Raw genomic sequence first — 56,680 nt, forward strand, 5'->3', positions numbered from 1 at the left:
CCCGCTCCTCCGGCAGGCTGACTGCCGGCTTCGTGGCGTCGATCAGCCACTTCGTGCCGACGCGCTGGAACGTGTTCAGGCCGGGGATCATCGGCGAGATGTTGTCGAGGGCGAAGACACGGGTGTGCGGGATCAGCACCACGTCGCGCTCGGCGTGCACCCGGGTGGTGATGGACCACAGGATCTGCCGCGGATCGCCGGCATCGATGTCGTCGTCCACCGCCACCGCGACCTTGGGGTGGAGATAGGGGCCGGACAGCGCGGCGAGCAGCGCCGTCTTCGCCTGGCCCTCGACGCGCGGCCGCATCTTCACCACCAGCATCATCAGCCCGGACACCGTCAGGCACCGCACGTCGAGCAGGTCAAGGCCGCCTTCGACGTGGCGCAGGTGCTCGGTGGTCGCCACCTCGATGCCGAGCGACGTGACGCCCTGGGTGTCGGTGACCGGGAAGCCGCAGTGGATGGCGTAGTAGATGGGGTCGGCCCGGCGGGTGATCGCCTTGACGCGGAAGACGTGAGCCATGCCGGCCTCGGCGTAGGTGCCGGGCACCTCGCCGAAGGGACCTTCCGGCTCCATGTGGTGGCCGGGCAGGACCTCGCCCTCGATCACCATTTCCGCCTCGGCCGGCACCTCGATGTCGAGGGTCTCGCAGCGCACCATGCGCACGCCCTCGCCGAGAAGCGAGCCGGCGAGCGTCAGCTCGTCGATGCCGAAGCTGGTGGTGAAGGCCGCGCCGAAGAACAGGCTGGGATGGGCCCCGAACACCATGGCCACCGGCATCGGCTCGCCGCGCTCGGAGTACAGGTCGTAGATGCGCCGCGCGTGCCGCGGGACCATGACGAATCCGGTCTTGTCGCGGCCCATGATCTGCTGGCGATGGACCGACACGTTGCGGATGCCGGTCTCCGGGTCCCTGGTGATCGCCATGCCGGAGGCGAGGAAGCGCCCGCCGTCCTTCTCGGACACCACCATGGCCGGGATCTCGCCGAGATCCACCTCGGCGCCGACCCGCACGACCTCCTTCACCGGCGCCCGCTCGCGGCCGACGCTGACGGTGGGAACGGCCTGCTTGAGGCGGCGCCCGATCTCGCCGACCAACCGGTCCTCCTCGATCCCCAGCGCGATCGCCCATTTCCGCCGGTCGGCGACGATCTGGCTGCACGCCGTCCAGCCGGGGTGCCGCTCGATGCTCGTGAAGAGGCTGGCCTTGCCGAGCTCGTCGTACGTCCTCCACTCGACGGCCGCCATGTTGCGGACCGGGTCCACCGGTTTGGTGAAGCGCACCAGCTCGCCCTTCGCCTCCATGTCCGCCAGGAAGGACCGGAGTGACTGATCCACCATCGTCTCGCGCCTCCTTGTTCGCCACGGCTCGTGCCGGCCGTGCAAGCCGAGGCGATCGTAACATACTGACTGTTCGGTATGCTACAGGATGATCGTTGTGCGAACGGACATTTTGCCGACGGACGCCGCGCCGGCCGTCGGCGCGGCGCCGACCGGCGGGGCCGGGATCAGAGGCCGACGGCTCTGCGCCAGTCGGCGGCGGCCGCGGCGTCGATGACGCGGTCGAGTTCGACCGCCTCCTCGCCGGGCACGTGGATGCGCTTGAACTTGAAGTCGCCGGCGTCGAGGGGCACGGTGGCGTCGATGCCGGTCTTGGTGCCCACCCCCTCGCGCGTCGAGGGGTCGAGCTTGGAGCCCTGGGCGTTGGCGATGACGATCAGGTCGCGGTCGGCCTGGGAGCGCGTCGCCACCGCCCACTCCACCTCGTCGGGGTCGTGGATGTCCACGTCCTCGTCGACCACCACCACGTGCTTGACGTCGTAGTGGCCGGCCAGCGCGCCAAGGATCACGTTCTTCGCCTCGCCGTCGTGGCGCTTGCGCATCTGTACGTAGAGGTGGTAGCGGCACACGCCGCCCTTCGACAGATGGACGTCGCGCACGCCGGGGAAGCCGCGCTGCAGGTGGTCGAGCAGGGTCGCCTCGCGCGGGATGCCGCCCAGCAGCAGGTGCTCCATGGCGCCGCCGAGGATGGTGTGGAAGATGGCGTCGCGGCGGTGGGTGACGGCGTCCACCGCGATGACGTGGCGGTTCGCCCGCTCGCCGTAGTACTGCGGGAACTCGCCGAACGGCCCCTCGGGCTCCCGCGCCTTGGAGAGGATGCGCCCCTCGATGACGATCTCGGCGTCCGCCGGGACGCGCAGCTCGTTGGTCACGCAGCGCGCCACCGGCAAGGGCCGGCCGTGCAGCGCGCCGGCGATCTCCAGTTCGTCGTGGTCGACGGGAACGATGGCCTGGGAGGCGAGCAGCGTCAGCGGGTCGGCGCCGATGACGATGGCGACCTCCAGCGGGTCGCCGGCCTCCTCGGCCAGGTCGTAGAAGTAATGGGTGTGGCGCGGCAGGATCAGGATTCCCAGCCGGTCGGGTCCGGACAGCTGGCAGCGGTTGATGGCGACGTTCTGCACCCCGGTCCGCGGGTTGCGGGTGATGATGAGGCCGGCGGTGATGTAGGGGCCGCTGTCCAGCTCGTTGTGCGTGGGCAGCGGCAGCAGGGAGCCCAGGTCGATGCCGTCGCGGCGGACGACCTCCTGCACCGGGGCCCTGGCCACCTCGTGCCAGGGCAGCGGGTTGCGGGCGGCGTCGCGGTAGCGGGCGAGCAGCCCGCCGCGCGGCACGCCCATGGCCTCGGCGATCCACCCGCGGTCGGCGACGATGCCCGCCACGACCGGCATGGCATGGCCGTCCGGCGACGGGAACAGCGCCGCCTTCCGGCCGTCCAGGCGCTTGGCGATCGCGGCCAGCTCGAAGCGCAGCCCCACGCCGGGCCGTGCGACCGCCAGCCGGTCGCGGGCGGCGAGATGGTCGAGCCAGTCCCGCAGCGTGGCGGCCCGTCCGGCTTGCGGTTCCTGTGCCCCTTCGACGGCGTGGGCGGATGACGGCATCGCTGGATTCCCTCCGGTTCGCAGGCGCGGCTGCATTGCTTCTTGCACGGAGTATGTGAGAGGCTGTCAATCACCACAAATAATGAATGATTATGGAGGAAATCAGATTGCCTGATGCCTCCAGACGGGATCGAGGGGGAAAGCCGAGATGTCGGTCAAGATGGACCTCAACGCCCTGGTGCTGTTCTACGAGGTGGTCAACTCCCAGAGCCTGACCCGCGCGGCGGAGAAGCTCCGCACGCCGAAGTCGACGATCAGCCGCAAGATCGCCTTGCTGGAGCACCAGCTCGGCTCGATCCTGCTGAAGCGGGGCCACCGGCAGGTGGCGCTCACCGACATCGGCCGGGTGCTGTACGATCATTGCCAGAAGATCGTCTCGGAGATCGAGGACGCCGGCTTCCAGGCCTCGGAGATGCAGTCGGAGCTGCGCGGCGTGCTGCGCGTCAGCCTGCCCGTGGATTTCGGCGTGTCGTGGCTGGGCCGGCTGATCGCCGAGTTCGCCACCGCCTATCCCGACATCCAGCTCGAGGTGGAGATCAACAACCGCTGGATCGACGTGTCGGAGGCGCCCTACGACGTGGCGATCCAGATCGGCAACGTGCGCCACACCCATCTGCCGGTGAAGGTGTTCACGTCGCTGGGGCGCGGCGTCTACGCCACGCCCGACTACCTCGCGCGCAAGGGAACGCCGAAGACGCTCGACGACCTGCGCCGCCACGACTGCGTGGTGACCGAGCACCAGCGCGAGGAGGGGGTGTGGAAGTTCCTCGGCGAGCGCGGTCACCGCGTCGTCGACATCGAGCCGCGCATCCTCGTCAACAACATCGGCATCGCCCGCGAGATCATCGCGTCCGGCATGGGCATCGGCATCATGCCCAACGTGATGTGCCGCAACGAGGTGGCGGCGCACCGGCTGGTGCGGCTGTTCCCGGAATGGCGGGCGCCGCAGCTCCAGGCCGCCGCCTTCTACGTCGGGCGGCGGCGCATGCCGCGCAAGACCAAGGCGTTCATCGACTTCCTGTCGCAGCGCCTGCTGACGGACGAGTAGGCGGCGGCGCGGGCGGTCAGAGCGCGAGAACGGCCGCGAGCTTGCCGCGGACCTCGGCCAGGACGGCGGCCGGAGACACGGCCAGTGCCGGCCGGCGCTCCTCCTGTTCGCGGCCGACGCGCGGATCGACGTCCGTCCAGGTCCGGTCCCTGGCCTCGGGCTCGTCGGTCACAGGGGAACGTCCTCGCGCCCCACCTCCGGTCCCCAGTCGAAGGCGTCATACGAATTCCGCCTGAAGGCTTCATTCGTATGCCCCTCTCCATCAATGCTATTGCATTGATCTGCCGGGTTTTACGGTTCGCGGATGATCGAACCGATCATCCGCGAACCGTATCACGCATCGCCTCGGGGGACATCCCCGCCCTAAACCGCCAGCCGCCCCATGCGGTGGTAGACGTGCTTGGCGCTGAGGAACTCGTTCAGCCCGTCGGGCCCGTGCAGGCGGCCGTAGCCGCTGTCGCGCACGCCGCCGGTCTCGACCTCGGGGAACAGCTTGTTGTGGTCGTTCAGCCAGACCGTGCCGCTGCGCAGCGCCCGCGCCACCCGGAAGCCGCGGTCGAGGTCGCGGGTCCACACGCTGGCGGCCAGGCCGTAGGAGGTCGCGTCGGCGCGCTCCACCGCCTCCTCCTCGGTCGCGAACCGCTCGATGTTCATCACCGGGCCGAAGAACTCCTCCTGCACCACCGGCGAGGCGAGGTCCTCCACCGCCAGCAGGCTCGGCTCCAGGTAGCCGCCGCGGGCGAGCGCGCCGCCGGGGATGCGGCCGTGCAGCACGGCGCGGGCGGCGTTCGCCTCCACCAGCGCCGCCACGCGGTCGCGGCTGCGCGGGTCGATCAGCGGGCCGATCGCCGTGCCCTCCTCGTCGCTGCGGCCGACCCGCAGGGCGCGCAACGCCGCGGCGAGCGCGTCCGTCAGGGCGCCGTGGATGCTCTCGTGCACCAGCACGCGGTTGGCGGCGGTGCACTGCTGGCCGGCCAGGATCATGCCCGCCGCCGCCAGGGCCGGAGCCACCGCGGCGACGTCGACGTCGGGGAAGACGATGGCCGAGGCTTTCCCACCGAGTTCCAGATTGAGGCGCTTCAGGGTGCCGGCGGCGTCGGCCATGATGCGCTTGCCGACGGCGCTGGAGCCGGTGAAGCTGACGACGTCGACGTCGGGCGAGCGCACCATGGCGGCACCGCCGGCGCTGCCCTGCTCGCAGAAGCTGTTGACCACGCCGTCCGGAAGACCCGGCGCCTCGGACAGCGCCCGGACGAAGGCGGTGTGGAACAGGCTGGACTGCGGGGCCGGCTTCAGCACCGCCGTGCAGCCGGCCGCCAGCGCCGGGGCCAGGGAACGCACCAGCAGGATCGCCGGGGCGTTCCAGGGCGTGATGACGCCGGCGACGCCGGCCGGCTCGCGCGACAGGTGGGAATGCACGCCGGGCTCCACCGCGACGAGGCGGCCGGCGATGGCGCGGGACAGGCCGGCGTAGTAACGCAGCTCCGACACCGCGGCGGCGATCTCGGCGCGCGCCACGGCGGCGAGCTTGCCCGTCTCGATGGTCAGCAGGCGGGCCAGTTCGTCGGCGGAGGCGGCGACGCGGTCCGCCATGGCGGCCAGGACCTCGGCGCGCAGCCGCGGCGCGTGCGCCCAGTCCGACCGGCGGAAGGCGGTGCGCGCCGCGGCGATGGCCGCCGCGCACTCCTCGGCGCCGCCGTCCGGGGCGGTGCCGACCACCGTCCGGTCGTGGGGGCTGAGGATCTCGAAGGAGGTCGACCGGGTGGTGGGGATCCAGGCACCGTCGATCCAGTGGGCGCCGACGATGGACATGCTCATGCCAGGCCTCTCGGAAGGGCGAAGGGGAATGGGGAAAGGCGGCCGCGCCGGTCCGCCGCCCCCCGCCGCCCGCCCCGGCGCCCGTGTTGCGGGAAAGCTCGGGAGAGGTCGGGAGGGAGGCCCGGCGCGGCCAGGGCGCGGGGGACGGCCGCGATGGGGATCAGGCCGCGGCGACCGCCCTCAGGCAGTCGTCGGCGGAGCCGGCGGCGCCGCACAGGGCCATGGCGCGCTTGAGGAAGAGGCCGATCGTGTGCTCGTCGGTGAAGCCGATGGCGCCGTGGAACTGGATGCACTCCTTGGCGACCGCGAAGGCGGTCTCGCCGGCGACCAGCTTGGCGGCGGCGCAGGCGGCCGTGCGGTCGGCCGGACGGGCCGCCTCCTGCACCAGGGCGCGGGCCGAGCGGACGGCCACCGCCAGCGACGCCGCCCGGTGCTGGAGCGCCTGGAAGGAGGCGATCGGCACGCCGAACTGGCGGCGTTCCGTCATGAAGGCGACGGTGGCGGCCAGGGCGGTGTCGGCGAGGCCGACGAGATACGCGGCGTGGGCCAGGCGAAGCATGTCGGTGGCGAGGGTCGCCGCGGCGGACGCGGCGTCGCCGACCGCCAGCTCCTCGGCGGCGGTGACGCCGTCCAGGTGCAGCCGCCCGACGGACCCGCCGTCGACGCCGGGCAGCGCCTCCACCCGCAGCCCGGCGGCGTCCGCCGGCAGCAGCAGCAGGGCGGAGTGCGCGGCGACCAGGAAGGCGTCCGCGGCGGCGAGGTCGGCGGCGTGGTCGCTGGCGCCCGTCCATGCCCCGTCCACCCGCCGCACCGCCGGGGCGGCCACGGGCACGACGACGAGCCGTCCCGCCATCGCCGCCTCCAGCGCCGCCGCCTCGGGCCGCGCCGCGGCGATGGCGGCGGCGGCGGCGAGCGCCCCGGCCACCGGCTCCACCGGGAGGTGGCGGCCCACCGCCTCCATCAGGGTCACGGCGTCCCGCGGCGTCAGGCCGAGGCCGCCGGCGTCCTCCGGCACCAGCATGGCGAACCAGCCGAGCTCGGCCATGGCGGTCCAGGTCGCGCGGTCGAGACCGCCGCCGGCGTCGCGCAGGCGCCGCACCCGGTCGAGTCCGCCGGCCCCGGCGAGGAAGGCATTGGCGCTGTCGGCGATGAGCCGGTCGTCGTCGTGGGTCATGATGGCTGCGCTCATGCCGCCTTCTCCCCTCCCCCCATGCCCAGCACGCGGGTCGCCAGGATGGAGCGCTGGATCTCGTTGCTGCCGCCGTAGATCGACAGACGGCGCGACTGCAGGAACATCTCGTTCCAGTCGACGCGGCCGACGCCGCCCGCCTCGGGCACGAGGGCGGAGCGCAGCGGCCCCGCCGCCTCCTGCGCCAGGTCGAGGATGTCCTGGGTGGTCTCGGTGGCGAGGATCTTGAGATAGGAGCTTTCGCCGGGGCCGCTGCGCCCGTCCTCGAAGCGCTCCAGGGAATCGAGGAAGGCGGCGGTCACCGTCTCCACGGCGACCCCGGCGCGGGCGAGGCGCAGCGCCCATTCCGGGCGGTCCGCCAGCCCCCGCGCCGCCAGCACCGCGCGCAGGCGGGCCAGCGCCCGCAGGGCGTGCAGCGGCGTGCCGATGCGGATGCGCTCCTCGTCCAGCAGCGCCGTGGCGACCCGCCAGCCGTCGCCGGGGGCGCCGACGATGTTGGCCCGCGGCACGCGCACGCCGTCGAGGAACACCTCGCAGAACTCGTCGTCGCCGGCGATGGTGCGGATCGGCCGCCGCTCCAGGCCCGGCGAGGCGAGGTCGATCAGCACGAAGGTGATGCCGGCCTTGCGCGACCCGCCGGTGCCGGTGCGCACCAGCGCGAACATCCAGTCGGCGTGCTGGCCCCAGGTCGTCCAGATCTTGTGGCCGGTGATCACGAGGTCGTCGCCGTCGAACACGCCGCGGGTGCGCAGCGCGGCGAGGTCGGAGCCGGCCCCCGGCTCCGAATAGCCCTGGCACCAGACGGCGTCGCCGGCGAGGATGCGCGGCAGGTGCTCGGCCTTCTGCCGCTCGCTGCCCAGGCGCATGAGCAACGGGCCGATGTGGTTCAGGCCCTGGGTCGGGATGTCGGGGGCGCCGGCGCGGGTCATCTCCTCGAACAGGATGACCTGCTCCACCCCGCTCGCCCCCATGCCGCCGAAGGCGCGCGGCCAGTGCGGCGCGATCCAGCCGCGCCGCGCCAGGAGGCGGTACCACGGCATGACGCGCTCCGGCTCCGGCCGGAAGGTGAGGTGGCGCAGGTCGTCGGGCAGGTTGGCGGCGAGCCAGCCGCGCACCTCGGCGCGGAAGGCGGAGTCGCCCGCGGCCTCGGCGCGGATCATGCCGATTCCCCGCCGGCCGGCGCCATCTCCGCCCGCGCCCGCTCGGCGAGCCGGTGCTTCAGCACCTTGCCCACGGCGTTGCGCGGCAGCGTGTCGACGTAGAAGACGTGCTTGGGCTTCTTGTAGCTGGCGATGGCGTCGCGGCAATGGGCGACGATCTCGTCGGGGGTCGGCGGGGTGGTGCCCGGCGCGGGCTCGACGAAGGCGGCGACGGCCTCGCCGAAGACCGGGTCGGGCACGCCGACCACGGCGGCGTCGGCGACGCCCGCCATCTGCAGGATGGTCAGCTCGACCTCCTTGGAATAGATGTTGAAGCCGCCGCTGAGGATCATGTCCTTCTTGCGGTCGACGATGGTGAGATAGCCGTCGGCCTCGCGGCGCGCCATGTCGCCGGTGTGGAACCAGCCGTCGCGGATGGCTTTCGCCGTGTCCTCGGGCCGGTTGAAGTAGCCCTTCATGACGGTGAAGGCGCCGGGCCGGCCGCAGCGCACCAGCAGCTCGCCCACCTCCCCGGTCGCCACCTCGCCGCCCTCGGCGTCGACGATGCGGGTCTCGACCCCGGGGATGGGCCGGCCCACCGAGCCGGGGTGCGAGAACTGCTCCGCGTGGGAGAGGTTGGTGACCGCCCCGGCCTCCGTCATGGCGAAGAAGGACACCAGCCGCACCTCGGGCAGCAGGCGGATGAGGCGCTGCTTCAGCTCCACCGGGAACGCCTCGCCGGTGACGACGATGCGGCGCAGCGAGCGGCAGCGCGCGGGATCGCGCTCCAGGCTCGGCATCAGCATGCGGCACATGGTGGGGACCATGCCGAACACGGTGACGGCCTCGCGCTCGATCGTGTCGATGATGCGGTCGGGGTCGAAGGACACCGCGACGTGGATCGTGCCGCCCAGGGTCATGGCGTTCATCACCCGCCCGAGGCCGGCGCGGTGGGCCAGCGGCGAGGCGACGAGGTAGCGGTCGCCGGCGCCGATCCCCCAGTCCACCGCGTTCATGAAACCGTGGTTGACGAGCAGGTTGGCGTGGGTCAGCACCACCCCCTTGGGCCGCCCGGTGGTGCCCGAGGTGTACATGATCAGGCACTCGTCGTGCTCGACCGGCAGGACCGGCAGCGGCTCCGGCGGCACGGCGGCGAGGGCGGCGTAGGACAGCGCCCCGGCGCACTCGCCGCCGACGGCGATGCCCTGCAGGCCGGGCCGGGCCTCCAGCACCGTGCGCACGCCCTCGCCGTTGGCGGCGGCGAAGGCCACCACGGACGCCCCGCTGTCCTCGCAGAAGTAGGCGAGCTCCTTCAGGGTGAGCCGCGTCGTCACCGGGATGGCGACGGCGCCCATGGCGATGGCGGCGTAGAGCAGCTCGACGAACTCGGTGCCGTTGGGCAGGTAGAGGACGATCCGGTCCCCGACGCCCAGGCCGGCCCGTTGCAGACCGGCGGCGGCGGCCCGCACGTTCGCCACCAGGTCCGCGTACGTCAGGCGCCGGTCGCCGCACACGATGGCCTCCTTGTCCGGCGTACGCAGCGCATGCGCGAACAGAATCGCCTCCAACCGCATCGCCTACTCCTTCACGACCTTGAACGCGGGATAGTTGAAGTCGTCGCCGATGCGGTCCCAGGCAAGCGTCACGCGGCGGCCGACGGCGATGTCGGCGGGGTCGCTGTCGACGACGTTGGCGATCATGCGCACGCCCTCGTCCAGCTCCACCGTCGCCACCGGCAGCGGCAGGCGGCCGTCCAGGCCGGGACCGGGGATGCGCACGGTGGTGGCGGCGTAGATCGTCCCCTTGCCGGAGACCTCCCGCCATTCCAGGTTCCGCGAGCCGGTGTAGAGGCTGACCGGCCGGGGGTAGTGCTGGAACCGGCCGGTGTCGCGGCAGTACTGGATGACGAGGCGCCCCTCCTGGGCCGCCGCCCAGAACGGCTCGGTGTCGACGTAGACGTTGGCGGTCGGGCGGACGCGCGGCTTGGTCTCTGACATGGTCTCAGGCCTCCAGGATCATCGCCGCGCTGGTGCCCCAGTTGCGGCCGTAGGGAATGACGCCGATGCCGGTCACCAGCGCGGTCTTGGGGTTGTCGACCTGGCGCTTGCCGCCCTCGCCGAAGAGCTGGCGCACCGCCTCGGCGAGGTTGAGCCCGCCGCTGGCGAGGCCCGGCTGGCCCGCCGAGATCTGGCCGCCGCCGGTGTTGAGCGGCAGCGTGCCGCGGAAGGACAGGTCGGTCTCCAGCACGAAGTCGCTGCCCTGCCCCACCTCGCAGAAGCCGAAGGCCTCGAACTGCATCAGCACGGCGATGGTGAAGTCGTCGTAGGGCTGGAACATGGAGATGTCGGCCGGCGTCAGTCCCGCCTTGGCGAACAGCTTCGGCGCGATGTGGGCGAAGCCGGTGTCGGTGATGTCGGGGCAGGCCTGGTTGCCGTTGACGTTGGTCATCTCGGCGTAGGCGACCGGCCGCACCATCTTCTTCAGCCCGAAGCGCTCGGCCTTCTCGCGGCTCATCACCAGGAAGGCGTTGGCGCCGTCGCAGAACATCACGGAGTCCAGCATGCGCAGCGGGTCGGCGACCACGCGCGAGGCGAGATAGTCCTCCATGGTCAGGGGCTTGCGGAACTTCGGCAGGGCGTTGTCGTTGAGCAGCGCGTGCTCGCGCTGGGTCACGGCGATCTTGCCCAGCGCCTCCTCCTTCAGCCCGTACTGGTGGGCGTAGCGGCTCATCAGCAGGCCGAAGGTGGCGGGCGGGCCCTGGACGCCGACGGGGTCCTGGAACTCGCCGCGGTAGGCGCCGTAGTTGGCCCGCCAGTTGGTGGAGGGGGCGTCGGCCGACAGCACGACCGCCACCTCGCAGTAGCCGTCGCGGATCGCCGACATGGCGCGCGCCACGCCGCCGGTGGCGGAGCAGCCGCCGATGCCGCCGTAGTTGAGCCAGGTCGGCGTCAGCCCCAGCGCCTCGGTGACGTAGACCGCGAAGAAGGGGTTGGAGGCCTCGCTGAGCGGCACGGTGACCGACAGCCCGTCGATGGCGTCCTTGTCGATGCCGGTGGAGGCGAGCAGCGAGGCGAGCGCCTCGCCGGCGAAGTCGTAGGCGCTGCGGCCCGAGCGGAAGGCGACCGGCGTTTCCGAATAGCCGGCGATGACGATGTCGGTGTTGCTCATGCCCGGCTCACTCTCCGAGGAAGTTGGGGGAGCGCTTCTCGCGGAAGGCCTTCAGGCCCTCCTCGCGGTCGCGCGAGAAGTAGAGGAGGAAGGAGACGTCGGCCTCGGCGGTCATGCCGTCGGGCAGGGCCATGTCCTCGCCGCGGTCGATGACGCCCTTGGTGAACATGACCGAGAGCGGCGCGTTGGCGGCGATCGACCCGGCGAGCTCGCGCGCCTTCTCCACCGCCCCGCCGGCCGGCGTGACGTGGTTGACGAGACGGTAGGCCAGGGCCTCGGCGGCGGAGATGCGCCGGCCGGTCCAGATCATCTCCTTGGCCAGCGCCTTGCCGATCAGGCGCGGCAGGGTCTGCGTGCCGCCGCCGCCCGGCATCAGGCCGAGCTTGCATTCCGGCAGGCCGAACTTGGCGGCCTCGCCGGCGACGATCAGGTCGCCGACCAGCGCCAGCTCCAGCCCGCCGCCGAGCGCGAAGCCCTCGACGGCGCTGATCACCGGCTTGGTGTAGTTCGGCAGCTCGCGGAAGAGCTGGTTCACCTTCCGGCTGCGCTTGCGGAAGCGGTAGAAGTCGAAATACTCGTTGTCGCCGATGTGGAACTCGCTGGTGTCGATGCCCGTGCAGAACGCCTTCTCCGTCCCCTTGAGGATGACGGCGCGGCAGCTCCGCTCGAACTCCACCGCGGCCATGGCGTCGAGGATCTCCCCGGCCGTCGTCTCGCGGATGGAATTGAGCTTCTCGGGCCGGTTGATCTGGATCTCGAGCCAGCCGTCGGCTCGCTCCACGACGATGTCGTCGTAGCTCATGATGCACTCCCAAAACGATGATGTCGGTGGGCGGCGGGGCGGGACGCCTCAGTCGTCGTCGGCGTCCTCGCCGCCCATGGCCGCCGCGATCACGGCGTGCATGCGGGCGTGCGCCTTCGGGTCGTCGCGGATCGCGTCGTCGATCCGCTCCTCCAGGCACACGCCCGCCCCCGGCCGCAGGACGAGGACGCGGTCGGCCATCTCGATGGCGTCCTCGATGCGGTGGGTGACGAACAGACAGGTCTTGCGGTACTGGCGGGCGATGCGGCTGAAGTCGGCGCGCAGCACCTGCGAGGTGACGTGGTCGAGCTGGCTGAAGGACTCGTCCAGCAGCACCAGTTCGGGGTCGACGGCGAGCGCCCGGGCCAGCGAGACGCGCTGGCGCATGCCGCCGGACAGCTCGTGCACGTAGCGGTGGTCGATGCCGTCCAGCTTGACCCGGCCCAGCCACAGGCTGGCGGTCTCGTGCGCCTTGGCCTTGGGCTGGCCGAGGATGAGGAGCCCCAGCGCCACGTTCTCCACGGCGGTGCGCCAGGGCAGCAGGCGGTCGGTCTGGAAGCTGACGGCGAGCTTGCCGCGCAGCTTGCGGAAATCGGCGTGGGGATCGAAGCCGGCGACCCGGATCTCCCCGGAATCGGCGGGGAGGTTGCCCATGATCATGTTGAGCACGGTGCTCTTGCCGGCCCCGGTGCGCCCCAGGAGCGCGACGATCTCGCCGCGGCCGACGCTGAGGTTGAGGTTGTCGGCGACGACGTGGGCGCCGAAGGCCTTGGAGACGCCGTCGAGGCGGATGACGCTGTCCTGTCCCTGGGCCTGTCCCTGGGCCTGCCCCTGGGCGTGTGCCTGTGCGGTGCTCATCGGACGGTGGCCTCCGGACGCCACTTGAGGATGATCTTCTCCAGGGCCGTCACGCCCGCCTGGAGCAGCAGGTTGAAGACGACCAGCAGCAGGGTCCAGGCGAAGATCTGGTCGATGCGGAAGGTCGACTGGGCGAAGCTCATGCGCGAGCCGATGCCGACCGCCGAGGCCACCAGCTCGGCGAAGATCGCCATGCGGACGGCGTAGCCGATCACCGACTTGGTGGTCATCAGCACGTACGGCACGATGTGCGGCAGCACGAGGTAGCGCAGCACCTGCCAGCGGTCGGGGCGGAAGCTCTCGATCATGTCGACGAGGTCCTTGGGCAGCGCCCGGATGCCGTCGTAGATGTTGAGCGCGTAGAAGGGGACGAGGATGACCGAGAGGATGAAGAAGATCCGCACCTCGGGATCGCGGAACCAGAAGATCGCCAGCAGCATCCAGGACAGCGCCGGGATGCCGGTGTCGATGATGACGAGCGCGCGCAGATAGGGGCGCACGCCCGGCCGCGTCCCCATGACGACGCCGAGGAGGACGCCGAACGCCATGGCGAAGGCGACGGCGACGGCGAGGCGCAGCGCGGTGATGGCGATGTGCGACGCCTCGCTGGTCAGGATGTCCCAGGTCGCCGCCGCGATGACCGCCGGCGACGGGACGATGAAGGGCGGAACGAACCAGCTTGCGACCTGCACGGCGGCGATGATCAGGGCCGACACCACCAGGGTCGGCAGCAGCTCGCCGCTGATCTTGAGGCCGGGACGGCATCCGTAGGACGGCGCCGACGCGTCGGCGCCGAGCGCATCCCGCCCGTCGCGGGCTGTGGTGCTTTCCAAGACGTCCTCCTGTGGGCGGGACCGCTCAGGCGTCGACGAAGAAACCGCTGTCCGGAACCTTGTCGAGGAGACCGTTGCGCGCGAAGAACTCCGCGGCGGTGGTCAGCGACTGGCGGAAGGCCGGATCCGCGGCGGAGCGGAAGCCGAAGCGCAGGCGGCCGGACTCGATGGCCTTGCTCAGCACCTCGGGCGGGAAGCCGGTGCGGTCGCCGACGATCTTCACGGCGTCGGGGACGTTGGCCATGATGCCCTCGGCGCAGTCGCGGAACATGCCGCTGAGGCGCTTGGCGGCGGCGGCATCCCGCTTCAGCAGGTCGTCGCGCACGGCGACGCCGAAATAGGGCAGCTCGGTTCCCGTCTTCTCGCGGTAGATCTCGCCCGCGTTGAAGATCATCCGCAGGTCGGGATCGTTGGCGATGCCGTTGGTGACGTTGGGCTCCCACGTCAGGGCCGCGTCGGCGCTGCGGGCGCGCAGCAGGCTGACCGAGGCGGCCGGGTTGGTGACGTTCTGCACCCGCGTCAGGGACTCGATCTCGATGCCGCGGTACTCGCGCAGCACCGCCTGGGCGATGCGGTAGGTGCCGGTGGACTGGGGGGCGGCCAGCACCTTGCCCTTCAGCTCGGCGACCGCCGTGGCCCCGTCCTTGGCGGCGAGGATGCAGATCATGTCGGCCGTGGTGAAGGTGCACAGAAGCTTGATCGGCACCTGGCCGAGGTAGCGCGTGGCGAAGCTGTCCCAACTGCCGATGCAGACGTCGTAGTTGCCGGCGACGAAGTCGCCGTAATAGGTCGGCACCGACGTGTATTCGGTCGGCGGGGCCAGCTTGAAGCCGTTCTTCTCGTCCAGTTTGTGGTAGCGGATGAACTCGGTCACCAGGACCGTGAAGCCCGGCGACAGCGACGCCCAGCGCACGCCGTCGGCGGCGGCGACGGCGGCGGACCAGGGCGGCAGCGCGGAACCGGCGGCGGCGGCCGCGCCGGCGGCGCCTGCACGCAGCAGTTGCCGCCGTGACAGGTCTCTGAACATGCCCTTCTCCTCCCCTTGCTTGCGACGGCGCGATGATTTCTGACGATGGGCGACGACGACTGTACGCGCGAAAAACAATATCAGAATGCACGTGCCGTTTTCTTGTATTGACCAGTTTATACCAACCAGCCCGCGGAACCAGAGAAGAGTTGCTAATGCTGCGTTCCAAATTCGGAACGCAAACGGTGCAGACGCCCCGGCCGGGAACGCAAAAGGCCCTCCTCCGCCGTGCGGAGAAGGGCCCCTCTTTGCTGGCGCGGGGGCGAGCCCGCGGCCGAGGCTACTTCGCGATCAGCGCCGTCGTCAGCGCGGGAAACACCGTGATCGCCAGCAGCACCGCGGCGGTGGCGACGAGGAAGGGGGTGAAGGCCTTGAAGATGGCGCCCGGCTTCTCCCCCGACACCCGCGCCGCGACGAACAGCCCGGCGCCGACCGGCGGCGTCAGCAGGCCCAGCACCAGGTTGAGGCAGATGACGACGCCGAACTGGAACGGATCGATGCCGTAGACGGTCTGGGCGATGGGCAGCAGGATGGGGACGAGGATGATCAGGGCGGCGATGCCGTCGATCACCATGCCGACGAACAGCAGCAGCGCGTTGACCAGCAGCAGGTAGGTCAAGGGATCGTCGGTCAGGCTCTGCAACCATGCGGCGACGTTCTGCGGCACCTGCTCGAAGACGATCACCCAGCCGAAGACGTTGGCGGCGGCCACCAGGAACAGGACGATGGAGGCGTTGATCGTCATGCGCACCAGCATGTCGCCGAGCCGGTCGACGCGGAACTCGCGGTAGACCAGCGCCCCCACCGCCGCGGCGGCGACGATGCCGAGCGCCGCCGCCTCGGTCGGCGTCGTCACGCCGAACAGGATGCCACCGACGATGACCGCCGGCACGATGAGGGCCGGCAGTCCCCAGAGGATGTTGTCGATCTTCTCCTCGCGGCTGAGCCGCCGGCCCGAGGGCAGGCCGCGCACGGCGCCGATGACGGCGACCACGGCGATGAAGGCGACCGCCATCATGAGGCCCGGAATGATGCCGGCGACGAAGAGGTCGCCGATGCTGATCTGCGCCAGCACGCCGAAGACGACGAACAGCATGGACGGTGGGATGATCGGCGCCATCAGGCCGCCCGCCGCCGTGGTCGCCGCGGCGAAGGCGCGGCTGTAGCCCTGGCGCTCCATCTCCGGCACCATGATCTGGCCCATCACCGCGATCTGCGCGTTGGCGGAGCCGACGATGGCGGCCAGCATCATGTTGGCGATCAGGTTGATGTAGGCGAGCCCGCCGCGCACCGAGCCGATGAAGACGGAGGCGAAGCCGATCAGCCGGCGGGTGATGCCGCCCTCGTTCATCACCTCGCCCACCAGCATGAACAGTGGGATGGCGAGCAGCCCGTACTTCTCCAGCCCGCCGAAGAGCTGTTCGGGGTAGGAGAGGAACAGCACGTCGTTGCCCGACACAAAGATGTAGGCGAGCGCCGACAGCGCCAGCACCAGGGCGACCGGCACGCCGAGGAAGAGGAGCGAGGTGAAGACCACGGCGAGCGTCATGGCGGCTACTCCAGCGAGCCGACGGCGGCGTCGGCGACGGCGGAGGGGGCGCGGGCCAGCGTCTCCGCCAGGTTGGCGACGGCGTGCAGGGTGAGCGTCGCCGCGGTCCACGGGACGACCAGCCACACCAGGAACTTCGGGATGCCGAGCGTGGTGGTCCGTGTCTGGTAGATGAAATTGAAGGTGTCGCCGGAGAAGGCCGCGAGGTCGAAGCCGGCGGCGGCGAGGCCCGGCGGGTCGAACCAGTTCCACGTCATCACCGCGAGGGCCAGCGCCATCAGCAGCACGCAGGCGTCCGCCGCCACGTGCACGGGATGGCGCAGCTCGGGCGGCAGCATGTCCCACAGCAGGGTCACCGCCACCGCGGCGCGCAGGCGCACCGTCAGCGAGGCGCCGACGAAGCCCAGCCACACCATGGCGTAGACCGCCGCCTCGTCGACCCAGTAGAGGGCCATGTCGAGGGAGCGGGTGACGACGTTGAGCAGGATCAGCAGGGCCACGGCGAGGCCGAGGGCGCCGCCGAGCACCCGTTCGACGCGGACCACGGCGTTGCTGGCGGCGCTGACGCCGCGGCAGAAAGGGTTCATGAGCGTCTCCGCTGGGGAACGGCGGCGGGGCGGCGTCCCGCCCCGCCGGGAGGCCGTCAGAGCTTCGCCGCCTCGGCGCGCAGCTCCTTCAGCACGGGCGCCTTCTTCAGCCAGATCGCCTCGTATTCCTTGAGGGTGTCGCCGAAGAACTCGGGGCCCACGGTGTGCACGGACAGGCCGCTGTCGCCGATCTTCTTCAGCATGTCGCGCTCCAGCGCGGCGTAGCTGTCGAACAGGCCGGCCAGCTCGCGGCGCATGGTGGTCTCCACCAGGGCGCGCTCCTCCTTGGACAGCGACTGCCAGACCCGGCCGGAGACGACGCCGACCATGGGGAACATCATGTGGTTGGAGTTGAGCAGCATCTTGCCGCGCTCCTGCAGCTTGAGCTTCCACACCAGCTCGACGTCGGCGTCGACGCCGTCCACCTGGCCGTTGGCCAGCGCGTCGTAGACGTCGGGCAGCGGCATCGGCGTCGGCGCCGCCTTGAGGATCGAGAAGAAGTCCTTGATCGGCTCGAACGGCGTGATGCGCAGCTTCTTGCCCTCGAGGTCCTTCACCGTGTCGGCGGGGAAGGCCGTCAGCAGCACCCGCATGGCGGCGATGCCATAGTCGATGCCGACGACGCCGGCGGCGCGGGGAAGCTGCTTCAGCATCCCCGTGGCGGTGCCGCCGTGCAGGATCCGGGCGGCGCCGTCGATGTCCTTGACGAGATAGGGCGCGTAGAGCGCGCCGAAATCGGGGGCGTGGTTGGAGATCTCGGCCACCGTCAGGAAGGCCATGTCGAGGGCGCCGGTCTGCAGCTGCTGCAGCATCTGCGCCTCGGAGCCGAGCTGGCCCGCGGGGAACACGGCGACGGTGTGCTTGCCGCCGCTCTGCGTCTTGATCGCCTCGCCCATGGCCTTGGCGGCCAGCGTCCAGGCATGGGTCGGCGGCACGATCAGCCCGACCTTGAACTCCTTGGCCACCGCCGGCGCGGCGGTGAAGGCGGCGGCCAGCGCCGCCGCGGCGCACAGCGCCCGTGCAATCCCCTTCATGATCCCTCCTTGCTTTCCCCTGGTTTCGGTCTCGTTGTCGTCCGCGTCACAGCGCGGCGAGGTCGGTGCGCCGGGCGCGCTCCACGAGGAGGCGCCGGTCGACGCCGCCGCCGGCCCGCGGCATCTCGTCGACGATCACGTACTCCGCGGGGCGCCAGTCCCGGCCGATGCCGGCCTCGGCGCACCGGCGGTCGAGGCCGGCGATGTCGATGCGGTGGCTGAGGCGCACGAAGCCGACGACGTGGCCGGCCCCGCCCGGCGCCGGCAGCACGGCGACCACCGCCTCGGCGACGCCGGGATGGCCGGCGAGCAGCGCCTCGACCACGGCCGCTGTCACGGTGGTCATCGGCCGCCCCGTCGTCAGTGGGTGACCGAGCCGCCGTCCACGCAGACCACCTGGCCCGTCATGAACGCGCAGTCGTCCGAGGCGAGGTAGAGCAGCGGCCCGACGAGGTCCTCGGGCATCTGGTCGCGCTTGATGGCGCGGCTGGCCAGCACCGGCCCGGTCAGCGTGTCGCGCAGGGACTCGTTCTGGACGACGCCCTCGCTCAGCACCAGGCCGGGGGCCAGCGTGTTGACGCAGATGCCGTCCTGGCCGACCTCGCGGGCGAGCGCCCGGGTCATCGCGACCACCGCTCCCTTGGAGGAGACGTAGTGCAGCAGGTTGGGCGTGCCCTTGAACACGGTGCCCGAGGCGATGTTGACGATGCGGCCCCACCCCTGGCGGCGCATCACCGGCACCACGGCGCGGGCGCACAGGAAGGGCCCGCGCACGTTGACGGCCATCACCTTGTCCCATTCCTTGACGTCGATCTCGGTGAAGGGGCGCATGGCCAGCGAGGCGTAGACGGCGGCGTTGTTGACCAGGACGTCGATGCGCCCGAACGCCGCCACCGCGGCGTCGGCCATGGCCTGCACCGACGCCTCGTCGCTGACGTCGGCGGACACGGCGATGGCCTCGTGGCCCGCGCGCACCAACTCCTGCGCCAAGGGCGAGGCGTCGAGCAGGTCGGCGACGACGAGCCGCGCCCCCTCGGCGGCAAGGGCCCGGGCGTAGGTGGCGCCGATGCCCTGGGCGCCGCCGGTGACCAGCGCCACCTTGCCTTCGATACGACCCATGTGACGGTCCTTTCTTCGTTCTCGTGTGCGGATGGTGGTGGGAACTCAGGCCGGCCGCCGCCGCGCCGCGTCCCCGCCTGCAGCGTCCTCGGCGCCGTAGAACTCGGCGGGCGGGGGCTCGGGGTGGAGGTCGCGGCGCACCCAGCGCTCGCCGGCGCCGCTGAACAGGGTGCCGATGACGCCGCGGTCGACGTCGCTGGTGCCGAACAGGGCGTCGCAGATCGGGAAGGTCAGGTTGAAGTTGCGCGTCTGCATGAAGCCGAGGTGGTGGTGCACCCGGTGCATGCGGCGCACCGTGTTCACCAGCGGGACGTGCCGCAGGTAGGGATGGCGCTCGTCGTCGAGGTGGGAAAGCGTGTGCAGCCCCTCGTACATGAGGTAGTAGGCGGCCATGGTGAGGACGACGATGTAGGCGGCGTTGGCGCTCCACAGCGCTCCGACCAGCAGGGCCGGCGGCACCGACGCGAGGATGAAGGCGACCGGCGCGAAGGGCGGGAACAGCAGCGCCCGCCACTCCTTGTGGCCCCTGTAGGCCAGCGTGTGGTCGGTGAAGAAGCGGTGGTGGACGCCGCAATGGCGCTTGTAGATCATCTTCAGGCCGGGAACCGGCCGGTGCAGCACGTAGCGGTGGCCGGCCCATTCCGCCCAGTTGCCGAAGAAGACGATGGGGATCACCGCCAGCCACTCCCAGGCGGTGGGCCGGTCGAGATGCGACCAGCACCAGGCGATGGTGCCCAGCGTGACCAGCAGGGTGAAGCCGAGGTGCAGCCCGCCGTGGTACCAGCCGGGCGTGCCGGCGACGAACTCGGCGCGGAACGCGTTGCTGCGCCGCACGTCGCGCTCGATGCGGCGGTTCTCGGCCGCGTCGGTCGTGCTCATGGCGTGTCCTCCTTCCACGCCCCCGTGGGGGCGTTCTTCCATGCCCCGAGGGGGCGTTGCGGGAGGAAGCCTAGCCGGCCTTGCCGCGGCGGACTTTTCGCAGGCGTTCGCCATTTATCGGAGCGTCTGATTGTTTGCGGCGGCCACGCTCGCCGCCATGCGGTAGTCGCGCGGCGAGACGCCGGTGTTCTGGCGGAAGAAGCGGCTGAAGTTGCCCTGGGCGTCGAACCCGAGATCGAGGCCGATGTCGGCGATCGGCCCGTCGCCTGAACTCAGCGCCCGCACCGCCTGCTCCACCCGCAGGTGGTTGGCGTACATGAGCGGCGTCAGCCCGGTGCAGCGCTTGAAGAGCTGGAAGAAATGGGGCCGCGACAGGCCGGCGGCGCGGGCGACGCGGCCGAGGTCGACGGCGGCGGCCGGGTCCTCGCGCATGGCGGCGACGGCGCGGCGGATGCGGAAGTCGCTGGCGCCGGTCGTCGCCGTCGCCGCGACCCGCGCGGCGCGGATGGCCCGCCATTGCGAGAAGCGGTCGATCACCGCCAGCATCAGCTCGACGATCATCGCCTCGGCCTCGTCGGGCGGCAGGTGGACGCCGAGCTGGAGCAGGGTCGACAGGCGGTCGGCGAGACCGCGGATGCGCGGGGTGATGCGCACGCACGGCCGCTCGAAGAACGCGGGGTGCATGCTCGACTGGAGGGCGGAATCGAGACGGCTCAGCCACTGCGGCTCGATGTAGAGGGCGAGCACCTGGACGTCCGGCGTCGCCGGATCGTGGGGATAGGCGTGTTCGGCCCAGGCGTTGATGAGGACGGCGGTGTCGTCCCGCATGGGGCAGCCCTCGCCGCGCACGCTGACGCGCTGGTCGCCGCCCGACGCCTTGATCAGGACGTGGCAGTGGTGGTGGGCGTGGGCGATCAGCGGCTGGTCCATGTCGAGCAGCGCCACCCGCCCGAAGGGCCCGTGGAAGATGTTGATCGCCCTGGTCACCGTCCCCTCCCCTGCGTCGTTTCGCACGCCGGCGCCGCCGGACTTGTGCGCCCGGTCGATTGTTGGAGTATGCGAAGGCTGAACGATCAGCGCCAATAGGTATTGGTAATCAGTGCAATCATTCTGAATGATAGCCCGGGACGTCGGGCGCCGCGGCATGATCAATGGCAATGATCGGCAGCATTAGAAATCATTATTTGTGATGATCGCCGAGGAGCCCGCATAGTTGCCGCCGTGCGACCCAGCGTCGCCGATCGCCGAGGAGCACCGGAATGACCGAGCCCGAGCCCAGGAGCGCGTTCGACACCCCGCCCCGCCGCGAGACGCCGCGGCGGCTGATCGTCGGCATGTCCGGCGCGTCGGGGGTGATCTACGGCATCCGCACGCTGCAGATGGTGAAGGCGCTGGGGATCGAGGCGCACCTGGTGATGTCGCGCTCGGCCGAGGTGACGGTGGCCCTGGAAACCGACTGGAAGCTGGCCGATCTGCGGGCGCTGGCGGCCGTGGTCCATCCCGTCGACGACATCGCCGCGTCCATCTCCTCGGGCTCCTTCCGCACCATGGGGATGGTGGTGGCGCCATGCTCCATGCGCAGCATGTCGGAGATCGCGTCGGGCGTCACGGCGAGCCTGCTGACCCGGGCCGCCGACGTGGTGCTGAAGGAGCGCCGGCGGCTGGTGCTGATGGTGCGCGAAACGCCGCTGCACCTGGGGCACCTGCGGACCATGACGGCGCTGGCGGAGATGGGCGCCGTCATCGCCCCGCCGGTGCCCGCCTTCTACGCCAAGCCCGCCGGGCTGGACGACATGGTGAACCATACGGTCGGCCGCGTCCTCGACCTGTTCGACCTGGACGTCGGCACCCTGCGCCGCTGGGGCGAGGAGCCGCGCCGCTCCCGCCGGCCGGTCGCCGGGCGGACAATGGAAACGGCGGTGCCCGAGGAATGACGGAACGGGCCGCCGGCGCATCGTCCCTTGCGCGCGGCAATCATCCGGTACGATGATCGCCTGGTATCGCGATCATCCCTCCTGATGCCCGGAGCCCGCCGTGGACCTGCGCCAGATCCAGTATTTCGTCTGCCTCTTCGAGGAGGGGAACGTCACCCGGGCGGCGCGGCGGCTCAACGTGGTGCAGCCGGCGCTGTCGATGCAGATCGCCAAGCTGGAGGCGGAGACCGGGGAGAAGCTGTTCGAGCGCAGCGCCCAGGGCATGATCCCGACCACCGCCGGGCGCACCATGTACCGCCTGTTCCTGCCCATTCTGCGCGACATCGCCGCCGCCAAGCAGGAAATGGCCAACCTCAGCGGCACGGTGGCCGGGCAACTCAACGTCGGGCTTCTCGCCTCGGTCACGCTCTCCGTGCTCTCCCGCGCGGTGGAGGCGTTCGTCGGCCGCTATCCCGAGGTCGAGCTCAGCGTCACCGACGGCTACACCGCCATCTTCGTCGAGCAGGTGACGTCGGGCCAGCTCGACATCGCCGTGGTCAACCGGCCACGCCGGCGCCTGGCGCTGACCGTCGAGGACATCCTCAACGAGGACATGGTGCTGGTCAGCGGCACCATGGCCGGACCCGGTATCCCCGACGCCGTGCGCCTGGCCGAGCTGTCCCGTCTCAAGCTGGTCATTCCGTCCAAACGGCACGGCCTGCGCACCGTGCTCGACCAGGCCACCGAGAGCCACGGCATCGATCTGGTGCCCGGGCTGGAGATCGACGCCCTCATCCCCATCGCCGAACTGGTGGCCCGCACCGACTGGGTCACCGTGCTGCCGAGCATCGTCGTCAACGAGGGGCTGGCCGCCGGCACCCTGCGGGCCCACGCCATCGACCCGCCGATCGTCCGCACGCTGGCCTGGATCCATCACCCCCGCCGCCCCTTGAGCCCCGCCGCGGTGCGCTTCAAGGAGACGATGAACGCCCACCTCCTGCACGCCGCGCGCAGCCTGCCGACGATCACCCCGGCGCTGCCCGCGGCGGACGGCACCTGAGCGGCCAACAGCCCGTTTTGCCCCCACCCCTTCCCTCCCCCGCTGCGCAGGGGAGGGTGCCTATTCTTGCCCTCCCCTGCGCAGCGGGGGAGGGAAGGGGGCCCGCGGCAAAGCCGCGGGAAGGGTGGGGGCAGACGCCTCCGGCCGGCCCGGCCCGGCCCGGTCCATCATCCAAACTGATTGTATCGATAAGAATAGATTATTTGCTCTGATAGCCCATCATCGCGTTCACTAACGGTGGAGGGAGCGGCGCGAACCAACGCACCGCGCCGCAAGAAAACCCCACAAGAACGCCGTGGAGGGACCACCCTTGGAGACGCGAGAGAGCCGGCACCTCATCGACGGTGTCTGGGTGCCGGGCACCGCCTGGGCCGACAGCCTGAACCCCGCCGACGGCACCCCGGTGGGGCGCTTCGCCGACGGCGGCCGCGCCGAGGCCGACGCCGCCATCGCCGCCGCCGCCGCCGCCTTCGCCGGCACCGACTGGGCGCAGAGCCCGCGCCTGCGCCAGACGGTGATGCTGGCCTGGGCCGCCAACCTCGACGGTCGCGCCGAGGCGCTGGCCCGCCTGCTCACGCTCGAGAACGGCAAGGTTCTGGCGCAGTCGCGCGGCGAGATCGCCGGCATGATCTCGGAGATCCGCTACTACGCCGGCCTCGCCCGCCACGTCCCCGGCCACGTGCTGGAGGTCGAGCCGGGCGTCTTCTCCACCATGCTGCGCGAGCCCGCCGGCGTCGCCGGCCTGATCATCCCGTGGAACGCCCCGGCCGTGCTGCTGGCCCGCGCCATCGGCCCGGCCCTGGCGTCGGGCTGCACCGTGGTGGTCAAGCCGGCGCCGCAGACGACGCTGCTCACCGCCGCCATCCTGGAGGCGCTGACCGACGTGCCGGGGTTGCCGCGGGGCGTGTGCAACATGGTGGGCGAGAGCGGCCACGCCGCCGCCGCCCGCCTCGTCGAGTCCGCCGACGTCGACGTGCTGAGCTTCACCGGCTCCACCGCCACCGGCAAGCGCATCATGGCCGCGGCGGCGGAGACCATGAAGAAGCTGTCCCTGGAGCTGGGCGGCAAGAGCTGCTGCGTCGTCTTCCCCGACGCCGACCTGCCGGCCACCGCCGCCGCCATCGCTGCCGCGGCCACCATCATCTCCGGCCAGCAGTGCACCGCCGCGCGGCGCGTGCTGGTGCACGGGTCGTGCTACGACGCGATGAAGGGCCTGCTGCGCGAGGCGCTGGCGTCCATGCCCATCGGCAACGGCCTGGATCCCGCCGTGCGCATGGGGCCGCTCATCGACACGGCCTCCCGCGACCGCGTCCAGGACACGGTGGAACGCGCCTTCGACGCGTGCGACGAGGTGGTGCTGCGCGGCGGCAAGCCCGGTGGCGACCTTGCCGCAGGGGCCTTCCTCACCTGCTCCCTGGTCGCCCATGGCGACCCCGCCGCCTTCTTCTGCCAGGAGGAGATCTTCGGCCCCTTCGTGGTGCTGGAGCGCTTCGAGGACGAGGCGGAGGCCGTCGCCAAGGCCAACCACACGGTGTTCGGCCTGTCGGCCAGCGTGTGGACCCGCGACGGCGCGCGGGCGCTGCGCATGGCGCGGGCGCTGCGCAACGGCACCGTGTGGATCAACGACCACAACCGCCTGTTCGCCGAGGCCGAGACCGGCGGCTACCGGCAGAGCGGCCTGGGGCGCCTGCACGGCTACGACGCCTTCGCCGACTTCACCGAGCTGAAGCACATCTGCCAGTCCGTCGGCACGGTGGCGGGCGGCGCCTGACGGCCCGCCACCGCCCTTCGCGTCAGACCGGACCAAGAGCCGAGGACCCCATGGCCGCGCCGACCACCCTCGACCGCGCCGCCCGCACCGCCGCCGCCGAACCGTCGCTGGTCGGCCGGCCGGTGCCGCGGGTGGAGGACGCCGCGATCCTGCGCGGCGACGCCCGCTACGGTGACGACCTGCCGGTCAAGCCCGGCACGCTGCACGCCGCCGTCCTGCGGTCGCCCCACGCGCACGCCGAGATCCGCGCCGTCGACACGGCGGCGGCCCGCGCCCTGCCGGGCGTGGCGGCGGTGATCACCGGCGCCGACATCGGCGACGTCGCCGCGCCGTTCCTGGTCGGCGTGCGGGTGCCGATGGAGCACTGGTGCCTCGCCCGCGACCGCGTGCGCCACGTCGGCGAGCCGGTGGCCGTGGTGCTGGCGGAGAGCCGCTACCTCGCCGAGGACGCGCTCGACGCGGTGCGCGTCGACTACGCGCCGCTGCCGCCGGTGATGGGCTTCGATGCGGCCCTGGCCGCGGATTCGCCGCCGCTCCATCCGGCCATCGGCAGCAACCTCGTCAACCGCCGCGACTTCGTCTACGGCGATCCCGACGCCGCCTTCGCCGCGGCCCCCCACCGCATCGCGGCGACCGTGGAGTTCCCGCGCAACGCCTGCACCCCCATGGAGTGCTTCGTCGTCGTCGCCGACTACGACGCGGCGGAGGACGCCTACCAGGTGCTCTCCAACTTCTCCGGGCCGTTCGCCGTGCACCCCGTGATGGCGCGGGCGCTGCGCGTGCCGACGGCGCGCCTGCGCCTGGTCTCGCCGCCCCATTCCGGCGGCAGCTTCGGCAACAAGCAGGCGGTCTTCCCCTACGTCGTGCTGATGGGCGTCTGCGCCCGCCTCGCCGGCCGCCCCGTCAAGTGGGTGGAGGACCGGCTGGAGCACCTGATGGCCGCGACCTCGGCGACGGCGCGGCGCACGTCCCTGGAGGCGGCGGTCGACGGCGACGGCCGGGTGCTGGCCCTGCGCATGGAGCAGACGGAAGACTGCGGCGCCTATCTGCGGGCTCCCGAGCCGGCATCGCTCTACCGCAACCACGGCAACCTCACCGGCGCCTACGACATCCGCCACCTCGCCGTCGCGAACCGCATCGTCGTCACCAACAAGACGCCGACCGGCCTCAACCGCGGCTTCGGCGGCGGCCAGCTCTACTTCGCCCTGGAGCGGCTGATGCAGCGCATCGCCGCGACCTTGCGGCTCGACCCGCTCGACGTCATCCGCCGCAACCTGGTGCCGGCCGAGGCCATGCCCTACCGCACCGCCTCGGGCGGGCTGCTGGATTCCGGCGACTTCCCGGCGACGCTGGAGGAAACGGTGGAGCGCGGCGGCCTCGCCGACCTCGTCGCGCGGCGCGATGCGGCGCGGGCCCAGGGACGCCTCTACGGCATCGGCTACGCCGCGGCGGTGGAGCCGTCGATCTCCAACATGGGCTACATCACGACCGTCCTGACGCCGGAGGAGCGGCGCAAGGCCGGGCCCAAGAACGGCGCCCAGGCCACCGCCACGGTGGCCATCGACCCCACCGGCGGCGTCACCGTCTCCGCCGCCTCGGTCCCCCAGGGGCAGGGGCACCGCACGGTGCTGGCCCAGGTGGTGGCCGACGCGCTGGGGCTGCGCCTGGAGGACGTCCGCGTCGTCACCGAGTTCGACACGGGCAAGGACGCCTGGTCGATCGCCTCGGGCAACTACTCCAGCCGCTTCGCCGGAGCGGTGGCGGGGGCGGCGCAGATCGCCGCGACCCGCCTGCGCGACCGCCTGGCCCGGCAGGCCGCCGCCCAGCTCAACGCGCGGCCCGAGGACGTCCGCTTCGGCGGCGGCACGCTCTACGCCGTCGACAACCCGGAGAACGCGCTGTCCTTCGGCCGGGTCGCCGCGGCCGGCCACTGGGCTCCCGGCACGCTGCCCGACGGCACCGAGGCGGCCCTGCGCGAGACCGCCTTCTGGACGCCGGAGCCGCTGGTGGCGCCCGACGACGCCGACCACATCAACAGCTCCGCCTGCTACGGCTTCATCCTCGACGCCTGCGGCGTCGAGGTCGACCGCGCGACCGGAGCGGTGCGCATCGACCGCTACGTCACCATGCACGACGCGGGACGCCTGCTGAACCCGCTGCTGGTCGAGGGCCAGATCCTCGGCGCCTTCGCCCACGGCGTCGGCGTGGCCCTCTACGAGGAGTACGCGTACGGCGAGGACGGCCGCTTCCTCTCCGGCACCTTCGCCGACTATCTCGTCCCCACCGCCTGTGAGGTGCCGGTGCCGGAGATCCTGCACCGGGAATCCCCCTCCCCGGTCACGCCGCTGGGCGCCAAGGGGGTGGGCGAGGGCAACTGCATGACGACGCCGGTGTGCCTCGCCAACGCCGTCGCCGACGCGCTGGGCGTCGACGACCTCGCCCTGCCGCTGACCCCGGCCAAGCTGCACCGCCTGATCCAGCCCGACGAGCCGCCGCGGCCGCCCGGCGCCGCGGCGCCTGCGCCGCCCGCGGCCGGCGAGGCGCCCGGCCTGACCGGCGAGGGCGAGCGCACGGTGCCCGCCCCGCCGGAGCGGGTGTGGGAGATCCTGCTCGACCCCGTCGAGCTGGCCGCCCTGCTGCCGGGCTGCAAGGCGCTGGACCGCGCCGGCCCCGACGCCTACCGCGCCGAGGTGGTGGTCGGCGTCGGCCCGATCCGCGCCCGCTACACCGCCGAGGTGGCGCTGTCCGACCTCGACCCGCCGCACGCCCTCACCCTGGCCGGCAGCGGGGCGAGCGCGCTCGGCACCGGCCGCGGCCGCGGCCGGGTGACCCTGGAGGCGGTGCCGGAGGGAACGCGCGTCACCTACCGCTACACGGCCGCGGTCGGCGGCAAGGTCGCCGCGGTCGGCGGGCGCATGCTGGACAGCGCGGCGCGCATGCTGATCGGCCAGTTCTTCGAGCGCCTGGTGGCCCGCGCCGGCCGGCCGGCCGGCGCGACGGCCGCCGCGGCGCCGGCACCGTCGCTGCTGACGCGCCTGCTGCGCCTGCTGGGGATCCGCCGATGAAGCCCGCACCCTTCGACTATCTCCGCCCCGGCTCGCTGGCCGAGGCGCTGGCCGCCCTGGCCGAGGACGGCGAGGACGCCCGCGTCGTCGCCGGCGGCCAGTCGCTGATGCCGATGCTCAACATGCGCCTGGTGCAACCACGCCGCCTCATCGACCTCGCCCGGCTCGAGGAGCTGCGGGTGCTGGAGGTGCGGGACGGCGCGCTCACCGTCGGCGCCGCCGTCACCCAGGCCGAGGTGCTGGCCCGGCCGACCCTGGCGCGGGAGGTGCCGCTGCTCGCCGCCGCCCTGCCCTGGGTCGGCCACTTCCAGACGCGCAACCGCGGCACGCTGTGCGGTTCCGTCGCCCACGCCGATCCCAGCGCCGAGATCCCGCTGGTGCTGGCGGCGCTGGACGGCGAGGTGGTGCTGCGCTCGGCCCGGCGGTCGCGCCGGGTGCCGGCGGCCGCCTTCGCCGTCGGTCCCTTGAGCACCGTGCGCGAGCCCGACGAGATCGTCGAGGCCGTGCGCTTCCCCCTGCTGCCGCCCGGTCGCCGCTGCGCCTTCCGCGAGGTCGCCATGCGCCATGGCGACTTCGCCATCGTCGCCTGCGCCGCGGTGGTCGGCGACGACGGCCTGCGGCTGGCGGTGGGCGGCGTCGCCGACCGCCCGACGGTGCGCGACTGGCCGCGCCTCGGCGGGACGGCCCTCGACGAGGCCCTGAACGCCTTCGCCTGGGACCTCGGCGGCGACGACGACCAGCACGCCACCGCCCACTACCGCCGCGCCCTGGTCCGCCGGATCGGGCGGGCCGTTCTCGAGGAGGCCGCGTCATGCCCGCTCTGAGCGCCGCCGCGCGCCATCCCGTCACCCTCACCCTGAACGGCGCCGCGCGCACCGGCCACGCCGACCCGCGCATGCTGCTGAGCGACTTCCTGCGCCACGAGCTGGGCGCCCACGGCACGCGCGTCGGCTGCGAGCACGGGGTGTGCGGCGCCTGCACCGTGCGCGTCGACGGCGTGGCCGTGCGCGCCTGCCTGATGCTGGCGGTGCAGGCGGACGGCCGCCGTGTCGACACGGTGGAGGGGCTGGCTCCCGCCGCCGGCCGGCTGAGCGCGCTCCAGGAGGCGTTCCGCCGCCACCACGCGCTGCAGTGCGGCTTCTGCACGTCGGGCATCCTGATGTCGCTGGCGGACTTCCTGGACCGCCGCCCCCGCCCCACCGAGGAGGAGATCCGAGACATGCTGAGCGGCCATCTCTGCCGCTGCACGGGCTATGCCGGCATCGTCCGCGCCGTGCTGGACGTGACGGGGCAGCTTCCCGCCGCGGAGGCCGCCCATGTTTGACCTCGGCCGCACCATCCTGGCGTCCGTCGAGCGCAACCCGGGCGCGCTCGCCATCGTCGACGGCGCCGTCCGCCTGAGCTACGCGGACTGGCTGGAGCGCATCCTCACGGTGGTCGGCGCGTTCGACCGCCTCGGCGTCGGCCGCGGCGACCGCATCGCCGCGGCGCTGCAGAACACCTGGGAGATGGCGACCCTGCACTGGGCCTGCCAGATCGCCGGCGTCACCATGGTGCCGCTGAACTGGCGCATCAAGGCGGACGAGCTGGACTACTGCCTGCCCGACGCCGAGGTGCGGCTGCTGGTGTTCCAGGACGTGTCGGCCGAGGCCGTGGCCGGCTCCGCCGCCGCGACCGCCCTGCCCCGCATCGTCGCCGGCGGCGCCGCGGCGGCGGGCGCCCTGCCCTTCGCGTCGCTGCTCGACGGCGCTCCGGCGGCGGCCGATCCGCGGGCGACGCCCGAGGACGTGTCGCTGTTCCTCTACACCTCGGGCACCACCGGCAAGCCCAAGGGGGTGCCGCGGCGCCACCGCGCCGAGCGCGCCGCCGCCGTCGCCCACGTCGCGCAGAACTGCTACGCCTATGGCGAGCGCACGCTGGGCGTCATGCCGCTCTACCACACCATGGGCGTGCGTTCGCTGCTCGCCATGGCCCTGGTGGACGGCTGCTTCGTCTGCCAGCCGCGCTTCGACACCGGCGGCGCGCTGGCGCTGATCCGGGCGGAGAGGCTGACCTGCCTCTATCTCGTGCCGACGCTCTACCACGACCTGCTCGCCGATCCCCGTTTCGCGGCGACCGACGTCGCGTCGGTGCGCAAGCTGGGCTTCGCCGGGGCGCCGATGACCGACGGGCTGCTGCGACGGCTCGACGCCGCCTTCCGGCCGGACCTCTTCGTCAACCACTACGGCTCGTCGGAGATCTACACCTTCACCATCAACCAGAACGCCGCGGCCAAGCCGGGATCGGCGGGACGGGCGGCGATCAACCAGCGCATCCGCGTCGTCCGCCTCGACGCCGACGACCCCGCCGCCACCTGCCCCGCCGGCGTGGAAGGGCAGATCGTCGCCGATCTCGCCGGGGACGAGGCGTTCGAGGGCTATTGGCGGCGGCCCGACGCCGACGCCAAGGCGCTGCGCCACGGCTGGTACTTCACCGGCGACACCGGCTGGTTCGACGCCGACGGCGACCTCTTCGTCACCGGCCGGGTCGACGACATGATCATCACCGGCGGCGAGAACGTCTCGCCGGTGGAGGTGGAGAGCGTGCTGTCGCTGCTGCCCGGCGTCGTCGAGGCGGCCGTCGTCGGCCTGCCCGACGAGCGCTGGGGCCAGAAGGTGGTGGCCTTCGTCAAGCGCGCGCCCGGCCTGGAGCGCGCGGCCATCGACGCCCATTGCCGCGCCTCGGGCCTCGCCAACTTCAAGCGGCCGCGCGAGGTCGTCTTCCTCGACGCCATCCCGAAGTCGCCGGTCGGCAAGATCCTGCGCCGCAAGCTGCTGGCCGGGGAGTTCGAGCCGGAATAGCCGCGCCCTCCCTGCCCCGTCATCCCGTCCCTCGCCTCCAAGGAGATGCCGCCATGGCCGATCCCCACACCCTCGCCCCCGACCTGCCCGCGGCCCCCGACGGCTTCCGCGTCGTCATCGACGCCGACCGCGAGCGCGCCGACATCGTGCTGTGCCGGCCGCCCCTCAACATCATCTCCATGCCCGAGCGCGACCAGCTCCGCGTCACCTTCGAGGCGCTGGACGCCGACCCGCGGGTGCGCGTCGTCGTGCTGCGCGCCGAGGGGGAGCACTTCTCCAGCGGCGGCGACATCAAGGGCTTCATGGAGGCCTCGCCCGAGCACGTGTCCAAGCTGGCCTGGAACATCGCGGCGCCGGCCCGCTGCAGCAAGCCGGTGATCGCCGCCAACCGCGGCTACTGCTTCGGCGTCGGCTTCGAGATCTCGCTGGCCTGCGACTTCCGCATCTGCACCGACACCACCCTCTACGCCCTGCCGGAGCAGAAGCTGGGGCAGATCCCCGGCTCGGGCGGCTCGGCGCGCCTCCAGAAGATCGTCGGCGTCACGCGCACCAAGGACATCGTCATGCGCTCCCGCCGCATCCCCGGCCGCCAGGCCCACGACTGGGGGGTCGCCACGGAATGCGTCGCCGACGCCGAGCTGGAGGCCGCCACCGACGCGCTGGTGGACGAGCTGCGCGGCTTCTCGCCGCTGGCGCAGCGGACCGCCAAGAAGCTGCTGAACGACACCGAGGACGCCACGCTGACGGTCGCCATCGAGCTGGAGGGCCACTGCTACAGCCGCCTGCGGACGTCCCACGACTTCAAGGAAGGCGTCGAGGCCTTCCACGGCAAGCGCAAGCCGGCCTTCACCGGCGCCTGAAGCGGCGGCCGACCCGCCGTGCGGCGGCGGCCTCGGCGTCGGGCTGGGCGCGCGTCACTTCGGCAGGACGTACGGCGACGCGACGAACCGAGCGTCGCCATCACCCGATGCCGCACTCCGGGCCGAGCGCTGCCATCGAACTCATGATGGAACAGTGCGGCCGGACACGCGCCGACCTGGAACCGATGATCGGCTCCAGCGGACGCATGTCGGAGGTCCTCAACCGCCGTCGCGCCTTGTCGCTGCCGGTGATCCCCTGCCGATGGTCCGGCGTCTCTCCCATGGATTGCGGATTCCCGTGGAGATCGTGGTCCGGCCCTACGACCTGCAAGGCGCCGCGCTACGACGCCAGCACGGTGATGTCGCTGTGGGTGAGGGTGCGGGTGTCCAGGGTGGCGATGACCACCGCCGCACCCGTACCGGAGCCGTCGGCATCGAACGACAGCACGCCGGTCGCCGTGTCGAACACGAACCAGTCGTCGCCGTCCACCGACGCGCCCAGCGCGAAGTGCTGCGCCGACAGCACGCCGGCCGCCAGGTTGCCGAAGTTCGGGCTCAGCACCGCGACCATGTCCTCGCCGGAGGTGAAGTCGGTGATGGTGTCGCCGCCCTCTTCGGCGCTGTCGTAGCGGAACAGATCCGCGCCGCCGCCGCCGGTAAGCGTGTCGGCGCCGAGCCCGCCCGCCAGCGTGTCGTTGCCGAGGTTGCCGTGCAGCACGTCGGCCTCGCGGTTGCCCCATACCTGGTCGTCGTCCTGGCCGCCGAACAGCGTGTCCGAGCCCTGGCCGCCGAACAGCGTGTCGGACCCGAGCTGGCCGTACGCCTCGTCCGAGCCGAGCTGGCCGTAGCCGGTGTCGCCGTCCTGGCCGCCGAACAGGGTGTCGGAATCCTGACCCCCGAACAGGGTGTCCGCGCCCCAGTTGCCGTAGAGGGCGTCGTTCTGCCGGTTGCCGAACAACAGATCGTTGCCCTCGCCGCCCGTCACCGTGTCGTTGCCGCCGTCGCCGTACAGCACGTCCGCCCCGCCCTCGGAACCGACGACGTCGTCACCGTCGCCGCCGCGCAACGTGTCGTCGTCCGCCCCCAGCACGATGTACTGGGCGCTGCCGTCCCCCACCACCGACTGCGCTCCGGCGCCGCCGGTCACCCGCACCGCCCCCACCACCGCGGCGAACGACACGTTGTCGAGCTGGATCACCGTGCCCGACGGCAGCGCCGTGGCGTCGATCACCAGCGCCTCGCGCGCCGTGGCGCCGGCCGGCGTGTTGCCGGTGATGATCAGCGGGGTCGCGGGCGCCGCGCCGGCCGCCGCCGTCGGCACGATGGTGCGCACGGTCAGCTGGGCGTCCGCCGGCAGGCCGGAGAGGAAGCTCTGGCCCACCCCGGTCATCTCCGCCTGGGAGGCGGGCTGGGAGGTGGTCCGCGCCTGGATCGCCTGGATCAGCCCGGCGGTGGCGGCCGCCGGGGTCTGCGCCGTCGTGACGCCCTCCATCCGCAGGCCGAGCCCCGTCGGCACGCTGGCCTGCAGCACCGTCTGGCCGGTGGCCGCGTCCGTCGCCAGCGGGATGTCGGCCCCCGCGGTGGTGGCGTTGGCATCGCTGCGGTCGGCCGTCACCGTCGGCACCTCGACGACCTCGATCACCGCGCCGCCGCTGGTGGTCAGGCGCTGCTGCTGCACCTGCACCCCGTCCACCGTGCTCGTCGTGTTGGAGGTCGACACCACCGTCACCTGCTCGCCCACCACCGGCGTCGTCACCGTCGTCGTCCCGCCGCCGTTGTCGGGTGGCGCCGGCGCGACGGCGGTGGTGAAGGTCAGCCCGGTGGTGGTCGAGATCCCCGCGTACGCGTTGCCCGCCCGGTCGGCCAGGGCCGTGCCCGCGACCTGGACGAAATAGCCCGTCCCATAGGCCAGGGTGCCGCCGGGGTCCAGGGTCACCACGGTGCCGCTGACCGTCGCCGTGCCGCCGGCCGAGCCGATGCCCGTCGAGAGATCGAAGGTCTCCACCGGCGTGCCCGGCGTGTCCGCCCGGTAGAGCGACGCCGTCGGCGCCGTCGTCCCGGCCACCACGGTCTCGCTGAAGGTGAGGATCACCGATTGGGTCAGGTCGACGCCCGTGGCACTGGCCGACGGTGTCGATTGGGACAGCGTCGGCGCCGCCGTGTCGATGGTCACCACCAGGTCGGACGACGCCGCCGACGTGTTCCCCGCCCCGTCCGTGGCCTGCGCCGTCAGCGTGTGCGCCCCGTCCAGCAGCGTGCCCGGCGCGATCGTCCACGCCCCCGCGCCGGCCACGGTCGCCGTGCCCACCGCCGTCCCGCCGTCGTAGAGCACCACGGTGCCCGCCTCGGCCACCGTCCCGGTGACCGTCGGGGTCGCGTCCGAGGTGATGCCGTCGCCCGTCGCGCCGGTGTCGTCGGTGAAGCCGGCCAGGGTCGGCGCCGCCGGGACGGTGGTGTCGATGGTCACCGTCAGCGCCGAACTGGCGGCCGAGCCGATCCCCGCCACCCTGGACGTCGCGGTCAGCGAATGGCCGCCCGCCCCCAGCGACGCCGACGTGATCGTCCACAGGCCGGAGCCGTCCGCCGTCGCGGTGCCCAGGGCCGCGGCGCCCTCGTACAGCACGACGGTCGCGGTCGCCGCCGCCGTGCCGGTGATCGCCGGGGCGGTGACGTTGGTCAGACTGTCGGCGGTCGATCCGCTGTTCGACGCGGCCGTCAGCGCCAACCCGGCGGGCGGCGGCGACACGCCGCGCAACAGGATCGTGTCGCCGGCGGCGTTGCCGATCAGCGCGTCGAGCGCCCCGTCGCCGTCGATGTCGACGATGCTCGGCCGGGCGTAGCCGTCGCCGCCGGAGTTGGCGAGCCCGAAGGGGTTGCTGCCCTCCAGCGTGAAGCTGGGCGCTCCCGACGCGCCGACGTTGCGGAACACGACGGTGTCCCCGTCGCCGTTGCCGACGACCATGTCGAGGTCGCCGTCGCCGTCGATGTCGACCACCGACGGCGTCGCGTAGCCCGGATTGCTGGCGCCCGTGACATTGTCGAGCCCGAAGGGATTGGTGCCGGCCAGCGTGAAGCTCGGCGACGACGACGTCCCGTCGTTCCGGTAGAACAGAAAGTCGCCGGGCTGGGTGCCGACCAGCGCGTCGAGATCGTCGTCGCCATCGACGTCCAGGAAGCTCAGGGCGGTCTGCTTCACGCTGCTGGACAGACCGAAGGGCTCGGTGCCGACCAGCGCGAAGCTGGGCGATGACGTGGTGCCGTCGTTCCGGAAGTAGACCGGGTCGCCGTCCGTTGCGCTGGTGATGAAGGCGTCGAGATCGCCGTCGCCGTCGAGGTCCTGGAAGTCCGCGGTGGCGTAGTTGCCGATGTCGGTCAGGCCGAACGGGTTCGAGCCGATGAGCGTGAAGGTGGGCGCGGTCGCCGTGCCGTCGTTGCGATAGAAATGGACCTGGCCGTCCCCGGCGCTGAACATCGCGTCGAGGTCGTTGTCGCCGTCGATGTCCACGAACGTCGGGCGGGCGAAGTTCTGTCGGGTCAGACCGAAGGGGTTGGTGCCGGCAAGCGAGAAGGACGGCGCGTTGAGGACCGCCACGGCCCGCCCGTTCAGCGCTCCGGCCGCGTTGCCCGCCGCGTCCCCCGTGACGGCGCCGGACCCCGGCGGCGTGTAGTCCACCGTGACGCCCTGATAGTCGGTCGCCCCGGAGTCCAGGGTCAGCACCACCGTCTTGCCGCTGGTCGCGACGGCGGTCACCGTGCGCGGCGCGCCGCCCGCCGTCACCGTGAAGGCGGACGTCGCCGCCGCCGCTCCGTCCAGCGCCTCCGAATAGGTCAGGGTCAGCCGGGTGCCGGTCAGAACCGCCGACTGCAGCGTCGGCGCCGACGTGTCGATGGTCACCGCCAGGGCGGAGGACGCCGCCGACGTTTCGCCCCAGGAGACGCTGGCCGCGGTCAGCGAGTGGGTGCCGCGGGACAGCGACGTCGAGGTGATGGTCCACAGCCCCGAGCCGTCCGCCGTCGCCGTGCCGCGGGCCGTCGCACCCTCGTACAGCACCACCTTCGTCCCGGCGTCCGCCGTGCCGGTGATCGCCGGCGTGGTGTCGTTGGTCAGACTGTCGGAGGTGGAACCGCTGTTCGACGCCGCCGCCAGCTCGAGTCCGGTCGGCGCCGACAGCACCGTGGTGCCGTTGCGCAGCAGGACCGTGCTGCCGCTGCTGACGCCGATCAGCGCGTCGATATCCCCATCCCCGTCAAGGTCGCCAAGCGCGAGGGTGGCATAGGTGTCGGCGGGAACCAGACCGAAGGGATTCGTGCCGGCCAGCACGAAGGTGGGTGCCGTCGACGTGCCGTCGTTGCGGTAGAACAGGATCTGCCCGGCCGCGTTGCCGACCAGCGCGTCGAGTAGGCCATCGCCGTCGACGTCCGCCAGGTTGGGCGACGCGACGCCGTCGACATTGCTGAAGCCGAACGCGTTGGTGCCCTCCAGCGTGAAGCTGGGCGCCGTCGAACTTCCCACATTCCGGAAGACCACCAGGCCGCCGTCCTGGTTCCCGACGATCGCGTCGAGAAGGTCGTCGCCGTCGATGTCCGCCAGGGTGGGCGACGCGTAACCGCCGACGTCGCTGAAGCCGAACGCGTTGGTGCCCTCCAGCGTGAAGCTGGGCGCCGTCGAACTCCCCACATTCCGGAAGACCACCAAGCCGCCGTCCTGGTTCCCGACGATCGCGTCGAGAAGGTCGTCGCCGTCGATGTCCCGGAACTCCGGACTGGCATACCCCCCGACGGATTCCAGGCCGAAGGGATTGGTGCCGATCAGGGTGACGCTGGGCGAGGTGATCGTGCCGACGTTGCGATAGACCGTGATGTTGCCGTCGGCGGACCCGATCGCCACGTCGAGGTCGTTGTCGCCGTCGATGTCGACGAAGGTCGGGCGGTTGTAGGCGTGGCCGCCGCCCAGACCGAAGGCGTTGGTGCCCGCAACGGTGAATGTCGGGTTGCTCACGTCTCAACTCTCCCCTGGGTCGGCACGTCCGGTTCGGTCTGCGTTGGCAGGACGGGGGTGCGCGCCTCGGGCCGGCGGGCGCCGGCCAGCACGGCCACGTCGTACAATTCGTCCACCGTGTGGTGGATGGTCAGGGCGTGGGCCAAGGTGCCGGTGGTGATGTCCACCACGGCGAGGCCGCAGCGCGCGCCGACGCCCTTGGCCGCCAGCCGGTCGTCCAGCGGCAGGCCCTCGAAGGTGCTGTTGCCCCGCCGGGGCCGCGACAGCCCGATCACCGCCCACTTGCCGACGAAGGACAGGCCGCGGGCGTAGCCGGGGCAGAAGCACACCGCTTCGAACCGCCCGCTGGTCAGGTCGACGGTGCCGAACTCGCCGGTGCCGGAATTCAGGAGCCACAGCCGGCCGTCGCGCAGCCGTGGCGAATGGGGCATCGACAGGCCGCCGCAGACGGTCTCGCCCGACGCCACGTCGATGAGAACGCCACCCGCCACCCGATGCTCGCGCCAGCCTTCCATCGCGTCGGTGCGGGCGAAGGCCGTCACATAGGCCGGCCGCCCCTCGCCGTCGAGCGCCAGCCCGTTCAGATGGCAGCGGTCCTCGGCCTTCATCTCGCTGACGAAGGGCGGCCGCCACAGCGGGTGGAAACCGCCGCCCGGCCCGGGCACGGCCAGGCAACTGAAGGCGGTGTTGACGAACACCGGCCGGCCGTCGCCGCCGACCGCGATGTCGTGGATGTCGACGTCTCCGGTGGCCAGGCACTGGCGCGGCTCGAACAGGCGGTCGGAGCCGTTGGCGGTCCGGGCCCCGTCGGGAAGGACGTTGTCGAAGCGCCAGAGATGGGCCTCGCCGCCGACCCACAGGGTCTGCCCGTCGCTCCACATCCCCTGGCAGCGGGGGATCCGCCGGACCTGCGCCCGCAAGCGGTCGCCGGCGCCGAGCCCGAGCAGGAACAGCCGGCCGGACTGGTAGGTGGTGAAGGCCACCGCCGCCCCCTCGCCGGCCAGCCAGTCTCCGAAACGCGGGCTGCCGTCGATCATCGGCGGCGCCGCGGAATCGGCATGCACATGTGAAATGGCGTCACCCATCTCGCCACCCTTGGTCGCGCGCGCTGCAATGCCGCAGAGCAGCCTGAGGGGAATCAATCATTACCCGATTTTTACCAAGCGCAGAGTGGGTGGCTGCAAATGTCGTCTTGAGGGAAGGCACTCATATGGGCTTTGGAGCATTCTGTCATTCCCATAGATATGGGATGACGCCCGTACATCTCATGTGGAGTTGATTGCCGATCACCACGGCGCGGCGGCTCGTCCGTGCACCAAAGACTTGAAAAAACATGGGCGGCGTGCAACGGGCGCGTTCCGCTCGACGGTGTCACGCCGCCATGGCGGCGTCCTCGGTGCGAGCATGGTGGTGCGTCTCGGCCTCGGCGGGAGGAATGTTGCCGATCGGCTCGATGAGGCGCCGGTGGTCGACCCGGTCGACCGATTGCTGGGTGGCGAGCTCGACGGTGTTCGGAGTGCGCCACCGGCCGCGGCGCGCACGGATCGCCGCCCGCTGCGAGGCGTGCTCCCCAGCCTGCCCGAGCACCACCGGAACCGTACGCTTGCGGACTTCGGGGGCGAATCTGGGTAATGTCTGCTCCGTCTCGATGCCCCCGTCTTCTCGGAAAACGGGGCCTCCGGAGAACCCGGCGCGGTTCACATCATGGATAGCTTGGAGTTGTGTCATGCCTGGAAGCGGCCTCCCGGACATTTACCGCGACTATATCTCCTGCCTGAACAAGCAGGATTGGCAGAACTTGTCGAGGTTCGTCCACGAGGATGTTCGCTACAACGGCAAGCGAATAGGGCTGTCGGGCTATCGCGAGATGCTCGAAGCGGACTTCCGCGCAATCCCCGACCTCAGCTTCAACATCGAGCTGCTGGTCTCCGAGCCGCCGCGCATCGCAAGCCGTCTCATGTTCGACTGCACGCCGACCGGCGTGCTGTTCGATCTCCCGGTCAACGGCAGGAGAGTCCAGTTCGCCGAGAACGTCTTCTATGAATTTCTTGACGGTCGGATCGAGACCGTCTGGTCGGTCATCGACAAGGCCGCCATCGCTTCTCAGCTCTAGGTTCTGCGCGAGAGCCCGCTTCCGGCCGGCCTCGGCGACGCTTGCAAGTCCGGCACCGCCGCGGTGAACGGCGCGCCGTCCCGGCGGTGCCGACCCGATGTTCGTCATCAGCCCCGCACCGGGGAGCGGTGGTTCGATGCCGACGGCTCGGGGGTGAGCGTCGTGCCCGCGAAGAGAACGGCGACAGCGAGCGGTGCCGATCCGGTGGAAACCTGCCCATGGGCAGAAGCTGCCGGTGCAGATCCATCGGGCGCCGGCGCCGCCGACACCGGGAACGGCGCGTTTCAGGCCGCGCGACGTGGCACGACCGTTGCATTTTCCACCCGTGACCGATGTCGCAACAGGTGGAGGGCGAACGTGCAGATTCCTGGTCACCACGCGCCAGCCGACCGCATCGCGGCCCCCGATCGCGCCAAGCCGCCGGGCGAGGAGCGGCCGGCCGGCGTCCGCGGCTTCGCGGACCTCATGTCGACGGTGTCCGAGGCGGCCGACGCTGCGGCGTCACCGGCATCGCCGGCGGCGGCCCGCGAGGCCGAGGACATCGCACGGATGCAGCGGGATCTGGCGGCGTACAAGCGCGAACGGGACAAGATCGTCCAGGGCCGGACGATCGATCCGCCGGCGACGCAGATGGCGCTGCCCGTGAACGACCTGGGCTACATGCCTTATGTCACGGCGGACCAGCAGAAGCTGATGGACCGCATCACCGACTCCTACCTCGGCCGGCCGCAGTGGGAGATGGAGAAGATGTGGCGGGAGCTGGAGGCGAACGGCGTCACGCCGGACCAGCTGGTCCGCTCGGCGAAGTACTTCATCAATCTCGACGGCGAGATCGTGAGCCGCGCGGTGGCCATGGGCGGCCAGCGGTCCGCGCCGTCCGCCGGAACGGCCTGGACGGCATCGAGCGTCTGACACTGTCGGGCGGAACGGACGCCCCACCCCGACCCTCCCCCGCTGCGCCGGGAAAGGGTCGGGGTGGGGCGTCCGTGTGTCATGGTTTCGCCTCGGGGGCGTGAGATCGCGCCCGCGCGAGGGGCGTTGCGCCGACGCAAGGCCGGCCGCCCTGGGCGTGGCGGGCGGACAATGTCGTCTGTGATCGGCCCGTTGAGCCCCTGATCAACGCGCGCAGGCCGCGCCGCCGCACTCCCATGAAGAACCCGGGCCGGGCGGGACGCCGGCGCCGGGCGCGGGCGCCGGCTCCTGGATTTCCTGAGTTGAATATCGGAAACTTTCGCGTAGCATCGTGTCACTGATCGTCCGAGCTCGTTCGGAACCCCGGCTTCCCGGCGACAGTGAAACGTGCCCGCCGCGCCGTGCGGGCCGCGGCGACACCAACAGGCAGCGGGGCAGGCAGGGTGTACGTTCTCCAAGCGACGGGACTGAGCAAGGAGTTCGGCGGCTTCCACGCCGTCTCCGGCGTCGATTTCGGCCTGCGGGACGGCGCCGTCCATGCGGTGATCGGGCCGAACGGCGCCGGCAAGACCACGCTGTTCAACCTGCTCTCGCGTTTCCTCGACCCCACGAAGGGGCGCATCCTGCACAAGGGGGACGACGTCACGGGCCTGAGCCCGGCGGCGCTGGCGCGGCGCGGGGTTGTGCGGTCCTTCCAGATCTCCGCGGTGTTCGCCGGTCTGTCCGTGCGCGAGAACGTGGAGCTGGCGCTGCTGCACCGCAACGGGCTCGCCTGGAACCTGCTGGGCACCGTCGGCCGCCGGCCGGCGGTCCGCCGCCGCGCGCTGGAGCTGATCGAGCGCTTCGGCCTGTCGGACCTCGCGGAGACGACGGCCGCCAACCTCTCCTACGGCCGCAAGCGGGTGCTGGAGCTCGCCACCACGCTGGCCCTCGACCCCGCGGTCCTGCTGCTGGACGAGCCGATGGCTGGCCTCGGGCACGAGGACATCGGCCGCGTCACCGACCTGATCCGCGAGGCGGGCGCCGGCCGCACCATCCTGCTGGTGGAGCACAACATGCGCGTGGTCGCCGAATTGGCGGACACCATCACCGTCATGGTGCGCGGCCGGATCCTCGCCGAGGGGACCTACGCCGAGGTGTCCGCCCGGCCCGATGTGATGGCCGCCTACACGGGGAGCCAGCCCGATGCCTGAAACCCTGTCGGTCGCCGGCCTGAAGGCCTGGTACGGCGAATCCCAGGTGCTGCACGGCATGGACTTCCAGGTCCGGGCGGGCGAGGTCGTCACGCTGCTCGGCCGCAACGGGGCGGGCAAGACGACGACGCTGCGCGCCATCATGGGGCTGGTGCCGAGGCGCAGCGGCTCCATCCGCCACGACGGGGCGGAGCTGACGGCGGCGGCGCCCCACCGCATCGCCCGGCGTGGCATCGCGCTCTGCCCGGAGGAGCGGGGGATCTTCTCCAGCCTCACGGTGCGGGAGAACCTCCTGCTGCCGCCCGAGGTGAAGCCGGGCGGCATGACGGTCGAGGAGATCCTCGCCCTCTTCCCCAACCTGCGCGAGCGGCTGGGCAGCCAGGGCACCAAGCTGTCGGGCGGCGAGCAGCAGATGCTCGCGCTGGGCCGCATCCTGCGCACCGGGGCGCGCATCCTCCTGCTCGACGAGCCGACGGAAGGGCTGGCCCCGGTCATCGTCCAGCAGATCGGCGCCACCGTGAAGACGCTGAAGGCGCTGGGCTTCACCGTGCTGCTGGTGGAGCAGAACGTGGCCTTCGCCGCCGGTCTCGCCGACCGTCACTACGTGGTCGAGCTCGGCCGCGTGGTGGACGAGATCGACGGCGGCGCCTTCGCCGGCCGCATGGATTCCCTCAAGACCTACCTCGGCGTCTGAAGAAGGGCCGCCCGCCATGACCACCATCCTCGGCGTTCCCGCCGCCGTGCTGTTCGGTCAGCTCCTGCTGGGGCTCATCAACGGCGCCTTCTACGCGATGCTGAGCCTGGGGCTCGCCGTCATCTTCGGGATGATGAACATCGTCAACTTCGCGCACGGCGCGCTCTACATGATGGGCGCGGTCGCCGCCTGGATGCTGCTGGAGCATCTGGGGGTGGGCTACTGGTGGGCCCTGCTCGTCGCGCCGGTGGCGGTGGGCGCCTTCGGCATCCTGATCGAACGGACGATGCTGCGGCCGCTCTACCGGCTCGACCACCTCTACGGCATGCTGCTGACCTTCGGCCTGTCGCTGATCGTCCAGGGGGTGTTCCGCGACTGGTTCGGCTCCTCCGGCATGCCCTACGCCATCCCGGCGGCGCTGAGCGGCGGCACCAACCTGGGCTTCATGTTCCTGCCCAACTACCGGGCCTGGGTGATCGTCGCCTCGCTGGTGGTGTGCCTCGGCACCTGGTACGTGATCGAGCGGACCAAGCTCGGCTCCTACCTGCGGGCGGCGACGGAGAACCCGTCGCTGGTGCAGGCCTTCGGCATCGACGTGCCGCGCATGGTGATGCTGACCTACGGCGGCGGCGTGGCGCTGGCGGCGCTGGCCGGCGTGCTGGCGGCGCCGATCTACCAGGTCAACCCGCTGATGGGCGCCGACATCCTGATCGTCGTCTTCGCGGTGGTGGTGATCGGCGGCATGGGCTCCATCATGGGCGCCATCGTCACCGGCTTCCTGGTGGGGATCGTCGAAGGGCTGACGCGCGCCTTCTACCCGGAGGCCTCGTCCACCGTCGTCTTCGTCCTGATGGCCGTCGTCCTCCTGCTGCGCCCGGCCGGCCTCTTCGGCTCCAAGGCCGAGGCGGCGACCGGACACCAGGCGACGGCCAGCGCCGGCACGCCCTCGCCGCGGGCGGATCTGGTGGGCTTCGGCGCGCTGGCGCTGGCGCTGCTGGCGGCCCCCGCCGTCGTCTATCCCGGCTTCCTGATGAAGGCCATGCTGTTCGGGCTGTTCGCCTGTGCCTTCAACCTGATCGCCGGCTACGGACGGCTCGTGTCCTTCGGCCACGCCATGTTCCTGGGCTCCGCCGGCTACGTCTCGGCCCACGCCGCCAAGGTCTGGGGCCTGACGCCGGAGCTGGCGATCCTGGCCGGCACCGCCACCGCGGCGCTGCTGGGGCTCGTCTCCGGCTGGCTGGCGATCCGGCGCAGCGGCATCTACTTCGCCATGGTGACGCTGGCGCTGGCGCAGATGGTCTATTTCGTGGCGCTCCAGGCCCCCTTCACCGGCGGCGAGGACGGCATCCAGGGCGTGCCGCGCGGCCACCTGTTCGGCGTGTTCGACCTGAACGACCACGGCACGCTCTACCTGTTCGTGCTGACGGTCTTCCTGCTCGGCTTCCTGCTGATCCTGCGCGTCGTGCGCTCGCCCTTCGGACAGGTGCTGAAGGCGATCCGCGAGCACGAGCCGCGGGCGCAGTCGCTGGGCTTCGCCACCGAGCGCTACAAGCTTGTCGCCTTCGTCCTCTCGGCCGCCCTGTCCGGGCTGGCCGGGGCCACCAAGGCGATCGTGCTCCAGCTCGCCACGCTCAGCGACGTCCACTGGTCGATGTCGGGCGAGGTGCTGCTGATGACCTTCCTCGGCGGCGTCGGCACCATCTTCGGGCCGCTGACCGGCGCCTTCATCGTCATCGCGATGCAGAACTACCTCGCCACCCTCGGCCAGTGGGTGACGGTGATCCACGGCGCGATCTTCGTCGCGTGCGTGCTGGCCTTCCGCCGCGGCCTCGTCGGCGAGCTGGCCGACCTCGTCCACCGCCGCCGCGCGCGGCCCGCGGCCTCCTCCGCCCTCGCGCCGGCGCGGGCGGAATAGGACGTCGACAAATTCCACCATAAGAAACCTTCGTCGAACACAGGAGAGCAGAGCATGGTCCACAACTTGGTCGGCATCCTTCGCGGCGCGCTCCTCGGCGCCACCGCCATCGGCCTTTCGGCCCTCGCCGCGGCCCCCGCGGCGGCGCAGGTCAGCGACGACGTGGTGAAGATCGGCGTCCTCACCGACATGTCCGGCCAGTGGTCGGACATGAACGGGCCCGGCTCGCTGGAGGCGGCGACGATGGCGGCGGAGGATTTCGGCGGCACGGTGCTGGGCAAGCCGATCCAGGTCGTCGGCGCCGACCATCTGCACAAGGCGGACGTCGGCTCCGGCATCGCCCGGCGCTGGATCGAGAACGAGCAGGTGGACGCGCTCGCCGACCTGACCAACAGCGCGGTGGCCCTGGCCGTGCAGCAGATCACCCGCGACGCCAACCGCATCGCGCTGTTCACCTCTCCCGGCACGACGGACCTGACGGGCAAGCAGTGCTCCCCCACCGGCTTCCAGTGGGTGTACGACAACTATTCCAACGCCATCGGCCCGGTGGACGCGCTGGTCAAGAAGGGCCTCGACACCTGGTACTTCGTCACCGCCGACTTCGCCTTCGGCCATTCGCTGGAGAAGATCGCGGGCGAGGCCCTGAAGAAGAGCGGCGGCACGGTGGTCGGCTCGATCCGCCACCCCTTCAACAGCAACGACCTGTCGCCCTTCCTGCTGCCGGCCCAGGCCTCCGGCGCCAAGGTGATCATGCTCGCCAGCGCGGGCAAGGACATGACCACCGCCATCAAGCAGGCCAACGAGTTCGGCATCATCGCCGGCGGCCAGACGGTGACGGCGCCGGTCATGTTCATTTCCGACGTGCACGCGCTGGGGCTGCAGACGGCGCAGGGGATCTCCTTCATCGAGGGCTTCTACTGGGACCTCGACGACGAGACCCGGGCCTTCGCCAAGCGCTTCTTCGAGCGGCGCAAGGCCATGCCGACCAGCCTGCAGGCCGGCGTCTATTCCTCCGTGACCCACTATCTCAAGGCCATCCAGGCCGCCGGCACCGACGAGGCGAAGGCGGTCGCCGCCAAGATGCGCGAGCTGCCGGTCAACGACTTCTTCGCCAAGGGCGGCAAGGTGCGCGAGGACGGCCGCATGGTCCACGACATGTACCTGGTGGAGGTCAAGAAGCCGTCGGAATCCAAGCAGCCGTGGGACTACTACAAGGTCCTTGCAACCGTTCCCGGCGATCAGGCATTCCTGCCGCTGGCACAGAGCGAATGCCCGCTCGTGAAGAAATAAGGCGGCACCGGCGGAGCCGCGGCTCCGCCACGACCGTCCGGAGGAGGATATGTCCAGCGTTGCCGATCCGAAAATCCCCGCCGCCGGCGGCGAGCCGCCGTCCGGCGAGGGGCCGGCCAAGGCCGGGCGCGGAAAGACCGGGTCCGCGAGCGGCGGTCCCAAGCGGGCGTCCGGCGGCGCGGGCCGCCGCAACGCCCCCGTCCCCGGCGAGCCGGAGGTGATGTCCGCCCCCGCCGTGATCCCGGCGCGGTTCGCGGCATCCTCCGCCCCGCCCAGCGACCGCGCCGACCTCGGCCTGAAGCTGAAGCGGGCGCGGATCGCGCGCGACTGGACCTTGGAGGAGGTGGCGCAGCGCACGGGAGTGGCCCGCTCCACCCTGTCCAAGATCGAGAACGGACAGATGTCGCCGACCTACGACGTGCTGCAGAAGATCACCCGCGGCATGGACCTGGACCTGGTGGAACTGTTCGACGGCCGGCAGCAGGTCGCCCCCTTCGGGCGGCGCAGCGTCACCCGGGCTGGCGGCGGCAAGCTGCACCCGACCAGCACCTACGAGTACGAGGTGCTGGCGACCGACCTGTTCCGCAAGCAGATGCTCCCCTTCAAGGCGACCATCCACGCCCGAAGCCTGGACGACTTCGACGGCTGGGTGCGCCACGAGGGGGAGGAATTCCTCTGCGTGCTCACCGGCCGGGTGGAGGTCTTCACGGAATTCTACGCCCCGGTGACGCTGGAGCCGGGCGACAGCATCTATTTCGACAGCGCGATGGGGCATGCCCTCGTGTCCGTCGGCGACGCGGACGCGGAGGTGCTGTGGATCTGCACCGGCGCCGCGCCGCCATTGGTCTGAGCGCGTCCCGTCCGGACGAGGAGTTGGGTTGATGATGCACGTCTACGGTGCCGAGCAGATCGACGCCGCACTGCCCTATGATCGGCTGGTCGCGGCGCTTGGCCGCGCCTTCGCCGCCGGCCGGGAGGAATCGCCGGTCCGCCAGGCCTACGAGGTGGGCGCCGCCGGCGCCACGGCGCACCTGCTGACCATGCCCGCCTGGCGCCGCGGCGAGGCGATCGGCGTCAAGCTGGTGAACGTCTTCCCCGGCAACGCCGCGCGCCAGCTGGGGGCGGTCAGCGCGCTCTACGCGCTGTTCGACGGCGCGACCGGCCTGCCCCGCGCCGTGCTGGATGGCGAGGCGCTGACCAACCGCCGCACCTCGGCCGCGTCGGCGCTCGCCTCCACCCACCTGTCCCGGCCGGACAGCCGGGTGCTGACGGTGCTGGGCACCGGCCGCCTCGCCCCGCACCTCGCCGCCGCCCACGCCGCCGTCCGGCCGATCGAACGCATCCTGGTGTGGGGCCGCTCGCCGGCGCGCGCGGCGCGGACCGCGGCGGACCTCGAGGCGCGGGGGCTGCGGGCCGAAGCGGTGGCCGACCTGTCCGCCGCCGTCGCCGAGGCGGACATCGTCACCGCCGCCACCACGTCCACCGTGCCGCTGGTGCTCGGCCGCGACGTGCGGCCCGGCACCCATGTCGACCTGGTCGGCGCCTTCACGCCCGCCATGCGGGAGAGCGACGACGCGCTGCTGGCCGCCGCCGCCGTCTACGTCGACACCCTGGACGGCGCGCTCGCCGAGGCGGGCGACCTGCTCCAGCCCATCAGGACCGGTGCCTTCGCGGCCGACCGGGTGCTGGGCGACCTGCACGGCCTCTGTTCCGGCCGGGTGGCCGGCCGCAGGAGCGCCGACCAGATCACCCTGTTCAAGTCGGTGGGCGCGGCGCTGGAGGATCTGGTGGCCGCCGAGCTGGTGGCGGCCGAACCAGTGGTGGCCCAACCGGTGGTGGACGGGGCGCCATGACGGTCGTCGAGAAGGTCGGCTTCTGCACCCTCTGCCGCTCCCGCTGCGGCACCGTCAACGTCGTGGAGGACGGGCGGCTCGTCGCCGTCAGGCCGAACCCCGCGCACCCCACCGGCAAGGCGCTCTGTCCCAAGGGCCGCGCCGCGCCCGAGATCGCCCACAGCGCCCGGCGCCTGACCACGCCGCTGCGCCGCACGGCTCCCAAGGGAGCCGCGGATGCCGGCTTCGTGCCCATCGGCTGGGACGAGGCGCTGGACGAGATCGCCGCCCGGCTCGGCGCCATCCGGCGGGAGAGCGGGCCGGAGGCGGTGGCCTTCGCGGTCACCTCCGGCTCCTCCTCGTCGATGTCCGACAGCCTGGACTGGGTGCAGCGCTTCATCCGCGGCTTCGGCAGCCCGAACACCTGCTTCTCCACCGAGATCTGCAACTGGCACAAGGACAACGCCCACGCCTTCACCTTCGGCTGCGGGCTGCCGGTGGCGGACGTCCGCAATTCCGACCTCGTCCTGCTGTGGGGGCACAATCCCGCCAACGTCTGGCTGGCGCAGGCGGAGGCGATCGGTGCCGCGCGGGCGCGCGGCGCGCGCCTCGCCGTCATCGATCCGCGGCCGGCCGGCTCGGCCCGCGACGCCGACCTGTGGCTGCGCGTGCGGCCCGGCACCGACGCCGCACTGGCCCTCGGTCTCGCCCGGCGCCTGATCGAACGCGACGCCTTCGACGACGCCTTCGTCCGCGAATGGACCAACGCCCCCCTGCTGGTGCGGGAGGACGACGGCCGCTTCCTGCGCGGCCGCGACGTCGGGCTGGACACGGCGCCCGACGCCGTCCTCGCCTGGGACGAGACGGCGGGTGCGGCGGTTCCCGCGGCCCCGCACCCGGCCGCCGCCGCCCTGCGCGCCCGCGTCACGGTCGCCGGCATCCCCTGCCGCACCGCGTTCGACCTCTACGCCGAGGCGGCCGCCCCCTACGATCCCGCCACCGTCGAGCGGCTGACCGGCGTCCCGGCCGGGCAGGTCGAGGCGCTCGCGGACGCCATCGCCGCCGCCCGCTCGGTCTGCTATCACGGCTGGACCGGGGTGGGCCAGCACAGCAACGCCACCCAGACCGAGCGCGCCATCGCCACGCTCTACGCGCTCACCGGCTCCTTCGACGCGCCGGGCGGCAACGTCCGCATGCCGGCGCTGCCGGTGCCGGCCCTCCACTCCATGGCGATGATCCCGGAGGAGACGCGCGCCCGCACGCTGGGGCTCGCCGAGCGCCCGCTGGGTCCGCCCGCCGACGGCTGGATCACCGCGAGCGATCTCTACGACGCCGTGCTCGACCGCCGCCCCTACCCGGTGCGGGCGCTGTTCGCGCTGGGCTCCAACCTGCTGGTCTCCCATCCCGCTCCGGAACGCGGGCGGCGGGCCCTGGAGGCGCTGGAATTCCAGGTCCACGTCGACCTGTTCCTCAATCCCACGGCCGCCACCGCCGACATCGTCCTGCCCGCCAGCAGCCCCTGGGAGATCGAGGCGCTGCGCCTCGGCTTCGAGATCTCGCCGGAGGCCCAGGAGCTGGTGCAGCTCCGCCAACCCATCGTCCCGCGCCAGGGCGACAGCCGCTCCGATCTCTGGATCGTCTTCCAGCTCGCCAAGCGGCTGGGCATGGGCGACCTGTTCTTCGACGGCGCGGTGGAGGCCGGCTGGAACCACCTGCTCGCCCCGCTCGGCCTCGACGTCGACACGCTGCGCCGGCATCCCGAGGGCGTCCGCGTCCCCCTGCCCCACCGCCACCGCAAGCACCGGGAGGCCGGGTTCGCCACCGAGACCGGGCGCGCCGAGCTCTATTCCGAGCGGCTGCACCGCCACGGCTACGACCCGGTGCCGCGCTTCGTCCCGCCGACGGACGCCGCGGACGAGGCGTTCCCGCTGACCGCCCTGTCGGCCAACGTCGGCTGGTTCTGCCACAGCCAGCACCGCGGCATCACCGCGCTGCGCCGCAAGCGGCCGGAACCGGTGGCCGAGCTCCACCCCGACACCGCCGCGGCCCATGGGATCGCCGACGGCGACCGCATGCGCATCGTCAGCCGCAGCGGCGCCATGGAGGTCCGCGCCGCGCTCAACCCGTCGCTGGCGCGGGAGGTGGTGGCGGCCGACTACGGCTGGTGGCAGGCGGCCCCGGACCTGGGATTGCCCGGCTACTTCCCGGCCGACGGGCCGCCCACCGCCAACTTCAACTCGCTGGTGGACGAGCGGCGGCGCGACCCGCTCAGCGGCGCCCTGGCGATGCGCTCGACCGCCTGCCGCGTCGAACGCGCGTCGGCCGGTCCCTGGCGTGGCTTCCGCCGGTTCCTCGTCGCCGAGCGCCGGGCGGAGACGGCCGAGGTGGTGGCGCTGCGCCTGGTGCCGGAGGACGGCGGACCGCTCGCCTCCTTCCGGCCCGGCCAGTTCATCGGGCTGCGCATCGGCGGCGTGGTCCGTTCCTACTCGCTGACGTCGTCCGCCACGGGGACCACCGCCACGGGGGGCGCCACGGCGCCGCGCGACTACGCCATCGCCGTGCGACGGATCGCCGGCGGCGCCCTGTCGCCGACCGTCGCCGACGCGCTGCGCCCCGGCGACGTCGTCGAGGTGCAGGCACCGTCGGGCGACTTCGTGCTGCCGCTGGCCAACGAGTTCCCGGTCGTGCTGATCGCCGGCGGCATCGGCATCACGCCCTTCCTCTCCTACCTGGAGACCTTGACCGGCGCGCCGGGCGAGCCGCACGTCGTCCTCCACCACGGCTGCCGCGACGGCGCCAGCCATCCCTTCGCCGCCCGCCTCGCGGCGCTGTCCGACCGTCTGCCCAACCTGACCCTGGTCACCCATTACAGCCGCCCCCGGGCCGGGGACCGTTGCGACCGGCGGCAGCGCTTCGCCGCGGCCGCCATCGACGAGGAGCTCATCCGGGCCCGCGCCCGCTTCTACGTCTGTGCCGGCGACGCGATGATGGACGAGGTGACGGCGGGCCTGCGGGCCCGCGGCGTGCCGCCGTTCGAGATCTTCCGGGAACGGTTCCGCTCGCCGGACGCCATCGTCGGCGACGGTCCCGCATCCTGCTCCGTGCGCTTCGCCCGCGCCGGCCGCACCCTGACCTGGACCCCCGAGGCCGGCCCCCTGCTCGCGTTCGCCGAGCGCGCGGGCGTGGACCTCCCCAGCGGTTGTCGCGTCGGCCAGTGCGAGAGCTGCGTCGTGGACGTGCTGTCCGGCGGCGTGCGCCATCTCGTCGATCCCGCCGACCTGGAGGAGGGCCGGTGCCTCGCCTGCCAGGCCGTCCCGACGGGCGATCTCGTGCTCGACGCCTGAGGGCCGTCGCCGGGGCCTGGGCGCGGCCGTCGCCGACGCACGGTCGGAACCGGCCCCCCCGGGGCGCCCGGTGCGATCATCGCGCCGAGGCCGGTTTCGGCCCGGCCTCCGCGAGCGGAGCGTGCGGCCGATGCGCCGCGACGCACGAGAGCACGCTGCCGATCACGCAGACGAGGGCGGCGAGCTCCATCGTGGTCGGCAGCCGCTGCTCCCAGAGGAAGCCGTAGAGCAGCGCGAAGATGGTTTCGAACAGGATCATCTGGCCGACCAGGGTGAGCGGCAGCAGGCGGCTCATCCGGTTCCAGCAGGCGTTGCCGACGATCGAGGCGAGGAACGCCAGGCCGCTCACGACGGCGGCGAAGTGCAGCCACTCGCCGACGGCATGGCCGCGCGGATCGATCAGGAAGGCCGGAACCGCGAGCAGCAGCGCCTGCGCGCCCGTCACCACGCCGGTCAGCAAACTCCAGTCGTGCCCGGAGACGTGGTCGAGCCGGGCAAGCCAGCGGCTGTTGCCCACGGCATAGGCCGTCCAGGAGGCGAGCGCGCCGACCGCGCAGAGCAGTCCCGTGACCTGGACCGTCTGCGATCCGGCGCCGCCGCCGCCCAGGGACTGAAGCCCGATGCAGAGGATGCCGGCGCCGCCGAGCACGAGCGAGGGCAGGAGCTTGCGGACCGGAACCGCGTCGTGGTCCCGGCTGCCGATGATGGTGACGGCGACCGGCAGGAAACCGACGACCAGCGAGGTCATCGCCATGCCGCCCAGTTGCACGGCGGTGGCGAGCAGGGCGTAATAGAGGATGTTGCCGAGCAGGCTCAGCCAGACCAGCGCCCACCACTCCGCGCCGCCGAGACCCGCGCACAAGGCCCGCCAGCGCGGGGCGACGAGCACCACGGCAAAGAGGCCGTAGGCCAGGTAGCGCCCGGCGGCGAGCTGGAGCGGCGCGAATTCCCGGGCCAGCTCCGGGGCGAGGAAAACCAGCCCCCAGAGCGCCCCGGCGGCGACGCCGCAGCCGATCCCCAACCAAGTCCTGCTCATTGCGATCCCGCGCCTCACCCGATTCCAGGTCGAGGATGCCATCGGATGCGGACGCGTTCTTGTCCCGCGCTACCGAGTTTTGGGCCCAGTCTCTCGATGCCGGCGTCGATAGGCGGCCGGCGTCAGCCCGGTGGCCCGCCGCATCGCGCGCGTCAGCGCGCTCTGGTCGGCGTATCCCACGCGGTAGGAGATCTCCGCGATCGCGTGATCCGACAGCGCCAGCCATTCGCACGCCCGCTTCAGGCGCCTCTCGGCGAGCCACGCGCGCGGGGTGGTGTCGAGTTCGGCGCGGAAGAGGGCGTGCAGTCGGCTGACGCTGACGCAGGCCCGCTCGGCCATCATCTCCGTCGTCCACGGCCGTCCCAGTTCGGGCTCGATCCCGGCCAGCAGGGGGGCGAGGCGGGACCGGGGCCGTGCCGGCTCGTGCACGAGGGCGTCGAGCAGCAGAGGCACCCAGAGGCGGACGTTGGTCGCCGACGCGCCGCCGTTACCGATCAGCAGGCCCATGTAGTCGATCAATCTGCTCGCCGCCGGGGTCAGCGGGACGAAGGGACGTCGGCTCAGCCGATCGCCGATCTCCGGCTCCAGCATGGCGGGGTCGAGATCGACGATGAGCGAGCGGTTCGGCCCGTCGCCGATCTGCGAGTGAGAGCGCCGCGGTTCGACGAAGGCCGCCCGGCACGGCCCGAGGCGGCTCCCCGTCCCGGCGATGTCGATCTCCAGGGCGCCGCTCAACGGCAGAACGAACTGAGCGAAATCGTGCCGATGGGCGCCTTGATCCGCTCCGTAACTGCGGACGTCGATGTTGATGTGCGGTGCTGCGAGCATTCCGAAGCAAAGCTGATGCCGGGGCCACAGGGCACGTGTCGCGCGCCCCGGGCCAACATAGCGGAGAACCCCGACGGGTTGAAGCCGTCCCGGACCCGGCCGCCGTCCTGCCGAGCGCCTGGCGACCTTCTCCGTCGGCCCGCCGGTCGAATCGGCCCGGCGGGCCACAGCGTCGGCGCCCCGGTGTCGCACCTCCCTCAGGGGGAGAGAAGCCCTGCGCGGCCCCGACGGGACCCGGCGGTTCGACGACGTGTCCGGGCTATCCCGCGGTCTCCAGGCCTTCGACGATGACGAGATGGAACTCCGCGGCGGCCTCGCGGTGGCGCCGCGCCGCCTGGTACTCGGGCGAGCGATAGCACGCCGTCGCGTCGTCCACCGAGGCGAACTCGATGATGACGCCGCGCGGCCGTTCGCTCCCTTCCAGCCAGTGCATCGCGCCGCCCCGCGCCAGCGGGATGCCGCCGTGCCGGGCGAAGGCCTCCCCCGCCCCCTTGGCGTACAGCGCGTACCGCTCGGGATCGTGAACCGTCACCTGGGCCACCCAGTACGCCTTGGGCATGGCACGTCTCCGTGATCAGAGTGGTCGGGCCCCGGCCCGAAGGCCGGAGCCACGTGTGGCGGGGGAGATCACGCCTCGGCGGCGCGGGTCCGGGTGCCGGCGTCGGCGGCGACCGGCCGCGCCGCGCCGGACGTCAGGGTCTCCGGCATGAAGAGCAGGATGATCACGCCGGTGAAGAAGACCACCGAACAGGCGCCGATGCCGAACCCCAGCCCGTAGGTCTTGGCCATGGCGCCGATGGTGACCGGGGTGACGACGGCGCCGAAGCCGCGCCCGATGTTGAAGGCGAAGCCGCTGCCCATGGCGCGGATGTGCTCGGGGAACAGCTCGGCGAAGTAGGAGCCGAACAGGCCGAACACGCCGCCGAAGCTGAGGCCCATGAGCGGGCTGAGCCAGAACAGGAAGACCGGGTCGGGCAGGAGCACGTAGAGGGGAACGATCACCGTGTCGGCCAGGAAGGCCAGCATCAGCGCCTTGCGCCGGCCGATCCGGTCGGCGATGACGGCGAAGAGGAAGTAGCCGATGAACGCGCCGGTGAAGATGACGATGCTGAAGACGCTCATGTATTCGATGCTGAGGCCGCGGACCTGCACGAGGTAGGTGGGAATCCAGGCGCTGACGCCCCAGAACCCGCCCATCTGGCAGGCCGCGGCGATGGTCGCGCAGATCGTCAGCTTGGCGATGCCGGGCTGGAAGAGTTCGCCCAGGCTGATCCGCGGCCGGTCCCCCCGGCTGTGGCGCCGGTCATCCGCCGGCACCACCAGCATGAACAGAATGCCGACGATGACGGCGGTGCTGGTCAGGGCGAAGATCATGCGCCAGCCCACCTCGGTCAGCAGGAAGCGGCCCATGGTGGAGGCCAGGATGCCGCCGAGGGCGAAGGTGCTGAGCATGAAGCTGGCGGCGCGCGCCCGGTAGCGGGGCGCCCAATGGTCGGCGATCAGGGCGACGATGGGGCCCCACAATCCGCCCATGCCGATGCCCTGCAGGAAGCGCAGCACCATCAGCTCTTCCCAGGAGCTGCACCAGTAGACCGCCAGGGTGAACAGGCCGAACTCGATCAGGGAGATGACGGCCGCGTTCTTGCGGCCGAAGTTCTCGGCGATCCAGCCGAACAGGATGCCGCCCAACGCCGTCCCGAGCATGGTGGCCGACGCCAGAAGACCCGCATCGGTCAGCGAGATGTTCAAGGAGGTGATGATCAGAGGCATGCAGATCGCCAGAATCTGCAGATCCAGGCTGTCGTACAAATAGGCCAGAAAGGTCATGATCAGGACCTTCCAGCGGTGCTGGCTTCCACTCGCACTCACCTGCATTTCATGGGTCTCCCCTGTGGGACGTGGCCTTTTGATTGTTCGGCACGAGCTCGTGCGGCGGCCGGCGCGGCGGTATCCCCGCCGGCCGGGCATCGCCGGGGCGTCAGCCAACCGGGGTGCCGCCAACCGGGTGGTTGACACACGGATTGAGAACGCGGAAAATCACTGCGCTCGTTCTTGAGCAGATGGTCAATTGTAGGGGGCCCGTTCCGCCACTGTCAACAGGGATGTGTGGCTGTCGAACGATTGGGGCGGCCAACGGCGTGGCGCTTCGGTGCCGCCGCGCCGCAGGTAGCGTTTGACGCCAACCGCGCCTTCCCCTAAAGCAGACCCCTGGACTCACAGCCACGCCAGGGCATGGTGCCGCCGCCCTCTTCCAAGTCTCCCGCCGACGCCCGCCGCTCCGGCACGCCGCGCCGTCGGCAGCGCCTGTCGATCGAGGAGCGGGAGCGTCAGATCGTCGACAGCGCCATCGAGTTCTTTTCCGAATTCGGCCTGGGCGGGCAGACGCGGGAGCTGGCCACGCGGATCGGCGTCAGCCATCCGCTGCTGTTCCACTATTTCCCCAGCAAGAAGGCGCTCATCGAGCGGGTCTACACCGAGGTCTATCTCGGACGCTGGAAGCCGGAATGGGAGCAATGGGTGCGCGACCGCGGCGAGTCCGTCGAGGCGCGGCTGACCCGGGTCTACATCGACTACGCCCATACCATCCTGACCAAGGAATGGGTGCGCATCTTGATCCATTCCGCCCTGGCCGACGGCTACATCACCGACAACTACCTGGCCCTCGTCGACCAGCGGCTGCTGCGCCCCATCATCAGCGAGGTGCGGACCGAGCTGGGCCTCGCCGACGATCGTGAACCCAGCGAGGCGGAGACGGAGCTGACCTGGGGCCTGCACGGCGGCATCTTCTACATCGGCGTGCGCCACTGGGTCTATGGCCACAAGTTCCCGGAGAATCTCGCCCAGGTCGTCACCGACCGCGTCCGGGCCTTCGTCCTCGCCACCCGCGAGGTCTTCCCCCGGGAGGCCGGCCGGCCGGCCGGCTGAGAGGCGCCAGCCGGCCCCCCGGCGCATCGTCGGGACGTGGTGCCCGGCGTTCGCGCGCGGCATCGCGCGGCTGCGGCGCCGGGGCGTGGACCGTCCGTCCGCCTCCGCCGGCGCGCCACGCCGGCCTTCAGCCGGGTGGCAAACCCGTTGCCCGCCAGACGCTCCGACTCCGCACCGTGCCCGAGCGGATCGCTCCCGGACGCCGGTGTCGGACGAGGAGCTGCGCCGGCTGGTCCGCCAGCACGCTGGCCCCTGGCGGCGGCGCGACCCTGAACGCCGGATGAACGCGCCATTCAGGGTCGGCTCAGCTCCCGTCTCCTAGAGTGCGGTCATCGGGCGCCGCTGGGCGCCACAGACCGGAGACACCAGCCATGCTGAAGACCCTTCCCCTCGCCGCGCTCGCGCTTGCGCTGGCCGCTGGCGCCGCCCAGGCCGGCGACCACCACCGCTCCCGCGTCGCCGCCGGCGCTCCGCAGCCGATCGCCGATGTGGCGGCCGCCGGCGCCGGCACCACCACCGGCACCGTCTCGAAGGTGGCGGCCACCTGGTTCACCATGAGCGACGGCCGCGACCAGATCGACGTCACCACCAAGGGCTTCCTGCCGGAAGGCCTGCAGCCGGGCCAGCAGGTCACGGTGACCGGCGGCGTGCGCCAGGGCGCCATCCGCGCCGGCCAGATCATCCGCGACGACGGCACCGCCTTCGGTTGCTGCGCCGACCGCCAGCGTCGTGAGGGCCGCGACCGCCACGACGACGGCGACTGAGGCGCACCATGCTCACGCGCATGCTGATCCACGGGCTGGCCGCCGCCGCGATCATCGCGGTCCTGGCGGCCGCCTATCAGGCGGGCGGCCGCGGCCTGTCCGGGCTGCCCGCCTTCGCCGCCGAGCGCGCCGCCGCCCACGGCGACTGATCCCCGAGGAGAGCCCGCCATGGCCGCCCGCAAGCCGACCGCCGCCGAGACGGCGTTCCTGCTGCTGTTCCACGCCACGCTGTCCGGCGCCTTCCTGGTCGCCTACCTGAGCGGCGACGAGGACACCTACCGCATGCACGTCTTCTCCGGCTACGCCGCACTGGCGGCGCTGGCGGTGCGCGCCATCGCCGGGTCGACGGCGGCCGAGGGCAGCCCGTTGCGCTTCCCCCGCCCGTCGGGCGCAGACTTGGGCCGCTGGGTGGTGCGGCTGGCCGCCGGCGACCCGCAGGCCCGCGCCGGGCGCAGCCCGCTGATCCCCTGGATGGCCGCGGCGCTGCTGATCGGCGTCGGCGCCACCGCCCTGTCCGGCGCCGTCGCCGACGTCCTCATCCTGGTGGAGGACCTGCACGAGGCGCTGGGCGAGGTCGCGCCGTGGATCGTCCTCGGCCACATCGCCCTGGTGCTCGCCCTGCACCGCCTGAAACGGCCCCGCCCGCTCGGTGCCGCCGCCTGACCCACAACGGCCCCCACAACGGACCCCTTTCCCATGAAGCGTCCCCTGACCCTCGCCGCGGCGACCGCGCTGGTCGCCGGCTCCGCCTTGGCCGCCGCCGGCCCGCGCGCCGCCCTGCTCGACACGCTGGCCACCCAGGCGGCCAAGGAGACGCCCGGCTTCGCCGGCTTCTCGGCCGAACGCGGGCGCGCGCTCTACCTCGGCCCGCACGCCGGCGGCAAGGCTGGGGCCAACGCCTGCGCGGTCTGCCACACGCCGACCCCGACCGCCACCGGCCGCCACTACAAGACCGGCCGCGACATCCCGCCGATGGCGGTGTCGGCCAACCCCGAGCGATTCACCGATCCGGCCGAGGTGGAAAAGCGCTTCGAGCGCGACTGCCCGAACGTCCTCGGCCGCGCCTGCACGGCGCAGGAGAAGGGCGACTTCATCACCTACCTGTCCGCCCAGTGAACGAGAGCCCGCCATGACCCACAGCATCGACCCGCGCGCCCTGCGCATCGTCGCGGCCGCCGTCCTCCTGCTCGCCGGCACCGCCGCGGCCACCACCGTCCTGGCCGACGAGATGGAGCGCGTGCCGCCCGTCGACCACGCCGCGACGAAGAAGGAATGCGGCGAATGCCACATGGCCTACCAGCCGGCGCTGCTGCCGGCCGCGTCGTGGAACCGCATC

At 71.9% G+C, this 56,680-nt stretch carries 50 protein-coding genes and 2 pseudogenes (2 of these 52 running past the window's edge); 25 read left to right on the forward strand and 27 right to left on the reverse strand.

Annotation, left to right across the window (positions count from 1 at the left end; translation table 11 throughout):
- Both ACSBPG_RS20650 and ACSBPG_RS20655 read right to left on the reverse strand, forming a co-directional pair.
- Window positions 1-1,342 carry the 5' portion of a UbiD family decarboxylase gene (locus ACSBPG_RS20650; RefSeq protein WP_435539096.1) on the reverse strand. It extends 74 nt beyond the left edge of the window, so the window shows 1,342 of its 1,416 coding nt (coding positions 1-1,342); the start codon lies at window positions 1,340-1,342; its stop codon lies off the left edge, out of view.
- Between the two features lie 167 nt (window positions 1,343-1,509).
- A complete protein-coding gene (locus tag ACSBPG_RS20655; protein ID WP_435539097.1) occupies window positions 1,510-2,940 on the reverse strand; it encodes a UbiD family decarboxylase in 1,431 nt (476 codons plus the stop codon).
- A 148-nt stretch (window positions 2,941-3,088) separates the two neighbouring features.
- Here ACSBPG_RS20655 and ACSBPG_RS20660 point away from each other — a divergent pair, with 148 nt between their 5' ends.
- The gene (locus tag ACSBPG_RS20660) at window positions 3,089-3,988 is read left to right on the forward strand and encodes a LysR family transcriptional regulator (protein WP_435539098.1); all 900 of its coding nucleotides are present in this window, start codon (window positions 3,089-3,091) and stop codon (window positions 3,986-3,988) included.
- Window positions 3,989-4,004: 16 nt separating this feature from the next.
- Here the strand turns inward: ACSBPG_RS20660 and ACSBPG_RS20665 are convergent, their stop codons facing one another.
- The 18 genes from ACSBPG_RS20665 to ACSBPG_RS20750 form a co-directional block, all read right to left on the reverse strand.
- Window positions 4,005-4,160 (reverse strand): hypothetical protein, encoded by a 156-nt coding sequence (locus ACSBPG_RS20665; RefSeq protein WP_435539099.1) that lies wholly within the window; start codon window positions 4,158-4,160, stop codon window positions 4,005-4,007.
- A 191-nt stretch (window positions 4,161-4,351) separates the two neighbouring features.
- Complete coding sequence (locus ACSBPG_RS20670) at window positions 4,352-5,806, reverse strand: aldehyde dehydrogenase family protein (protein WP_435539100.1); 1,455 nt, start codon at window positions 5,804-5,806, stop codon at window positions 4,352-4,354.
- 160 nt (window positions 5,807-5,966) lie between these two features.
- Complete coding sequence (locus tag ACSBPG_RS20675; RefSeq protein ID WP_435539101.1) at window positions 5,967-6,995, reverse strand: acyl-CoA dehydrogenase family protein; 1,029 nt, start codon at window positions 6,993-6,995, stop codon at window positions 5,967-5,969.
- Entirely contained in the window at window positions 6,992-8,155 is a 1,164-nt protein-coding gene (locus tag ACSBPG_RS20680) for an acyl-CoA dehydrogenase family protein (protein ID WP_435539102.1), read from the reverse strand. Before ACSBPG_RS20680 ends, ACSBPG_RS20675 begins: the two co-directional genes overlap by 4 nt.
- Window positions 8,152-9,708, reverse strand: coding sequence for a class I adenylate-forming enzyme family protein (locus ACSBPG_RS20685; RefSeq protein WP_435539103.1), 1,557 nt, complete (start codon window positions 9,706-9,708; stop codon window positions 8,152-8,154). The genes ACSBPG_RS20680 and ACSBPG_RS20685 overlap by 4 nt, the downstream gene beginning before the upstream one ends.
- 3 nt (window positions 9,709-9,711) lie before the next feature.
- Window positions 9,712-10,131 (reverse strand): Zn-ribbon domain-containing OB-fold protein, encoded by a 420-nt coding sequence (locus ACSBPG_RS20690; RefSeq protein WP_435539104.1) that lies wholly within the window; start codon window positions 10,129-10,131, stop codon window positions 9,712-9,714.
- A gap of 4 nt (window positions 10,132-10,135) precedes the next feature.
- Window positions 10,136-11,302, reverse strand: a complete 1,167-nt coding sequence (locus ACSBPG_RS20695) for a thiolase family protein (RefSeq protein ID WP_435539105.1) — start codon at window positions 11,300-11,302, stop codon at window positions 10,136-10,138.
- A 7-nt stretch (window positions 11,303-11,309) separates the two neighbouring features.
- Entirely contained in the window at window positions 11,310-12,104 is a 795-nt protein-coding gene (locus tag ACSBPG_RS20700; RefSeq protein ID WP_435539106.1) for an enoyl-CoA hydratase/isomerase family protein, read from the reverse strand.
- Between the two features lie 48 nt (window positions 12,105-12,152).
- Window positions 12,153-12,962, reverse strand: a complete 810-nt coding sequence (locus tag ACSBPG_RS20705; protein ID WP_435539107.1) for an ABC transporter ATP-binding protein — start codon at window positions 12,960-12,962, stop codon at window positions 12,153-12,155.
- Window positions 12,959-13,795 carry an ABC transporter permease gene (locus ACSBPG_RS20710; protein ID WP_435539108.1) on the reverse strand — a complete coding sequence of 279 codons (837 nt, stop codon included), beginning with the start codon at window positions 13,793-13,795 and terminating at the stop codon, window positions 12,959-12,961. Before ACSBPG_RS20710 ends, ACSBPG_RS20705 begins: the two co-directional genes overlap by 4 nt.
- A gap of 25 nt (window positions 13,796-13,820) precedes the next feature.
- A complete protein-coding gene (locus ACSBPG_RS20715) occupies window positions 13,821-14,822 on the reverse strand; it encodes an ABC transporter substrate-binding protein (RefSeq protein WP_435539109.1) in 1,002 nt (333 codons plus the stop codon).
- A 280-nt stretch (window positions 14,823-15,102) separates the two neighbouring features.
- Window positions 15,103-16,371, reverse strand: coding sequence for a TRAP transporter large permease (locus tag ACSBPG_RS20720; protein WP_435539110.1), 1,269 nt, complete (start codon window positions 16,369-16,371; stop codon window positions 15,103-15,105).
- 5 nt (window positions 16,372-16,376) lie between these two features.
- Window positions 16,377-16,958 (reverse strand): TRAP transporter small permease, encoded by a 582-nt coding sequence (locus ACSBPG_RS20725; RefSeq protein WP_435539111.1) that lies wholly within the window; start codon window positions 16,956-16,958, stop codon window positions 16,377-16,379.
- A gap of 56 nt (window positions 16,959-17,014) precedes the next feature.
- Window positions 17,015-17,992 (reverse strand): TRAP transporter substrate-binding protein, encoded by a 978-nt coding sequence (locus ACSBPG_RS20730; protein ID WP_435539112.1) that lies wholly within the window; start codon window positions 17,990-17,992, stop codon window positions 17,015-17,017.
- A gap of 46 nt (window positions 17,993-18,038) precedes the next feature.
- Window positions 18,039-18,338, reverse strand: coding sequence for an AMP-binding enzyme (locus ACSBPG_RS20735; protein ID WP_435539113.1), 300 nt, complete (start codon window positions 18,336-18,338; stop codon window positions 18,039-18,041).
- A gap of 14 nt (window positions 18,339-18,352) precedes the next feature.
- Window positions 18,353-19,111, reverse strand: a complete 759-nt coding sequence (locus ACSBPG_RS20740; protein WP_435539114.1) for an SDR family NAD(P)-dependent oxidoreductase — start codon at window positions 19,109-19,111, stop codon at window positions 18,353-18,355.
- A gap of 45 nt (window positions 19,112-19,156) precedes the next feature.
- Window positions 19,157-19,990, reverse strand: a complete 834-nt coding sequence (locus tag ACSBPG_RS20745; protein ID WP_435539115.1) for a sterol desaturase family protein — start codon at window positions 19,988-19,990, stop codon at window positions 19,157-19,159.
- A gap of 114 nt (window positions 19,991-20,104) precedes the next feature.
- Window positions 20,105-20,977 (reverse strand): helix-turn-helix transcriptional regulator, encoded by an 873-nt coding sequence (locus ACSBPG_RS20750; RefSeq protein WP_435539116.1) that lies wholly within the window; start codon window positions 20,975-20,977, stop codon window positions 20,105-20,107.
- Between the two features lie 272 nt (window positions 20,978-21,249).
- Here ACSBPG_RS20750 and ACSBPG_RS20755 point away from each other — a divergent pair, with 272 nt between their 5' ends.
- The 8 genes from ACSBPG_RS20755 to ACSBPG_RS20790 all read left to right on the forward strand — a co-directional run bounded on the left by ACSBPG_RS20755 (window position 21,250) and on the right by ACSBPG_RS20790 (window position 31,499).
- Window positions 21,250-21,924 (forward strand): UbiX family flavin prenyltransferase, encoded by a 675-nt coding sequence (locus tag ACSBPG_RS20755; protein ID WP_435539117.1) that lies wholly within the window; start codon window positions 21,250-21,252, stop codon window positions 21,922-21,924.
- A gap of 100 nt (window positions 21,925-22,024) precedes the next feature.
- A complete protein-coding gene (locus ACSBPG_RS20760; RefSeq protein WP_435539118.1) occupies window positions 22,025-22,963 on the forward strand; it encodes a LysR family transcriptional regulator in 939 nt (312 codons plus the stop codon).
- Between the two features lie 310 nt (window positions 22,964-23,273).
- A complete protein-coding gene (locus tag ACSBPG_RS20765; protein ID WP_435539119.1) occupies window positions 23,274-24,734 on the forward strand; it encodes an aldehyde dehydrogenase family protein in 1,461 nt (486 codons plus the stop codon).
- A gap of 50 nt (window positions 24,735-24,784) precedes the next feature.
- The gene (locus ACSBPG_RS20770; RefSeq protein WP_435539120.1) at window positions 24,785-27,799 is read left to right on the forward strand and encodes a xanthine dehydrogenase family protein molybdopterin-binding subunit; all 3,015 of its coding nucleotides are present in this window, start codon (window positions 24,785-24,787) and stop codon (window positions 27,797-27,799) included.
- Window positions 27,796-28,623: an FAD binding domain-containing protein gene (locus ACSBPG_RS20775; protein ID WP_435539121.1), complete on the forward strand. Its 828-nt coding sequence runs from the start codon at window positions 27,796-27,798 to the stop codon at window positions 28,621-28,623. The genes ACSBPG_RS20770 and ACSBPG_RS20775 overlap by 4 nt, the downstream gene beginning before the upstream one ends.
- Complete coding sequence (locus ACSBPG_RS20780; protein ID WP_435539122.1) at window positions 28,611-29,123, forward strand: (2Fe-2S)-binding protein; 513 nt, start codon at window positions 28,611-28,613, stop codon at window positions 29,121-29,123. The genes ACSBPG_RS20775 and ACSBPG_RS20780 overlap by 13 nt, the downstream gene beginning before the upstream one ends.
- A complete protein-coding gene (locus ACSBPG_RS20785) occupies window positions 29,116-30,639 on the forward strand; it encodes an AMP-binding protein (RefSeq protein WP_435539123.1) in 1,524 nt (507 codons plus the stop codon). The genes ACSBPG_RS20780 and ACSBPG_RS20785 overlap by 8 nt, the downstream gene beginning before the upstream one ends.
- 53 nt (window positions 30,640-30,692) lie before the next feature.
- Window positions 30,693-31,499, forward strand: a complete 807-nt coding sequence (locus ACSBPG_RS20790) for an enoyl-CoA hydratase/isomerase family protein (protein ID WP_435539124.1) — start codon at window positions 30,693-30,695, stop codon at window positions 31,497-31,499.
- A gap of 340 nt (window positions 31,500-31,839) precedes the next feature.
- Here the strand turns inward: ACSBPG_RS20790 and ACSBPG_RS20795 are convergent, their stop codons facing one another.
- From ACSBPG_RS20795 to ACSBPG_RS20805, 3 genes and pseudogenes are all read right to left on the reverse strand, one after another.
- Entirely contained in the window at window positions 31,840-36,498 is a 4,659-nt protein-coding gene (locus ACSBPG_RS20795) for a beta strand repeat-containing protein (protein WP_435539125.1), read from the reverse strand.
- Entirely contained in the window at window positions 36,495-37,535 is a 1,041-nt protein-coding gene (locus tag ACSBPG_RS20800) for a TIGR03032 family protein (RefSeq protein WP_435539126.1), read from the reverse strand. Before ACSBPG_RS20800 ends, ACSBPG_RS20795 begins: the two co-directional genes overlap by 4 nt.
- Window positions 37,536-37,869: 334 nt before the next feature.
- Window positions 37,870-38,034: pseudogene (locus ACSBPG_RS20805) on the reverse strand (IS3 family transposase); the annotation flags it as partial.
- Window positions 38,035-38,224: 190 nt separating this feature from the next.
- Here ACSBPG_RS20805 and ACSBPG_RS20810 point away from each other — a divergent pair.
- From ACSBPG_RS20810 to ACSBPG_RS20855, 10 genes and pseudogenes are all read left to right on the forward strand, one after another.
- Complete coding sequence (locus tag ACSBPG_RS20810; protein ID WP_435539127.1) at window positions 38,225-38,611, forward strand: ester cyclase; 387 nt, start codon at window positions 38,225-38,227, stop codon at window positions 38,609-38,611.
- Between the two features lie 357 nt (window positions 38,612-38,968).
- Complete coding sequence (locus ACSBPG_RS20815) at window positions 38,969-39,523, forward strand: hypothetical protein (protein WP_435539128.1); 555 nt, start codon at window positions 38,969-38,971, stop codon at window positions 39,521-39,523.
- Between the two features lie 443 nt (window positions 39,524-39,966).
- Window positions 39,967-40,716 carry an ABC transporter ATP-binding protein gene (locus tag ACSBPG_RS20820; protein WP_435539129.1) on the forward strand — a complete coding sequence of 250 codons (750 nt, stop codon included), beginning with the start codon at window positions 39,967-39,969 and terminating at the stop codon, window positions 40,714-40,716.
- Window positions 40,709-41,410: an ABC transporter ATP-binding protein gene (locus tag ACSBPG_RS20825; RefSeq protein ID WP_435539130.1), complete on the forward strand. Its 702-nt coding sequence runs from the start codon at window positions 40,709-40,711 to the stop codon at window positions 41,408-41,410. The genes ACSBPG_RS20820 and ACSBPG_RS20825 overlap by 8 nt, the downstream gene beginning before the upstream one ends.
- 16 nt (window positions 41,411-41,426) lie before the next feature.
- Window positions 41,427-42,302, forward strand: a pseudogene (locus ACSBPG_RS20830) (branched-chain amino acid ABC transporter permease); the annotation flags it as partial.
- A gap of 72 nt (window positions 42,303-42,374) precedes the next feature.
- Complete coding sequence (locus ACSBPG_RS20835) at window positions 42,375-43,325, forward strand: branched-chain amino acid ABC transporter permease (RefSeq protein WP_435539157.1); 951 nt, start codon at window positions 42,375-42,377, stop codon at window positions 43,323-43,325.
- Window positions 43,326-43,379: 54 nt separating this feature from the next.
- Window positions 43,380-44,615: an ABC transporter substrate-binding protein gene (locus ACSBPG_RS20840; protein ID WP_435539131.1), complete on the forward strand. Its 1,236-nt coding sequence runs from the start codon at window positions 43,380-43,382 to the stop codon at window positions 44,613-44,615.
- Window positions 44,616-44,664: 49 nt separating this feature from the next.
- Entirely contained in the window at window positions 44,665-45,465 is an 801-nt protein-coding gene (locus tag ACSBPG_RS20845; protein WP_435539132.1) for a helix-turn-helix domain-containing protein, read from the forward strand.
- A gap of 31 nt (window positions 45,466-45,496) precedes the next feature.
- Window positions 45,497-46,468 (forward strand): ornithine cyclodeaminase family protein, encoded by a 972-nt coding sequence (locus ACSBPG_RS20850; RefSeq protein ID WP_435539133.1) that lies wholly within the window; start codon window positions 45,497-45,499, stop codon window positions 46,466-46,468.
- Window positions 46,465-49,791 (forward strand): molybdopterin-dependent oxidoreductase, encoded by a 3,327-nt coding sequence (locus tag ACSBPG_RS20855; protein WP_435539134.1) that lies wholly within the window; start codon window positions 46,465-46,467, stop codon window positions 49,789-49,791. Before ACSBPG_RS20850 ends, ACSBPG_RS20855 begins: the two co-directional genes overlap by 4 nt.
- Window positions 49,792-49,867: 76 nt before the next feature.
- Here ACSBPG_RS20855 and ACSBPG_RS20860 read toward each other — a convergent pair whose 3' ends face one another.
- The 4 genes from ACSBPG_RS20860 to ACSBPG_RS20875 all read right to left on the reverse strand — a co-directional run bounded on the left by ACSBPG_RS20860 (window position 49,868) and on the right by ACSBPG_RS20875 (window position 53,530).
- Complete coding sequence (locus ACSBPG_RS20860) at window positions 49,868-50,827, reverse strand: DMT family transporter (RefSeq protein WP_435539135.1); 960 nt, start codon at window positions 50,825-50,827, stop codon at window positions 49,868-49,870.
- Window positions 50,828-50,896: 69 nt separating this feature from the next.
- Window positions 50,897-51,655, reverse strand: coding sequence for an AraC family transcriptional regulator (locus tag ACSBPG_RS20865; RefSeq protein WP_435539136.1), 759 nt, complete (start codon window positions 51,653-51,655; stop codon window positions 50,897-50,899).
- 259 nt (window positions 51,656-51,914) lie between these two features.
- Window positions 51,915-52,214: a DUF1330 domain-containing protein gene (locus ACSBPG_RS20870; protein WP_435539137.1), complete on the reverse strand. Its 300-nt coding sequence runs from the start codon at window positions 52,212-52,214 to the stop codon at window positions 51,915-51,917.
- Window positions 52,215-52,282: 68 nt separating this feature from the next.
- Window positions 52,283-53,530: an MFS transporter gene (locus ACSBPG_RS20875; protein WP_435539138.1), complete on the reverse strand. Its 1,248-nt coding sequence runs from the start codon at window positions 53,528-53,530 to the stop codon at window positions 52,283-52,285.
- Window positions 53,531-53,887: 357 nt separating this feature from the next.
- Between ACSBPG_RS20875 and ACSBPG_RS20880 the strand changes: the two genes are divergently transcribed.
- The 6 genes from ACSBPG_RS20880 to ACSBPG_RS20905 form a co-directional block, all read left to right on the forward strand.
- Entirely contained in the window at window positions 53,888-54,580 is a 693-nt protein-coding gene (locus ACSBPG_RS20880; RefSeq protein WP_435539139.1) for a TetR/AcrR family transcriptional regulator, read from the forward strand.
- Window positions 54,581-54,951: 371 nt separating this feature from the next.
- Window positions 54,952-55,344 (forward strand): cytochrome c maturation protein CcmE, encoded by a 393-nt coding sequence (locus tag ACSBPG_RS20885; RefSeq protein WP_435539140.1) that lies wholly within the window; start codon window positions 54,952-54,954, stop codon window positions 55,342-55,344.
- Between the two features lie 8 nt (window positions 55,345-55,352).
- Window positions 55,353-55,493: a hypothetical protein gene (locus ACSBPG_RS20890; protein WP_435539141.1), complete on the forward strand. Its 141-nt coding sequence runs from the start codon at window positions 55,353-55,355 to the stop codon at window positions 55,491-55,493.
- A gap of 19 nt (window positions 55,494-55,512) precedes the next feature.
- On the forward strand, window positions 55,513-56,007 hold the full coding sequence (locus ACSBPG_RS20895) for a hypothetical protein (RefSeq protein WP_435539142.1): 495 nt from the start codon (window positions 55,513-55,515) through the stop codon (window positions 56,005-56,007).
- A gap of 33 nt (window positions 56,008-56,040) precedes the next feature.
- Window positions 56,041-56,460, forward strand: a complete 420-nt coding sequence (locus tag ACSBPG_RS20900) for a DUF1924 domain-containing protein (RefSeq protein ID WP_435539143.1) — start codon at window positions 56,041-56,043, stop codon at window positions 56,458-56,460.
- 13 nt (window positions 56,461-56,473) lie between these two features.
- Window positions 56,474-56,680, forward strand: partial view of a cytochrome C gene (locus tag ACSBPG_RS20905; protein WP_435539144.1) — the beginning only. The gene runs 249 nt beyond the window's last position; the window shows 207 of its 456 coding nt (coding positions 1-207); the start codon lies at window positions 56,474-56,476; the stop codon falls past the right edge of the window.

Origin of the sequence: Azospirillum sp. ST 5-10 (genome assembly GCF_051225715.1) — a bacterium.
Taxonomy (GTDB): Bacteria; Pseudomonadota; Alphaproteobacteria; order Azospirillales; family Azospirillaceae; genus Azospirillum.

Bases quoted from the DNA above. Each gene is read 5' to 3' on its own strand.
- ACSBPG_RS20655 (WP_435539097.1), bottom strand. From the start codon at position 2,940: ATGCCGTCATCCGCCCACGCCGTCGAAGGGGCACAGGAACCGCAAGCC.
- ACSBPG_RS20660 (WP_435539098.1), top strand. From the start codon at position 3,089: ATGTCGGTCAAGATGGACCTCAACGCCCTGGTGCTGTTCTACGAGGTG.
- ACSBPG_RS20670 (WP_435539100.1), bottom strand. From the start codon at position 5,806: ATGAGCATGTCCATCGTCGGCGCCCACTGGATCGACGGTGCCTGGATC.
- ACSBPG_RS20675 (WP_435539101.1), bottom strand. From the start codon at position 6,995: ATGAGCGCAGCCATCATGACCCACGACGACGACCGGCTCATCGCCGAC.
- ACSBPG_RS20680 (WP_435539102.1), bottom strand. From the start codon at position 8,155: ATGATCCGCGCCGAGGCCGCGGGCGACTCCGCCTTCCGCGCCGAGGTG.
- ACSBPG_RS20685 (WP_435539103.1), bottom strand. From the start codon at position 9,708: ATGCGGTTGGAGGCGATTCTGTTCGCGCATGCGCTGCGTACGCCGGAC.
- ACSBPG_RS20690 (WP_435539104.1), bottom strand. From the start codon at position 10,131: ATGTCAGAGACCAAGCCGCGCGTCCGCCCGACCGCCAACGTCTACGTC.
- ACSBPG_RS20695 (WP_435539105.1), bottom strand. From the start codon at position 11,302: ATGAGCAACACCGACATCGTCATCGCCGGCTATTCGGAAACGCCGGTC.
- ACSBPG_RS20700 (WP_435539106.1), bottom strand. From the start codon at position 12,104: ATGAGCTACGACGACATCGTCGTGGAGCGAGCCGACGGCTGGCTCGAG.
- ACSBPG_RS20705 (WP_435539107.1), bottom strand. From the start codon at position 12,962: ATGAGCACCGCACAGGCACACGCCCAGGGGCAGGCCCAGGGACAGGCC.
- ACSBPG_RS20715 (WP_435539109.1), bottom strand. From the start codon at position 14,822: ATGTTCAGAGACCTGTCACGGCGGCAACTGCTGCGTGCAGGCGCCGCC.
- ACSBPG_RS20720 (WP_435539110.1), bottom strand. From the start codon at position 16,371: ATGACGCTCGCCGTGGTCTTCACCTCGCTCCTCTTCCTCGGCGTGCCG.
- ACSBPG_RS20725 (WP_435539111.1), bottom strand. From the start codon at position 16,958: ATGAACCCTTTCTGCCGCGGCGTCAGCGCCGCCAGCAACGCCGTGGTC.
- ACSBPG_RS20730 (WP_435539112.1), bottom strand. From the start codon at position 17,992: ATGAAGGGGATTGCACGGGCGCTGTGCGCCGCGGCGGCGCTGGCCGCC.
- ACSBPG_RS20735 (WP_435539113.1), bottom strand. From the start codon at position 18,338: ATGACCACCGTGACAGCGGCCGTGGTCGAGGCGCTGCTCGCCGGCCAT.
- ACSBPG_RS20740 (WP_435539114.1), bottom strand. From the start codon at position 19,111: ATGGGTCGTATCGAAGGCAAGGTGGCGCTGGTCACCGGCGGCGCCCAG.
- ACSBPG_RS20745 (WP_435539115.1), bottom strand. From the start codon at position 19,990: ATGAGCACGACCGACGCGGCCGAGAACCGCCGCATCGAGCGCGACGTG.
- ACSBPG_RS20755 (WP_435539117.1), top strand. From the start codon at position 21,250: ATGACCGAGCCCGAGCCCAGGAGCGCGTTCGACACCCCGCCCCGCCGC.
- ACSBPG_RS20770 (WP_435539120.1), top strand. From the start codon at position 24,785: ATGGCCGCGCCGACCACCCTCGACCGCGCCGCCCGCACCGCCGCCGCC.
- ACSBPG_RS20775 (WP_435539121.1), top strand. From the start codon at position 27,796: ATGAAGCCCGCACCCTTCGACTATCTCCGCCCCGGCTCGCTGGCCGAG.
- ACSBPG_RS20780 (WP_435539122.1), top strand. From the start codon at position 28,611: ATGCCCGCTCTGAGCGCCGCCGCGCGCCATCCCGTCACCCTCACCCTG.
- ACSBPG_RS20785 (WP_435539123.1), top strand. From the start codon at position 29,116: ATGTTTGACCTCGGCCGCACCATCCTGGCGTCCGTCGAGCGCAACCCG.
- ACSBPG_RS20790 (WP_435539124.1), top strand. From the start codon at position 30,693: ATGGCCGATCCCCACACCCTCGCCCCCGACCTGCCCGCGGCCCCCGAC.
- ACSBPG_RS20800 (WP_435539126.1), bottom strand. From the start codon at position 37,535: ATGATCGACGGCAGCCCGCGTTTCGGAGACTGGCTGGCCGGCGAGGGG.
- ACSBPG_RS20810 (WP_435539127.1), top strand. From the start codon at position 38,225: ATGCCTGGAAGCGGCCTCCCGGACATTTACCGCGACTATATCTCCTGC.
- ACSBPG_RS20825 (WP_435539130.1), top strand. From the start codon at position 40,709: ATGCCTGAAACCCTGTCGGTCGCCGGCCTGAAGGCCTGGTACGGCGAA.
- ACSBPG_RS20840 (WP_435539131.1), top strand. From the start codon at position 43,380: ATGGTCCACAACTTGGTCGGCATCCTTCGCGGCGCGCTCCTCGGCGCC.
- ACSBPG_RS20845 (WP_435539132.1), top strand. From the start codon at position 44,665: ATGTCCAGCGTTGCCGATCCGAAAATCCCCGCCGCCGGCGGCGAGCCG.
- ACSBPG_RS20850 (WP_435539133.1), top strand. From the start codon at position 45,497: ATGATGCACGTCTACGGTGCCGAGCAGATCGACGCCGCACTGCCCTAT.
- ACSBPG_RS20855 (WP_435539134.1), top strand. From the start codon at position 46,465: ATGACGGTCGTCGAGAAGGTCGGCTTCTGCACCCTCTGCCGCTCCCGC.
- ACSBPG_RS20860 (WP_435539135.1), bottom strand. From the start codon at position 50,827: ATGAGCAGGACTTGGTTGGGGATCGGCTGCGGCGTCGCCGCCGGGGCG.
- ACSBPG_RS20865 (WP_435539136.1), bottom strand. From the start codon at position 51,655: ATGCTCGCAGCACCGCACATCAACATCGACGTCCGCAGTTACGGAGCG.
- ACSBPG_RS20870 (WP_435539137.1), bottom strand. From the start codon at position 52,214: ATGCCCAAGGCGTACTGGGTGGCCCAGGTGACGGTTCACGATCCCGAG.
- ACSBPG_RS20875 (WP_435539138.1), bottom strand. From the start codon at position 53,530: ATGCAGGTGAGTGCGAGTGGAAGCCAGCACCGCTGGAAGGTCCTGATC.
- ACSBPG_RS20880 (WP_435539139.1), top strand. From the start codon at position 53,888: ATGGTGCCGCCGCCCTCTTCCAAGTCTCCCGCCGACGCCCGCCGCTCC.
- ACSBPG_RS20885 (WP_435539140.1), top strand. From the start codon at position 54,952: ATGCTGAAGACCCTTCCCCTCGCCGCGCTCGCGCTTGCGCTGGCCGCT.
- ACSBPG_RS20890 (WP_435539141.1), top strand. From the start codon at position 55,353: ATGCTCACGCGCATGCTGATCCACGGGCTGGCCGCCGCCGCGATCATC.
- ACSBPG_RS20895 (WP_435539142.1), top strand. From the start codon at position 55,513: ATGGCCGCCCGCAAGCCGACCGCCGCCGAGACGGCGTTCCTGCTGCTG.
- ACSBPG_RS20900 (WP_435539143.1), top strand. From the start codon at position 56,041: ATGAAGCGTCCCCTGACCCTCGCCGCGGCGACCGCGCTGGTCGCCGGC.